This is a genomic window from Allorhizobium sp. GW101-3B10, from assembly GCF_059424725.1.
In genome coordinates this window covers 2848918-2906133 of the sequence record NZ_JBWKZR010000001.1, presented here as the reverse complement: position 1 = coordinate 2906133, position 57216 = coordinate 2848918, and the positions used below count along the sequence as shown (strand labels likewise).

Genomic DNA, 57216 nt, shown 5'->3' with positions numbered 1-57216 from the left:
ATGCAGGTCGCAAAGTGGGGCAATAGCCTCGCCATCCGCATACCGGCGGCAGTCGCCGAGGCACTCGACCTGAAAGTCGGCGATGAGGTCGCTGTTCGTGTGAGCGAACACCGCACCTTTGACATCGAACGCGATGACAGCCGTGAGCAGGCCTTGGCGCGCATCCGCGCTTCGAAGATCAAACTCCCTGCCGACTGGAAGTTCGATCGGGAGGCGGCCAACGAGAGGCGCGAATGAAGCCGCCGTTCCTCGACACGAACATCCTGATCTACGCCTTCACCAACGACCCGCGCGCGGCGAAGGCGCAGGAGTGCATGACGAAGCCGTTCATCCTGTCGACCCAGGCACTGAACGAGTTCAGCAATGTCGCGCTTGGCAAGCTGGGCATGACGGTTGCCGATGTACGCTGTGCACTGCCCGATATCTGTCTCTTGGGAGAGGATGTGTTGTCCCTGGATCGGAACTTGCAGAGCCTTGCCCTCGATATCGTCGAGCGGCACCGGCTGTCATTCTATGACGGGCTCATGCTGGCGGCGGCCTGTCAGGCCGGTTGCGACATTTTCCTCAGCGAAGACATGCAGCATGGCTTGGCCATCGGTCGTGGTCCGCAGGTCGTCAATCCGTTCGTCTGAGAAGCGCAAGCCAGAAGTGAGCGCGGCTCCTAATCCCGCTGACCTTGTGGCGCACAGCTAACCTTTGGCGCGAAAGGCGATCGTGGTCTTGATGGTCATGGGGGCTCTCGCAGTGGGAACACAAATTGCATTCGTCCCTGCTCCAAACTATGTCGCGGCATGAGCGCATCCGTCACGCATGACTTGACCGTCCGTCCCCGCCGTGGCACCAGACGGACCACCCTCGAAGACAAGTTCCGGACGACAGATCCCATGACCGAGACCAGCCTCGCCCCGCATATGGACCCCAAGCGCTCGTTCCAGGCCCTGATCCTGACGCTGCACAACTATTGGGCCGACAAGGGCTGCGCGGTTCTCCAGCCCTACGACATGGAAGTGGGCGCCGGCACCTTCCATCCGGCAACCACGTTGCGCGCGCTCGGCCCCAAACCGTGGAAGGCCGCCTATGTGCAGCCCTCCCGCCGTCCCTCCGACGGCCGCTATGGCGAAAACCCGAACCGTCTTCAGCACTATTACCAGTACCAGGTCATCCTGAAGCCCAACCCGTCCAACCTGCAGGAGCTCTATCTCGGTTCGCTGGCCGCCATCGGCCTCGATCCGCTGCTGCACGATATCCGCTTCGTCGAGGACGACTGGGAGAGCCCGACGCTCGGCGCCTGGGGTCTTGGCTGGGAATGCTGGTGCGACGGCATGGAAGTCTCGCAGTTCACCTACTTCCAGCAGGTCTGCGGCATCGAATGCGCGCCCGTCTCCGGCGAACTGACCTACGGCCTCGAGCGCTTGGCCATGTATGTCCAGGGCGTCGACAACGTCTACGACCTCAACTTCAACGGCCGCGAAGGCGACGAGAAGATCTCCTATGGCGAAGTCTTCCTGCAGGCCGAGCAGGAATATTCGCGGCACAATTTCGAGTTCGCCAATACCGAGATGCTGCACCGGCATTTCGTCGACGCCGAGAAGGAATGCCAGGCGCTGCTCGCGGCCGGCGCTCCCGGCGAGAACGACAATCAGCGCCTGCACAAATGCGTCTTCCCGGCCTATGACCAGTGCATCAAGGCGTCCCATGTCTTCAACCTCTTGGACGCCCGCGGTGTGATTTCGGTGACCGAGCGGCAGAGCTACATCCTGCGTGTGCGCACGCTCGCCAAGGCCTGTGGCGAAGCCTTCCTGCTGACTGATGCCGGCGGGGTCAATCTCGGCAAGGCTGCATGACGGAACGCCGGATCACTCCGGCAAAATCCCTGGCTGGCGGTCTCACCTGGGCCCGCCGCGCCTGGGTCCTGGCGGCCTGCGTCAGCGGGGCGATGCTCACCTTGTCCGTCGGCTTCTATCTCTACCTCGCCTTCGTCAGCTATGTCGTCGAGAAGACCGGTTCGGCCTTTCGCACCGGTGCGGAGAGCCCGCTCTTCCAGGCGATGCTTGAGGTCACGGGGCCGTTCGATCTGTCTTTGGCGGTCCTTCAGGCCCTTACCATCCTGTTTTTCCTGCGCTGGATCTGGCTCTCGGTGCGTCTGGCCAATGCGGTGCGCCGGGACAGCGTCCGATACACTCCATGGACGGCGATTGTCGGCTTTTTCATCCCGGTCGCCAATCTATGGATGCCGCTCTATACCTTGATCGATATCGAGGACTTCGCAGCGGAAAGCGAGAGCAGGGCGGTGTCCTCCATCCCATGGTATCCCGCCGGCATTGTCCTGACAGCCATCCTTGCATTTGGCTTGATGCGGATCGTTGGCGATGCGCCGGTCGACGGCTTCTCCGATCCCGCAGCGAGCCAGCGGCTGATGCAGGTCGCCGCCGTCGGTGCCATCGCCCATCTCGTCCTCCTGATGCTGACCTATGCCTACATGCATGCGGTATCGCCGGGGCTGGAACTGGCGCTGCGCGAGCTTGCCGAAGCCGAAGGGCTGGTATCCACGGCATCGCCTCCGGATGACTCGGCACCCTCGCGATCGGCTGATGACTTTTCCGGAGCGAACCCCTAAGGTCCGCCTATCCTTGCATAAGCCGGAGCATTGCCATGTTTATCACGCTTGCTGTTCTCGTTATCGTCGCCCTCTATGCCGTTATGATCTACAACGGCCTGGTCAAATCCCGGCAGATGACCGAGGAAGCCTGGTCCGGCATCGATGTCCAGCTGAAGCGCCGCGCCGACCTCATCCCCAACCTGATCGAGACCGTGAAGGGCTATGCCGCGCACGAAAAATCGACCTTCGAGGAAGTGGTCGAACTGCGCAACCGTGCCCAGGCCGTGCCGGCCGGAGACGTTGCCGGCCGTGCCGCGGCCGAAGGGCTTCTTGGCCAGGCGCTCGGCAGGATCGTCGCGCTCGCCGAAGCCTATCCGGAACTCCAGGCCAACGAGAACTTCATGGAACTGCATCGTTCGCTCGATACGATCGAAGGCGAGATCCAGATGTCGCGCCGATACTATAACGGTGCCGCGCGCGACCTGAACGTCAAGGTCGACAGCTTCCCGTCCAACCTCGTCGCCAGCCAGTTCGGATTTTCCAAGGCCGGCTATTTCGAGATCGCCAACGACGCCGATCGTGCGGTCCCCACGGTGAAATTCTAAGCGCGGTCGATTTCCGGCCGCTTCGAGACACAGCATGAAAACCGAAAAACTGACCATCATTCCGCCCGGCCGTCCGCTTTCCGGGCGCGTCAACCCGCCCGGCTCGAAATCGATCACCAATCGCGCGCTTCTGCTGGCCGGTCTGGCCAAGGGCACGAGCCGGCTGACGGGGGCGTTGAAGAGCGACGACACGCGCTACATGGCGGACGCCCTGCGTGCCATGGGCGTGACCGTCGAGGAGCCGGATGGCACCACCTTCGTCGTCACCGGAACGGGCGAGCTTAAGCCCGCCGCCGCGCCGCTCTTCCTTGGAAATGCCGGAACCGCCACGCGCTTCCTCACGGCAGCGCTGGCGCTCGGCAAGGGCCGCTATGTGGTCGACGGCGACGAGCATATGCGCAAGCGGCCGATCAAGCCGCTGGTCGAGGCCCTGCAGTCGCTCGGCGTGTCGATCGACGCGCCGACCGGATGCCCGCCGGTGACCATCGACGCGACCGGCGCCTTTGCGCGCAACAAGGTGGTGATCGATGCGGGGTTGTCCAGCCAGTATGTCTCGGCCCTGCTGATGGCCGCCGCCTGCGCCGCCGAACCCTTCGAGATCGAGCTGGCCGGCGCCGATATCGGCGCGCGCGGCTATATCGACCTGACGCTGTCTGCCATGCGGGCCTTCGGTGCTGCGGTCACCCAGCCGACCCCGGCCTCCTGGCGCATCGAGCCGACGGGCTACACGGCGACCGACTTCCACATCGAACCCGACGCCTCCGCCGCCACCTATCTCTGGGGCGCAGAGGTCGTGACCGGCGGTTCGATCGACATCGGCACGCCGTCGGGCGATTTCACTCAGCCGGATGCGAGAGCCCATGAGGTGATCGCTGCCTTCCCGCGCATGCCCGCCGTCATCGACGGCTCGCAGATGCAGGACGCGATCCCGACGATCGCGGTGCTCGCCGCCTTCAACGAGACGCCGGTGCGCTTTGTCGGCATCGCCAATCTGCGGGTCAAGGAATGCGACCGCATCCGCGCCCTGTCGATCGGCCTCAACAATATTCGCGAAGGTCTGGCGGAGGAGCAGGGCGACGACCTGATCGTTCATTCTGATCCGACGCTCGCCGGCCAGAGCCTGCCGGCCGACATCGACACCTTCGCCGATCATCGCATCGCCATGAGCTTTGCGCTCGCCGGCCTGAAGATCCGCGACATCACCATTCTCGATCCCGGCTGCGTCGCCAAGACCTATCCCGGCTACTGGGATGCGCTGGCCTCGCTCGGCGTTCAGTTCAGCCAAGGATAGCGTTTATGAACAAGGTGCTCGGCCTCCTGACAGCAGTCCTCGTCCTTCTTGCTGCGGCCGGGCAGACTTCCGCCGCCGAGGTCATCCGCGACTATCACGCGGACATCGCGGTGGCTCCCGATGCGACGCTCAGCGTGACCGAGACGATCACGGTCCGCGCCGAGGGCCAGGACGTCAAGCGCGGCATCTTCCGCGACTTTCCGCTCTATGCCGAGGATGCCGACGGCCGGCGCATCAAGGTCGATTTCGACCTCGTCTCGGTCGAGCGCGACGGCGAGCCGGAGGATTACCACACCGAGAGCATTTCCGGCGGCATCCGCATCTATGCCGGTTCCGCCGACGTCTTCCTCGATCCGGGCGACTATACCTACACCGTCACCTACACGACCGGCCGGCAGATCCGCTACTTCGAGGATCACGACGAGCTCTACTGGAACGTCACCGGCAATGGCTGGAAGTTCCCGATCCTTAAAGCGTCGGCCAACGTGATCCTGCCGGATGGCGTGACGGCCACGCAGACGGCCTATTCCACCGGCCCTCTCGGTTCCACCGAGACCAATGCCCGCTACCAGCGCGCCGATGACGGGGCGTATTTCGAAACGACGGCGCCGCTCGGTATCGGCGAAGGGCTGACGATCGTCGTCGGCCTGCCCAAGGGGGCCGTGCTTGCGCCGTCGAGCGAGAAGAGCACCTGGTGGTGGCTGCGCGACAACATCAATGCGATCATCGGCTATGGCGGCCTCGGCCTCGTCTTCTTCTACTATCTGCGCTTGTGGATCGCGGTCGGCCGCGATCCGGAAGAGGGCGTCATGGTGCCGCGCTGGGATCCGCCGGAGGGCCTATCCCCCGCTCTGGTCAACTACATCGACAACAAGGGATTTTCCGGCGAAGGCTGGACGGCGCTGTCCGCCTCGCTGCTCGATCTCGCGGTCAAGGGCTATGTGGTGCTCGACGATCTCGAGAATTCGATCGTCGTCAACCGCACCGACAAGCCGGTCAGGGGAAAACTGCCGGCCGGCCAGGCAAGCCTGATTGACGCGCTCGGCGGGCCGGGGGCCAGCCTCACCATCGACAAGGCGAACGGCAAGCGGGTTCAGAGCGTCGGCAAGAAGTTCCGTGACGCGATCGAGAAGGAGCATCGCGGCAAATATTACCGCGGCAATGGCGGCTATATCTTCGGCGGCGTGGCGCTGAGCATTGCCGCGCTCGCAGCACTGCTGATCTTCGGTTCGCTGACCGAGGACACGATAGGGCTCCTCTTTGCGCCGATCGTCATGTCGGCCTTTCTCGGCGGCTTCGCCGTGCGGCTCGGCCGTGGCGTGCGGCGGGGGGCGCCGCTTGTCGTCAGGATCATTTCCATCGTCGGGCTGGCGATCCTCGGCTTCGTTGCAGTCGCCATGTCTCTGGTGTCGGTTCTGGCGATCTTCATCGACCTTTCGGAGGTCCATCAGATCTCCGTGCTGGTCGCGGTGGGCGGCATCGTGTTGCTCAACGCGCTGTTCTTCTTCCTCATGGGCGCCCCCACGCCGGTCGGGCGCAAGCTGATGGACGGCATCGAGGGCCTGCGCACCTATCTGACGCTCGCCGAAAAGGACCGGCTCAACATGCAAGGGGCGCCGAAAATGTCGCCGCAGCATTTCGAGACGCTTCTTCCCTATGCCGTCGCGCTCGGCGTCGAAAAACCGTGGACCGAGACCTTCGAAACCTGGCTCGCCTCGGCCGCCGCCGGTGCGGCTGCCGCCAGCTATCAGCCGGCCTGGTATCACGGCGCCCATCCCGGCGATTTCGGCGGCCGGATCGGCGGCTTCTCGTCCGCCATGGCCTCGACCATCGCCTCCACCATCCCGGCCCCGCCCAAGAGCTCATCCTCCGGCTTCTCCTCCGGCGGCGGCTCCTCGGGCGGCGGCGGCGGCGGTGGCGGCGGGGGAGGCTGGTAGGAGCCACACCTCCCCCTTGAGGGGGGGAGGTCGCCGCGAAGCGGCGGGTGGGGGTGACCTTTGCAGCGGGCAGACTTGCCACCAAAAGATCTCGCTACGGTTGTGGCTTTGTATCGTTCGGTTTAGGTTTTAGCGTAGGCCCGTCGACTGCCCCATGGTGAGCTTCATGGCAAAGCCTCCGTCTCCACTTGATCGCTTCAAGCGCGTCAATGCGCGCCGCCTGCGGGCAACCATGACCGATGCCGAACGCAGGCTTTGGCGGCATTTGTGGCGCATCCCGATCGCGGGAACCCATTTTCGCCGGCAGGTGCCGATTGGCCGTTTCTTTGCCGATTTTGCCTGCCATCAGGTCGGCCTGGTCATCGAACTGGATGGTAGTTGACCTGAGACCCTGAACTTCCTCCAGAATTTGGTAGAGTCCGTCACATCAAGGAGACGGACGAATGAAGCGTTCACGGTTCACGGAAGAACAGATCATCGGAATATTGAAGGAGCAGGAGGCGGGCGCGAAGACAGTCGATGTCTGCCGCAGGCACGGCATCTCGGATGCAACCTTCTACAAATACAAGGCGAAGTACGGCGGCATGGACGTGTCCGATGCCCGCAAGCTGAAGGCGCTCGAGGACGAGAACGCCAAGCTGAAGAAGCTGCTCGCCGAGGCCATGCTGGACAATGCGATCCTGAAGGATGTCGCTGCAAAAAAATGGTGACGCCCGATGTGAAGCGGAATGCGGTGGCTCACGTCTGTGCGCAGCACGGGGTGAGCCAGCGTCGGGCGTGCGAGGTTCTATCGGTGGATCGTTCGAGCATGCGATATCGGAGCGTGCGGCCGGACGATGCGTCCATCCGCGAGGCGATGAAGAAGGTGGCGTCCGAGCGTCGTCGCTTCGGCTATCGCCGTATCCACGTGATGCTCGACCGGCAGGGGATGGTCATGAACCTGAAGAAGCTTCGACGTCTCTATCGCGAGGAGAAGCTGACGGTGCGCAAGCGCGGCGGCCGAAAGCGGGCCTTGGGGACGAGACGTCCTTTGGCTCTGCCGTCGCGTCCGGGCGAGCGCTGGAGCCTGGACTTCGTCAGCGATGCCTTCACCGACGGTCGTCGCTTTCGGGTGCTGGCGGTGGTCGACGACTTCACCCGTGAATGCCTGTGCCTGGTCGCCGACACATCCCTGTCGGGGGCACGGCTTGCCCGCGAACTGGATAGTCTCATCGCCAGACGGGGAAAGCCGAGGACGATTGTCTCGGACAACGGCACGGAGATGACCAGTATGGCCATCCTCAAATGGTGCCAGGAAGCAAAGGTCGAATGGCACTACATCGCCCCAGGCAAGCCGATGCAGAACGGCTTCGTCGAAAGCTTCAACGGCAGCTTCCGTGACGAGTGCCTCAACGAGACCCTGTTCTCGTCGCTCACTCAGGCCCGAGCCGCCATCAACGCATGGAAGGAGGATTACAACAGGAGCAGACCCCACTCGTCGCTGGGCAATATCACCCCCAGCGAGTTCGCAATGAAAATGGCTATGGAAAAACAGGCCGCATGAGGCCAGATTAAAAACCCAAGACTCTCCCGAAAACTGGAGGGAAAGTGGGTCTCAGGTCATAGTCAACACGCCGACGATGCCGCCCGGCGGTATGATCTAGCGAGGACCCGTGTGCTCGAGGCTGCAGGTTACAAGGTCATCCGTTTCTGGAATCATGAAGTACTGAGCGAACTCGACGCTGTGCTCGACACGATCTTCGCGGTGGTGGAGGAGCGGCAGGCCGCGCTGGCCGGTTCAGCCGTCGCTCACCCCACCCCGGACCTGCGGCCCGACCCTCCCCCTCAAGGGGAGGGTGGTTGAGGCTGCATCCGCGGCGGGACACCCACCTCCCCCTAGAGGGGGGAGGTCGCCGCGAAGCGGCGGGTGGGGGGATGCGGCACCTCGCTCCCCTGTTCTCTCCCTTGCCATGCCAAATTCACGATTGTACGGACCGGGCAAATTTTGCTAGCAGGGTCTAGCTTTTTGTCACCCCACCCCGGACCTGCGGTCCGACCCTCCCCCTTAAGGGGAGGGTGAGGAAAGAGAACATGCCCGATCTTCTGCTCGAACTCCGCTCCGAAGAGATTCCCGCCCGCATGCAGCGCAAGGCGGCCGGCGATCTGAAGAAGCTCGTCACCGACGCGCTGGTGGAGGCCGGCCTCAATTACGGGGGTGCGCGGGAATACTGGACGCCGCGGCGCCTGACGCTGGACATTCGCGGCCTCTCGGCCCGGTCGGCCGATATCCGCGAGGAGAAGAAGGGCCCGAGCGTCAGCGCGCCTCAGGCCGCGATCGACGGCTTCCTGCGCGGAGCGGGGCTTTCCGCGATCGACCAGGCGATCGTCAAGACCGATCCGAAGAAGGGCGACTTTTATGTTGCCTATCTCGACAAGCCGGGCCGCGCGGCCCAGGACATCGTCGCCGACGTGATGCCCGGCATCATCCGCACCTTCCCCTGGCCGAAGCCGATGCGCTCGGGCGCCGCTTCCATGCCGAAGGGCATGACCTATGCCGGCGTCGAGGGCAGGGGGCCGGAAGTGCTGCGCTGGGTCCGCCCGCTGCAGTCGATCGTCTGCACCTTCGGCACCGATCACGACGAGACCGTCGTGATCCCCTTCGAGATCGACGGCATCATCGCCGGCAACGTCACCTACGGCCATCGCTTCCACGCGCCGGATGCCATCACCGTGCGCCGCTTCGACGACTATGTCGCGAGCCTGGAAAAGGCCAAGGTCATTCTCGACGCCGAGCGCCGCAAGCAGATCATCGCCCAGGACGCCGCCAATCTCGCCTTCGCCAACGGGCTTGATCTGGTCGAGGACGAGGGTCTGCTGGAGGAAGTCTCCGGCCTCGTCGAATATCCGCACGTCCTGCTCGGCACCTTCGAACAGGACTACCTGGCGATCCCGGCCGAAATCATCCGGCTGACGATCAAGACCAACCAGAAGTGCTTCGTCACCCGCCCGCATGGCGCAACCGAAGGCCTGTCGAACCATTTCGTCCTCGTCTCCAACATCGAGGCGAAGGACGGAGGCAAGGAAATCATGCACGGCAACGGCAAAGTCGTGCGCGCCCGCCTGTCGGACGCCAAGCATTTCTGGACCCGCGACCAGGGCGACCTGCCGGATCTCGACACGCTCAAGGTCTCGGCCGAAAAATTCGGCCTGGATCTGAAAAAGCCGCTCGACCAGCGCATGGCCAAGCTCGACGCGCTGAACGTCACCTTCCACGCCAAGCTCGGAACGCAGGGCGAGCGTGTCGCCCGCATCCGCGCGCTGGCGAAGGAACTGGCGCTGATCGTCGGTGCCGACGCGGCGCTCGTCGACCGCGCTGTGGTGCTGGCCAAGGCGGATCTCCGCACCGAAGCCGTCGGCGAGTTCCCCGAACTGCAGGGGCTGATGGGCCGCCGCTATGCGCTCCTGCAGGGCGAGGACGCCGCCGTCGCCGCCGCCATCGAGGACCACTGGAAGCCGAACGGCCCCTCCGACCGCCTGCCGGAAGACAAGGTCGGCCTGGCGGTCGCGCTTGCCGACAAGCTCGATACGCTCACCGGCTTCTGGGCGATCGACGAGAAGCCGACCGGTTCGAAGGACCCCTATGCGTTGCGCCGTGCGGCACTGGGTGTGGTGCGGATGATCTTGGAACGGGGAATTAAGCTACGGCTACTGAGGGCGACCATGCTGCCCTTGGTGGAAATCTACATCAGCAAAAGAGAGCAAGGACTGGCAGGCGCATTGGTTGCGGCGAACCAGCTCATTGAAGAAAAGCTGATGCCAACTGAAGTAGTCTCTGAAATCGAAACCAAGTTTCATGGAAGAGAGGCTGTTGAAGGGTTTGCGGAGGACATTTCAATTGTTGCTTGGGGTGTTTCATCCGACCTCCTCTCCTTCTTCCACGACCGCTTGAAGGTCTACCTGCGCGACCAGGGCGCTCGCCACGACATCATCGATGCGGTGCTCACCCCCGAGGCCGACGACCTGCTGATGGTCGCCCGCCGGGCCGAGGCGCTGACCGCCTTCATCACATCGGAAGACGGTATCAACCTGCTCGCCGGCACCAAGCGCGCGACCCAGCTGCTCGCGGCCGAAGAGAAGAAGGGCACGGTCGTCGCCGACGGCGTGTCGGAAGCGCTGTTGACGCTCGATGCGGAAAAGGCGCTCTATGCCGCGATCAAAACCGCCAGCGCCGAAGCCGCCGATGCTGTGGCCAGGGAAGACTTCCGCTCGGCCATGCAGGCGCTGTCGAAGTTGCGCGCCCCGGTCGACACCTTCTTCGACGACGTGCTGGTCAACGACGACGACGCAGCCATCCGCGCCAACCGCCTCGCTTTGCTGAAGGCCATCCGCGAAGCCACCGGAACCGTCGCCGATTTCTCCAAGATCACGGGGTGAGGCGTGGTCCCGCGCAAGCGGGACCAATCGATCCAGTGAATCGATTGGAGCGCCGAACGCCCTGAGCCTGAAGCGAAGGGCCGGGCAGGGCGCGGTCCCGCGTTAGCGGGACCAATCGATCCAGCGAATCGATTGGAGTGCCGAACGCCCTGAGCCTCAAGCGAAGGGCAAGGTAGTGCGGTCCCGCGTCAGCGCCAATCCTCGCCCGTAGGCCGGTCATCCTCGGCCTTGAGCCGAGGATCCCAATCTCGATGCCAACACCCGTCCGGCCGAAGCATGGCTTTGGCGTGGATGGACGGTGACCTTTTGTCTCGTTCGAGTGGCTGTGATAATCTGCAGATCTCAGCTTCCCCGTCCCAGGAGCAGTCCATGAACAAGCCAGTTCACGTCACGATCGGCGAGCCGTTCGACAGCTTCATTGACAGCCAGGTGGAGAGCGGCCGTTTCAGTTCGGCCGAGGCCGTCGTCGAGGCCGGATTGCGGCTGCTCGAAGAGGAGCAGGCGAAGATCGACAGATTGCGCGAGGCATTGATCGAGAGCGAAAATTGCGGGCCGGCGCGCGACTTTGATCGAGACGCTTTCATGGAGTCGATGCGCGAAGCCTGGCGATCCCGTGGTTAAGGTCCGGTTTCGCCAGACCGCGGAACGGGATCTTCGCGACATCGGGTTGTATACCGCAGATCATTGGTCCCAGGCGCAGGCGGAAGTCTATCTCGGTCAGTTGCTGGACGTCATCGAGCAAATCTCCGTGCATCCGTCCTCCGGCCACGATGTCGGGTGGTTGCGTCCCGGTTATCGGCGCCGTCGGGCCGGGTCGCATCTGATCTTCTATGTCTTGACCACCGATGGCGACATCGAGATCGCACGCGTGCTTCACGCGAGGGCGGACGCCGCCCGACAGTTGGACGACTAGCATGCCGACAAAGATCTTCATCAGCGCCTGCCTGCTCGGCCGCCCGGTCCGTTACGACGGCAAGGGCAAGCCGCTGCATCATCCGGCCATCGCCCGCTGGCAGGCCGAAGGCCGGATCGTCGGCTATTGCCCCGAACAGGCCGGTGGCCTGCCCACGCCGCGTCCGCCGGCCGAGATCGAGGGCGGCATGGGCGGGGAGGATGTGATCGAGGGGCTGGCGCGGGTGGTGGAGAACACCGGGCGCGATGTGTCAGCCGCCTTCGTCGAGGGTGGCCACAAAGCGGTCGAATTCGCCCGGACCAATGGCTGCGCCTTTGCCCTGCTGATCGACGGCAGCCCGTCCTGCGGCTCCGGTTTCATCTATGACGGCAGCTTTTCCGGTGGCCGCCATCCCGGCCATGGCGTGACGGCGGCGCTGATGCGCCGGGCCGGCATTGCGGTCTATTCCGACCGCGAGATCGACGCGCTTGTGGCGCGCCTGGACGGCGAGCCCGAAGTCGCGTCCTGAACCCATTCCCGAAAATGACGAAAGCCGCCGGAGTGTCCCCCGGCGGCTCGTATTGAAGGGCAGGACCGTCCGGCTCAGCCGGCCATGCGCATCGGCTGGGCCATGCTGCCGGGCTGGCTCGAACGGGCGCCGTTGGAAACCTTGAAGCCCCGGATCAGTTCCAAGAGGTCGCCGGTGTCATTGGCCAGGACCTCGGCCGAGGCCGTCGTCTCTTCGGCCATGGCGGCATTCTGCTGGGTGGCGGTGTCAAGCAGGTTGACGGCGCTGGAGATGCTGCGGAGCGTGGTGTCCTGTTCCTGGGCGCTGTGGGCGATCTTCGAGACGACGTCATTGGCGCGCTCGATCTGTCCGGAAATCCGTTTCAGCGCCTCGCCGGTCTGGGCGACGAGCTGAACGCCCTGGCTGACCTGCTCGGAGGAGCGGGAAATCTGCGTCTTGATCTCCTTGGCGGCTGCCGCTGAGCGCTGGGCCAGTTCGCGCACTTCCTGAGCGACGACGGCAAAACCCTTGCCGCTTTCGCCGGCGCGTGCCGCCTCGACGCCGGCATTGAGCGCCAGCAGGTTCGTCTGGAACGCGATCTCGTCGATCACGCCGATGATCTTGGTGATTTCGGCCGACGAGTTCTCGATGCCGCTCATCGCGGCAATGGCGTGTCCGACGATCACATCGCTCTGGCGCGCTTCGTCGCTCACCGACTTGACCTGGCCGGCCGCCTCGCGCGCACCGTCCGCGGTCTGGCGAACGGCAACGGTCAGCTCGTCGAGCGCCGCCGAGGTTTCCTCGAGGTTCGCGGCCTGGCGTTCGGTGCGCTGGGCGAGTTCGCCGGACGCGCGACGGATTTCTTCCTTGCTCACCGCGATGTCGTTGCCCTTGAGATTGACCCGACCCATCGCTTCTTCCAGCCGGCCCAGCGCTTCGTTGAAGTTGTCGCGCAGTTCGGCATATTTCGGTCCGAGATCGGCGCAGCGGACCGTCAGGTCGCCCTGCGCCAGCTGTTCCAGCGAGGCGCCGATCGTGGCGACGACGCGGGCCTGCTGGGCCGCCTCGGCCTGCTGCATCTCGACATTCTGCTGGCGCTCGGCGCCGATGGCCGCTTCCTGCAGGGCCTGACGTTCGGCCATGGCATGGCGTTCGCGGATCTTCTCCTGCAGGGCCTTGGTGGCCGTCGCCATCATGCCGACTTCGTTGCGCATGTCGGTATGCGGAATGGTGATCGTCACGTCCTCGTCGGCAACGGCTTCGAGCGCCTTGTGGATCGCGTTGAGCGGGCGGGAAATGCCACGGATGACGAAGAAGGCGGCACCAAGACCGAGGAGAAAGACACCCACGCCGACCGAGATCGCCTTGAAGATCGACGCATTCACCTGCGCATCGAGGTCGTCGATATAGAGACCAGTGACGATCACCACTTTCCAGGGTTCGAAAGCCTTTGCATAGGCGCTCTTGCGGAAGAAGACGTCCTTGGGTTCGCCCGGCTTGCTGGCGTAGAAGTCGGTACGGCCACCGCCCTCGCGACCCAGTTTGACGAGCTCCTCGCGATAGAGCTTGCCCATGGGGTCCGGCGAATTCTTCAGGTTCTTGCCGACTTTGCTCTCGTCATAATGGAACATCATGTTGATGTCGTAGTCGTAGCCGAAGAAATATCCGTCGGGATTGTACTTCATGCCGTTGAGAACCGTGAAAGCCTGGAGCTTGGCCTGTTCCTCGGTAAACTCGCCTGCCTGCTGACGCTTGTGGAACTGTTCCAGCACGGACACGGCGGATTCGACCTCCGTGCGCAGCATCTCGTAGCGCTCGTTGTAGATCGCCGTCGAAGCCGAGCGGATCTGGAAGAAGGTGGCGAGCGCGAAGGCTGCCATCAGCGCACTGACGAGCAGGATGAGCTGCATCGATATTCGAAGGTTTTTCATTTCGCCTCTCAGACATAGGGCCTTGGCTGGCGGCGCTCGATGCATGGGCGTGAGTGCGGTTGCAGCCGATATTGGTTTCCGCGCTTCCTGCGCGTCGATCTGTGCTGCATCGCACTCAGGCGATAGAGTTGCAGATCATAATAAATAAAATTCTAAAGAGCCGGGGCTCCGGACCGTAATCGTCGAATAGAAGGAGAAGCCGCCGGAGTTTCCTCCGGCGGCTTGAATATGTGCAGCCTTATTGGCGTGTCGACATGGCGCCTCAGCTGGCGCGACGCATCTGCTGGGTCATTCCGCCGAGCGAGGAGACGGACTGCGATGCGCCGGAGACGCGGAAGCTGCGGATCAGGTTCAGCAGTTCTTCGGTGTCGCTGGCGAGCGCCTCGGCCGAAGCCGTTGTTTCTTCGGCCATGGCGGCATTGTGCTGGGTTGCGGCGTCAAGCTGGTTCATCGACGACGAGATCGAGCGCAGGGTGGTGTCCTGTTCGGACGCCGAGTGGGCGATCTTGGTGACGATGTCGCTCGCTGCCTTGATCTGGTCGGAGATGCGCTTCAGCGCCTCGCCGGCCTCGCCGACCAGCTGCACGCCGTTCTGCACCTGCGACGACGACTTGGAAATCTGTTCCTTGATCTCCTTGGCGGCTGCGGCCGAACGCTGGGCGAGTTCGCGGACTTCCTGGGCGACGACGGCAAAGCCCTTGCCGCTTTCGCCGGCACGTGCTGCCTCGACGCCGGCGTTCAGCGCCAAAAGGTTGGTCTGGAAGGCGATCTCGTCGATCACGCCGATGATCTTGGTGATCTCGGCCGAGGACTGCTCGATGCCGCTCATGGCGCCGATCGCCTGGGCGACGACGGCGTCGGAACGCGAGGCTTCGGTGCTGACCGAAGTCACGCGCTTGGCGGCTTCATGGGCGCCTTCCGCCGTCTGGCGGACTGCGACGGTCAGCTCGTCGAGAGCCGCCGAGGTTTCCTCCAGGTTGGCCGCCTGACGCTCGGTGCGCTGCGACAGTTCGTTGGAGGCGCGGCGGATCTCTTCCTTCGAGCCGGAGATGTCGACGCCCTTGGCATTGACCTTGGCCATGGCGGCCTCGAGATGGGAAAGCGCATCGTTGAAGTTGTCGCGAAGCGCCGCATATTTCGGCCCGAGTTCGCCGCAACGCACGGTCAGGTCGCCACGAGCCAGTTCTTCGAGGGCGGCACCGATGGTGGTGACGACGCGCGCCTGCTGGGCAGCTTCGGCCTGCTGCATCTCGGCGTTCTGGTTGCGCTCGGAATCCAGCTCGCGGGACTGTTCTTCCTGGCGGCGTGCCATGGCATGGCGTTCACGCACCTTCTCCTGCAGCGCCTGGGTGGCCTTGGCCATCATGCCGACTTCGTTGCCCATGTCGGTGTGCGGAATGGCGATCGACACGTTCTCTTCGGCGACGGCCTCGAGGGCATCATGGATGGCGGTGAGCGGCTTGGTGATGCCGTTGATGATGACGTAGGCGGCGATCAGGCCGAGCACGACGACGGCGCCGCCGATCATCACGGCCTTCCAGATCATTGCATTGATCTTCAGCTGCAGGTCGTCGATGTAGACGCCGGTGCCGACGACGATCTTCCAGGGTTCATAGGCCTGGCTGTAGGCTGCCTTGAGGAAGACGTCGCCGCCCGGGTTGGCCGGCTTTTCCCAGTAATATTCGGTAATGCCGCCGCCCTTTTGCGCCTTCTCGATCATCTCTTCGCGGAAGAGGTTGCCCATCTTGTCGGGCTGGCCCTTCTGCGCGAGGCCGACCTGTTTCTGCACGGGGTGAAAGATCATGGTCACGTCATAGTCGAGACCGAACAGATAGCCATTCGGTTCATACTTGATCGAGGTGAGCGTCTTGAAGGCCTGGGTCTTGGCCTCCTCCTGGCTCATCTCGCCCGCCTTCACTCGTTCATCATAGCCCTTGATGATGGCGATGCCGGATTCCACCTGCGACCGCAGCATGTCGTAGCGCTCGGCATAGATGGAATCGGATGCAGTCTTGATCTGGAAATATGTGGCTACGCCGAACGCGACCATCAGGGCGCCGATCAGCAGGAAGAGTTGGTGGGAGATACGCAGATTCTTCATAGGTCCTCGCTCAATCGAATGATCCGGTCGGTGTCCTACCGATCCTGCGAGGTTGGTTTGCGCTCGCGAGCGTATGCATCATGCTGCTACCGGGTTATATCGGCAAAATCCGATGAAACCTGTAAAATTTAAATGATTGACCGACGACTACAAATGAACCCCAAGAATTTACAGTAAAATAGTATCAACTGGTACGAAGCAGTTGCCTTGTAAGAATGTGCGCACATGTGGACAAATCGCAGGGTTGCGGCGAACCGCCAAAGCAATCGATTGGCTGCCGCGGATCAAGGCTCTTGTCGTCCCTTAGGCGCCCATCTCTTCCGAAACATTGCCCTTTTCAAGCCAAACGCCCCGGCATGGCCGAGGCGTCTGTCCCGCTTCGCAGCGGAAGGCCCCGCAGCCCGGATCGTATGGCTGGGTTGGGGCAGGGAAGTCGCACGCGTTTCTCAGTCCAGGCGCAATTCGTAGGTCGTGACGTCGAGGCGTCTGGTCGCAGCGGGGCCGGTCATCATTGCTTTGGACGGCACGGCAGCCGCGCCGCCCGGGACGGCGGCGGTGGTCGCGTTGACGTCGATGCCGTCGGCCGGGATACTGGCCGCTGCGGCGATCACGCTGCCGTCGGTGCTCCAGCCCTCGGCCTTGCTGATGAAGACGACCGGCGAGCCGCCGAGCCAGGATTCAGTACGCCGCAGCTTGTTCTCCCCGTCGATCTCGACGATCTCGGCGGCCTGGGTTCCCGGGGGGATCTGCGGCACCTTGTAGGCCTTCTTGTCCTCGACCACCTTGAGAGGGGGGCAGGTGGTGCAGTTCACGACGAGGATGCTGGTGCCCTTGGCCGACGCGGGACCGACGATCTCGATCGACGAGGCAAGGGCCGGACCGGTGACGGCGAGGAATGCTGCAGTGACAAGAAGGTGGCGCATCGCGAACTCTCCGAATTGCTTTCACGCAGAGTTTTACCTGCGGAGTCTTGCAATCCGGTCAGATCGATCGATCAAATTTTACCGACCTCGGCCTTTTTTGTCGGTTTTCGGGGCGTTTTGGCCGTCAATCGCGGCCGATGGCGCGCCAGCCGATGTCGCGGCGGCAGAAGCCGTTGTCCCACTCGACCCCGTCGACCAGCCGATAGGCGGCTGCCTGGGCTTCCGCAACGCTTGAACCGAGCGCAGTTGCGTTGAGCACGCGCCCGCCGGTCGCAACCAGCTGATGATCCTTCAGCGCCGTGCCGGCATGGAAGACCTTTGCCTTGTCCGTCGCGTCCGGCAGCGAGCGGATCGGCGTGTTCTTCTCGTAAGCGCCGGGATAGCCCTTGGAGGCCAGCACCACGGTCAGCGCCGTCTCGCCGCGCCATTCCGCCGAAACCCGGTCCAGCGTGCCGGTCGCGGTCGCATGCAGCAGCGCCAGCAGGTCGCTTTCCAGCCGCATCATCAGCACCTGGCATTCCGGATCGCCGAAGCGGACATTGTATTCGATCAGTTCCGGACCCTTCTGCGTGATCATCAGACCGGCGAAGAACACGCCGGAAAAGGGTGTGCCCATCTCCGCCATGCCGCGCATGGTCGGCTCGATGATCTCCTTCATCGTGCGCTCGACCAGTTCCGGGGTCATCACCGGGGCCGGCGAATAGGCGCCCATGCCGCCGGTGTTCGGGCCCGTGTCGCCGTCGCCGACGCGCTTGTGGTCCTGGGCGGTCGCAAGCGGCACAAGCGTCTTGCCGTCGCACAGGCAGAAGAAGCTTGCTTCCTCGCCGTCGAGAAAGGCCTCGACCACGACCTCCGCGCCGGCTTCGCCAAACGCGCCCTCGAAGCAGTCGTCGATGGCGGCAAAGGCTTCATCCAGCGTCATCGCCACGGTCACGCCCTTGCCGGCGGCAAGTCCGTCGGCCTTGATGACGATCGGCGCGCCCTGGGCGCGCACATAGGCCTTTGCCTTCGGCGCATTGTTGAAACGCTGATAGGCGCCGGTTGGGATGTCGTAGCGGGCGCAGAGGTCCTTGGTGAAGCCCTTGGAACCCTCGAGCTGGGCCGCCGCCGCCGACGGACCGAACACGGCAAAGCCCTCGGCGCGCAGCTGGTCGGCGAGGCCGGCGACAAGCGGCGCTTCCGGCCCGACGACGATGAATTCTATGTCGTGGCCGCGGCAGAAGGCGAGGATCGCCTCGTGATCGTCGCCGCTGATCGGAACGAGTTCGGCATGCTCGGCAATGCCGGGATTGCCCGGCGCTGCGTAGAGGGTCGTCAGCCAGGGCGATTGGGCGATTTTCCAGGCCAGTGCGTGCTCGCGTCCGCCCGAACCGATCAACAGAACCTTCATAGCCCGACCTCCGAATGCCTTGGGGTTAGCTGCGCGGTTAAGGGCAGGGGCCGGAAAGGTCAAGAAAAAACCCGGAACCTCTGCATTCCTGTGGAGCGGTGGCACGATTTCTTGCCTTCGGCGCAGCCGCAGCTATGGTCGCCGCTCGCAAATCTGGAGAATACCCATGGCCGACGACATCAAATCCATCGCCGCGATCATCGCCTCCGAGGTCAATGCCCGCCATGAGCAGGTGATCGCCGCCGTGGAACTGCTGGACGGCGGTGCGACCGTGCCCTTCATCGCCCGTTACCGCAAGGAAGTGACCGGCGGCCTCGACGACACCCAACTGCGCAATCTGGCCGAACGGCTGACCTATCTGCGCGAACTCGGCGCCCGCCGCAAGGCGATCGTGGAATCGATCACCTCGCAGGGCAAGATGACCGATGAACTGATGGGCAAGATCTTCAAGGTCGCCACCAAGGCCGAGCTCGAAGACATCTACCTGCCGTTCAAGCCGAAGCGCCGCACCCGCGCCGAGATCGCCCGCGAAAAGGGATTGCAGCCGCTGGCCGATGCGATCTGGGCCGATCGCGCCGCCGACCCGGCCAAGCTTGCCGAAGCCTATCTCACGGCCGAGGTGCCGGACGTGAAGGCAGCGCTCGAAGGCGCCCGCGACATCGTCGCCGAGGCCATCTCGGAAAACGCCGACCTGATCGGCCGTCTGCGCAACGACATGAAGGACCGCGCCATCCTCTATTCCAAGGTGGTCGAGGGCAAGGAGCAGGCCGGCGAGAAGTTCGCCGACTATTTCGCCCATTCCGAACGCTGGGCGACCGTTCCCGGCCACCGGGCGCTCGCCATGCTGCGTGGCTGGAACGAGGAGATGCTGACGCTGTCGATCGAGGTCGACAAGGACGACCCGTTGCCGATCAAGCCGGCCCAGCGTACCATCGCGCTCGCATACGACATCTCCGGCAAGGGACCGGCCGACCAGTGGCTGATGGACGTCGCCGGCTGGACCTGGCGCGTCAAGCTTTCCGTCTCGCTGTCACTCGACCTGATGCGCGACCTGCGCGAACGGGCGGAAGAAGAGGCGATCCATGTCTTTGCCCGCAATCTGAAGGACCTGCTGCTCGCCGCCCCCGCCGGCTCGCGCCCGACCATGGGCCTCGATCCGGGCATCCGCACGGGCGTCAAGGTCGCCGTCGTCGACGGCACCGGCAAGGTGCTGGAGACGACGACCGTCTATCCCTTCCCGCCGAAGAACGATATTCGCGGCACCCAGGCCGAGCTTGCCGCGCTGATCCGCAAGCACAACATCGAGCTGATCTCCATCGGCAACGGCACCGGCAGCCGCGAGACCGAACGGCTGGTCGCCGACATGCTGGCCCAGTTGCCGGCCACCGCGCCGAAGCCGACCAAGGTCATCGTCTCGGAAGCCGGCGCCTCGGTCTATTCGGCCTCCGAAACGGCTGCCAAGGAGTTCCCCGGCCTCGACGTGTCGCTGCGCGGCGCCGTCTCGATCGCCCGCCGCCTGCAGGACCCGCTCGCCGAACTCGTCAAGATCGAGCCGAAGTCGATCGGCGTCGGCCAGTACCAGCACGACGTCGACCAGGGCAGGCTCGGCCGCTCGCTCGATGCCGTGGTCGAAGACGCGGTGAACGCCGTCGGCGTCGATCTCAACACGGCTTCGGTCCCGCTTCTCGCCCGCGTCTCCGGCCTTGGCAGCTCGATCGCCGAAGCCATCGTCACCCACCGCGACGAGACCGGCCCCTTCCAGAGCCGCAAGGATCTCCTCAAGGTTCCGCGGCTTGGCGCCCGCACCTTCGAACAGTGCGCCGGCTTCCTGCGCATCCCGAACGGCAAGGAACCGCTCGACGCCTCTTCGGTTCACCCCGAAGCCTATGGCGTGGCCAAGAAGATCGTCGCCGCCTGCGGTCGCGACCTGCGCACGCTGATGGGCGACAGCGCCACGCTCAAGGGCCTCGATCCGAAGAAGTTCATCGACGAGCAGTTCGGCCTTCCGACCGTCAAGGACATCATCGCCGAGCTGGAAAAGCCCGGCCGCGACCCGCGCCCGAGCTTCAAGACCGCCACCTTCGCCGACGGCGTCGATGAAATCACCGACCTGAAGCCCGGCATGCTGCTCGAAGGCACGGTCACCAACGTCGCCGCCTTCGGCGCCTTCGTCGATATCGGCGTGCATCAGGACGGCCTCGTTCACGTCTCCCAACTCGCCGATCGCTTCGTCAAGGATCCGCATGAAGTGGTGAAGGCCGGCGATGTGGTGAAGGTCCGCGTGGTCGAAGTCGACGTCAAGCGTAAGCGCATCGCGCTCACCATGCGCAAGGACGGCGGCGAGGCGCCCCAGCCGTCGATGCGCGACGCGCGCGGCTCGACGGGTGCCATGCGTCACGCCAATGCCAAGCCCCCGGCCAAGCCGGAAACCCCGGCCATGGGCGGCCTCGGAGCCGCATTGGCCGAGGCGATGCGCAAAAAATAGGATCGCTGGCGAGGGGCGATCGGTCCCTCCCCAGGCCCATGCCTCAGCAAATATGAAGCTTGTATAACAAACTGGCGCTTGTCTCCCGTCGATAACGCGTTAGATTTCGCTGCATTCGTGTAAGCTAGTCGTATTTCGGGGGTATGCATGACCTCTTCACTACGCAGTCTGCTCAACAGGATAGTCCGCAAAGGCACGCTCCAGATCACCGACGCGGATGGTCGAAGCGAGGTTTTCGGCGATGGCAGCGGTGAGATGATCGCCCTGCGGTTTACCGATGCGGAAGCCGAGCAGCAGCTCTATGCCGACCCCCAGCTCAAGCTCGCCGAGCTCTATATGGACGGCCGCATGGTGGTCGAGGCCGGCGACATCTACCAGCTACTGGCGCTGATCAAGTCGAACACCCTGTCCGAGGACCTGACCTTCGGCATGATCTGGCGCGGGCTTGCCCGCTGTGCGGCGTCCAAGCTGCGCAAGCTTCTGCCGATCAACCGCAATCGCCAGAACGTCGCCCATCACTACGATCTGTCGGCCAAGCTCTTCGATCTCTTCCTCGATGCCGACTGGCAATATTCCTGCGCCTATTTCTGTCCCGAAGGTATCTCGCTCGATGAGGCGCAGGTCGCCAAGAAGCGCCACATCGCCGCCAAGCTGCTGCTCAACGAGGGCCAGCGCGTGCTCGAAGTCGGCTCCGGATGGGGCGGCATGGCGATGTATCTGGCGGAATCCTCCAAGGTTACGGTCGACGGCATCACGCTTTCGACCGAGCAGTTGCGGGTCTCGCGCGGACGCGTCGACAAGCGCGGGCTCAACGATCGCGTCCGCTTCGAACTGCAGGACTACCGCACCATGAAGGCGGCGCCCTACGACCGGATCGTCTCGGTCGGCATGTTCGAGCATGTCGGTCGCGGCAACTACGCCGCCTTCTTCCGCAAGGCCGCCGAACTGCTGAAGGACGACGGCGTGATGGTGCTGCATTCGATCGGCCAGCCCTATCCCTCGCGCTTCAACAATCCCTTCATCGAACGTTACATCTTCCCCGGCGGTTACATCCCCTCGCTCGCCGAAGTGCTGCCGTCGGTGGAAAAGGCCGGCCTCCTGGTGCGCGACATCGAGATCCTGCCGCACCACTACGCCCGGACGCTGCGTCTCTGGCGCGAACGCTTCCTCGCCCGGCGGGCGGAGGCGGCGGCGCTCTACGACGAGCGGTTCGTGCGCATGTGGGAGTTCTATCTCGCCGGCTCGGAAATGGCCTTCACCCACGAGAATTTCTTCATCTTCCAGATGCAACTGTCGAAGAGCAACATGGCCGTACCCGACAACCGCGACTACATCGCGGAGCGGGAGAGGGCGCTCGCCGCCTTCGACGCCAACCGGCCGCCGCTGGAAAAGGTGATCTTCTGAAGGCCGCCGGCCGGCCTTTGCAGGGTGCCGGGCCAATCCCCCGGTTCCCTTGGTCGCGACTTTGTTCTATCAATCCGCCCATGAACACCGCCGCCGATCAGAACGGGCGCGTTGCCGACGCGCCATCCGACAACTGGGTCTATCGGGTCCTGCCGCCCGTCGCCTGGCCCTATGCGCAACTGGCCCGCTGGGACCGGCCGATCGGCTGGCAATTGCTGATGTGGCCGTGCTTCTGGTCGTCGGCGCTGGCGGCCAATGTGCTGGCGGAGCGGGGACAGCTGAGCGTCCCGCTGTTCCTCTTCCATCTGTTCCTCTTCTTCGCCGGCTCGGTCGCCATGCGCGGCGCGGGCTGCACCTATAATGATCTCGTCGACGAGGAGATCGACATGGCGGTGGCGCGCACGCGCTCGCGCCCGCTGCCCTCCGGTCGCGTGACGCGGCGTGACGCCAAGCTTTTCCTCGTGGCGCAGGCGCTGGTCGGCCTGGTGGTCCTTCTCTGCCTCAACCGCTTTGCCGTGGTTCTCGGCATCACCTCGCTGCTGATCGTCGCCATCTACCCCTTCGCCAAGCGCTTCACCGACTGGCCGCAATTCTTCCTCGGCCTTGCCTTTTCCTGGGGTGCGTTGATGGGCTGGGCGGCGCTGGCCGGCTGGCTGTCGGTCGCCAGCCTGTTCCTTTATGGGGCGGCGGTCGCCTGGACGATCGGCTACGACACGATCTACGCCCATCAGGACAAGGAGGACGACGCGCTTGTCGGCGTGCGTTCCACCGCCCGCCTGTTCGGCGAGGATACGCGCCGCTGGCTGGTCGGCCTCTACGGCCTGACGCTCTTCCTGCTGTTCGTCGCCTTTGCCTTTGCCGGCGTCGGTTTCCTCGCCTATGTCGGCCTGGCGATCGCCGGCGGCATGTTCGCCTACCAGATCCGCGTGCTCGACATCGACGATCCGGCGCAGTGCCTGGCGCTGTTCAAGTTCAACAACAAGGTCGGCGCCATCCTTTTCCTCGGCCTGCTGGCGGCACTGCCCTTCGCCTGATCCCTCTGTCCCGATGTGGCACAGGCAAACGGCCCGGATTCGCATCCGGGCCGTTCGTGCATCAGCTGAGATTAATGGGTGAGGCCGGGCCGTAGCCGGGCTTTCTCAATTGCGGGCGATGATTTCCTTGCCGGAAATCTTCATCGTCACGCCGAGCTTGCCGGTCGTGCGGCGCACCAGGAAGCGCGGGCGGCGCTCGGCGAAATAGGAATGGCGGCGGCGCGGTTGCGTTTCGCGGGCCCGGACGTCGCCGAGATGTTCTTCGAGCGGGCGGGCGACGCCGTCGGCCTCGACCATCAGCATGGGAATGCGGAAGGCATCCGCCCAGCCGCGCCAGTCGGCGGCGATGTCGCAGAGGTCATGGGCGACAAGAAGCGGGATGCAGAGCTCCGGATCTTCGTGATGTAGTTCCAGCGTAACGGTCACTTCCCCGTCTCCATGATCGATCGCCCGTGCAGCTACGCCCTTGAAGGCGCGCGCCGGCAGGGCGAATGAAAGGGGCAGGCCGCTCGAGGCCAGGATCTTGCGTAGCACGGCACCACGTTCGTCGATGGTTATCGTCACATCGCCGGAAGTACCCCGCGCTGCGTAGGTGACCTGTTGCGGAAACCGAGTCGGATCCAGCCGCAACGTTGCGCCTGCCCATGCGGGCTTCATAACCGTGTTCGTCATCTTCATGCTACCCTTGTTTTACCCGAGAGCGCTTCATGCGTTCATCTGACTGGGACTTTTCGTCCTCTATGGCGTGAAGGTAGCGGCTCCCCCTGAGAGACAGCTTAAAAATCGCGGTTAAAAAAACTTTGCCGGCTCAAATGGTTAGCGTTTTCGAAGGCGGCACGGTTTCGAAAATGTGAACAGGCCGGGCCCGTGTCAGGCCGGGACAAGCCTCGTTCGCCAGTATCTGCGAAAATTGCAATGCTTCGTTCGCAAGAGAGCCGATTTCATGGTTTCGACCTATCTGAGCTACGACCTCGTCGTGCGCGATATCAAATCCAGCCTCAATCGCACGGCCAGCGACGCGCAGGTTGCGCGTGAGTCGGCCTATTACGAAGAGAACATCGGCAAGGTGACCTCGGTCGACGAGTTCCTCGACGACTACCGTCTCTACTCCTTCGCCATGAAGGCGCACGGTCTCGAGGATATGACCTACGCCAAGGCGTTCATGCGCAAGGTTCTGGAAAGCGACCTGACCGACGACAACAGCTATGCCAACAAGTTGACCGACGACCGTTACCGCAACTTCGCCGCCGCCTTTTCGTTCTCGTCGTCGACCAAGATCCCGCAGACCGAAGCGCAGACGGACGAGGTGATCGGGCTCTACAACGCCACCATCGTCAACAGGGACGAGCAACTGGCCGAGGATACCCGCTACTACGAGATCATGGTCGATCGCACGACCAATGTGGATGTCTTCCTGCACGACGAACGGCTGCGGGACTATGTGCTGACCGCCTACGGCATCGACCGGAATAACTACAATTACGACATGGTCCGCGGCGCGATGTCGAGCAATGTCAGCGATCCGGCCAGCTACTACAATACGGTCATTCTTCCCCAGGCGAACGCGGCCTCCACCCAGATCGCCAACAACAACACCATTCTGACCGCCGTCAACGGTCGGGTGACGGCCATGACGCTGGCCGCGACCATGCAGAGCGTGATTGACCAGCAGCCCGTGATCCAGGGGCAGATCGACAATCTCGAACTGCAGAAGCTCGAACCGGCCGCCGACATTCCGGCGCTCGATGCGCAGATCGCCACGCTGCAGGCGCAGCTCCAGGCGATGTACACCGCCGTCGGCGTCACGGACGTCAGCGAAGTGCCGCCGCTTCTCTCGGCGCAGCAGACCATCATCGACAACTACAACGCCATCCTGCCGCCGATCGGCACCGAGACGACGGCGCTGGTCAACAAGCTCAAGGCAGACAACAAGCGGCTGCAGAGCCTGGTCTCGGGCTTCTCCGCCTATGAACAGCTGGCCAATGCCTTCGGCTTTGCCAGCGACGGAACCGTGGCCGCTGGCTCGGCCCAGACCGCCGAAAACAAGAAGGCGACGACCGATCTCTATGTCTTCGGCCAGGACCGGCTCACCAGAACCGGCGCCATGCTGAACGACGAATACTACAAGTCGAAGATCGGCAGCATGGCGACGGTCGACGACCTTCTGGCCGACAGCCGGCTGGTGTCCTACCTCCGGACCGCCTTTGGGCTGACCAGCGCCGCCATCGTCTCCTCCACGCTGAAGTTCGTCATCACCAGCGATCCGGACGATCCGGCGAGCTATCTCAATCAGCAGTACAAGACGAACAAGAACTACGACAATTTCGTCGCGCTGGCCCGGGCGACCAACTACCAGGCGGACGGCACGCTTGCCGCCGGTGATGTGCCGCAGACGCCGCAGCAGTTGTTGCAGACTTCGAGCCGTTATTTCTCGGGCTATGACGATACCTTCGAGGAAGCCGACGACCGCGCGATCAAGGCCTACAAGAATGCGCTGGCTGCGTTCAACACCGACAGCGGCAGCATCCGCTCGGTCGACGAGCTGGTGAACACCAAGGCCGTCTATACCTTCGCCATGCAGGCGGTCGGTCTCGATCCGGACGAGATCTCCAAGCGGACGATGAAGAAGGTCCTGATGAGCGACCTCGACGATCCGAAGAGCTTTGCCAATTCGCTGAAGGACGACCGCTACGTCAAGTTCTCACGCCTGTTCAACTTCGACGAAAAGGGCGAGCTGAGCTGGCCTGCGATGGCCCAGGACGAAGGTACGATCAAGAAATATGCCAAGAACTACATCGTCCAGAAGACCCGTTTCGCCGACGAGGATCAGAAGGAAAAGCTCAAGAAGGATGCCGAGACCGAGGCCGAGTATTACCAGGACAAGATTTCCAGCCTGAAGACGCTCGACGAATTCCTCGGCGACCGGCGGCTTGTCGATGTGGCGCTTGTCGCCAAGGGGATCGCGCCCGAAAACGTCACCGCCGACTTCATGAAGAAGGTCTTCGCCTCCGATCTCGGCGATCCGAAGAGCTTCGTTCACCAGCAGCCGGACAGCCGTTTTGCCGAACTATTGGCCTCGTTCAATTTCAACGAGAACGGCAAGGTCGCCAGCACGCCCAATGACGGTATCCAGACACCGGGCGAAGTGCGCGAGGAGCTCAACCTGTTCCTGCGCCAGACCCTGGAGACGGAGGAAGGCAACAACAATGCCGGCGTCCGGCTTGCGCTCTATTTCGAGCGCATGGCCGGGTCGATCACCTCGGCCTACGACATTCTCGGCGACACGGCGCTGCTCGAATTCTTCCGCACCACCTACAGCCTGCCGGCCGAGCTCTCCAGCATGGACATCGACCAGCAGGCACGGATCGTCGAGAAGAACCTGAAACTTGCCGATCTGGCCGACACGGAGAAGCTCTCCAAGCTGGTCCGGCGCTTCACCATCATGTACGACCTGGAAAACGGCGGGGGCTCGTCTCCCTCCCTGTCGATCCTGATGGGTGGGGGGAATGTCGGCATCAATGCCGACCTGCTGATGTCGATTTCACAGCTGCGCGCAGGGTGATGGCTGCCATTGGGGCCTCCCTGACCTCTGCCGGATACTGATAAGCCCGAAGCAGGTTTCGGGTCGCATATTGATTGTCATATTTCATTTCATTTTTCGGAAGGACCCCGCATGGTCTCGACCTACCTCAGCTACGACCTCGTCGCCCGTGACATGAAGGCCAGCCTCGACCGCACGGCATCCGACGCGCAGGTGGCGCGGGAGGCGGCCTACTACGAAGAGAACATCGGCAAGGTGACCTCGGTCGAAGAGTTCCTCGACGACTACCGGCTCTATTCCTATGCGATGAAGGCCTACGGCCTGGAAGACATGACCTATGCCACCGCCTTCATGAAGAAGGTGCTGGAAAGCGACCTGACCGACGAGGACAGCTACGCCAACAAGCTGACCGACGACCGCTACCGCAACTTCGCCACCGCCTTCCAGTTCACCGCCGCCACCAAGGACGCCCAGTCGGACGCGCAGGAGACGGCGGTCTTCGATCTCTATGCGCTGGCCCAGCTGGAGGAGACAGCGGACATCGAGGAGGCGACCGATTATTACGAATCGGTGATCGACAACATCTCCTCGGCCGAGGAGCTGGTCGGCACCAACAAGCTGTTCGGCTACATCCTCGACGCCTACGGCATCGACCGCACCTATTATACCGACGAGCATTTCATCAAGGTGCTGACCAGCGATCTCGACGACGAGAACAGCTATGTCAACCAGCTGGTCGCCACCGACGAGGCGTCCGACAACGACTACAATTCGGCCGCCTTCCTGGCACTCGCCCAGGCCTTCAGCTTCAACACCGACGGCTCGCTGTCGGGCGACAGCGCCCAGACGGATGCGCAGAAGGAAGCGACCATCTCGGCCTACGTTGCGGCCAATTCTACCTATGCCTCGGAATACACGCTGGAACGCGAGCAGGCCTATTACGAATCGAAGATCGCGACGATCACGACGGTCGACGAAATCACCGACGACGAGCGTCTGTTCGAATATGTCAAGGCGGCCTTCCAGCTCGATTCCGACCTCCTGAAGTCGGAGTTCTACAACATCGTCACCAGCGATCTTGAAGACGAGAACAACTATGCCGCCGTCAATGGCGGTTCGGCCTGGACCAGCGTCGCCGCCATGTTCAATTTCGGCGAGGACGGCAACGTCAAGGACGGCATGTCGGCCCAGGACGAGGACCAGCTGGCAACCACGCAGTCGGCCTACGAGAACCACTACGACGATGCCGACACGGAGGACCTGCAGACGCTCCTCGACTACTATTCCGACGCCATGGCCGACATCACCTCGGTCGACGACCTGTTGGACGACAGCTCGATCCGCGCCATCCTGTTCAAGGCCTTCGGCATCGAGGAGGGCGAATATACCGATGCGCAGCTGAAAAAGGCGCTGACCAGCGATCTCACCGATCCGAAGAGCTATGCGAACAAGACGCGCGACGAGCGCCTGATCAATCTGGCCAGCGCCTTCAACTTCGATTCCGATGGCGAGTCGGAAGCGCCCTTGCTGGCACAGAACGAGATCACCATCACGACGATGGCCAAGGCCTATATCATCAACCAGGTGCGTTATCTGGAGGATACTGAGCTCGAAACGGCGCAGGCGGATGCCGAGGCGGAGGCCGAATACTACCAGGAGACGATCCTCGGCATTACCAGCGCGTCGGAACTCCTGGCGGATCGCCGCCTGGTCGACGTGGTGCTGATCGCCAAGGGGTTCGATCCGGAGGAGGTGACGGACGACTTCCTCAAGCAGATCTTCCAGTCCGACCTCTCGGACGAGAAGAGCTTCGTCAATCAGCAGGAGGACGAATCCTGGGCCGAACTGCTCTCATCCTTCAATTTCGACAGTGATGGTCTCCTGACGCGCGATGCGGTGGGCACGGTCCAGCAGCGTGGTGCTGTGCTCGAAACGCAGAATCTCTACCTTCATCAGGTCCTCGAGGAGGATCAGGGCAACAGCAATGCCGGCGTGCGTCTGGCGCTCTATTTCGAGCGGGTCGCCCCGACGCTGACCGACGCCTACGACCTGCTCGGCGACGATGCCCTTCTGGAGACCTTCCGTGTCGCCTTCGGCTTCACCGAGGATTTCTCCAATATGGACATCGACATGCAGGCAGCGCTGGTCGACAAGAACCTCAATCTCGCCGACATGCAGGATCCGGAAAAGGTCAAGAAATTCCTGCAGCGCTTCACTGCCATGTACGACACGGAAAATGCCGACTATTCCTCCTCCGCGCTTTCCATCCTGACGGGCAGCACCGGCGGCATCAGCGCCGATCTCCTCCTGTCGATCGCCACCCTCAAGAGCTGAAGCGGGGCGCAAGGAGCGTCCCTTGTCGGGGGCCTTCCTTTCGGCTATCGATATATCCATTGAGATATATCGATTCCCTGGGAGGTTTTCATGCTTGCTTCATTCCACTCGCTTCGGGGTCTGGCAAAGGTCGCCATCGTGGCCGCGGCCTTTCTCGCCCAGCCCGTAACATCTGTCTTCGCCGAAGACCGAGTAACAGTCTTTGCCGCCGCCAGCCTGAAGGACGTTCTCGGCGAGATCTCCACGGCCTGGAAGGCCGAAACGGGCAAGGAGACGACACTGTCGTTCGCCGGCAGCTCGGCGCTGGCCAAGCAAATCGAGGAGGGTGCCCCGGCCGACCTCTTCATCTCCGCCGACCTGAAATGGATGGACCACCTGGAAAAGGCCGAGCTGCTCCGCGCCGAGAGCCGCGTCAATCTGCTCGGCAACCGCATTGTGCTCGTCGCGCCGAAGGATGCGGCGACCACGGCGACGATCGCCGACGGTTTCCCGCTCGCGGATCTGCTCGCCGGCGGCCATCTCGCCATGGCCAACACCGATTCCGTGCCGGCCGGTACCTATGGCAAGGCGGCGCTGCAAAAGCTCGGCGTCTGGGACAGCGTCAAGGAACATGTGGCCCAGGCGGAGAACGTGCGCGCCGCGCTGCTGCTCGTCTCGCGGGGCGAGGCGCCGCTCGGCATCGTCTACGAGACCGACGCCAAGGCGGATGCCGGCGTCAAGGTCGTGGACCGCTTCCCCGAATCGAGCCATCCTGCCATCGTCTATCCTGCTGCCGTGCTGAAGGAGGCGAAGAATGCCGATGACGCTGCCGCCTTCCTCGCTTATCTGCAGGGAGCAAAGGCGCACGCCATCTTCACCGCCGCCGGCTTCACCGTGCTGGCCAAGACCAACTAGGATCGATCCGGCGTGGCGTTGACCGCGGAAGAACTGACGGCCATGCTGCTCAGCCTGAAGGTCGCGGCAACCGCCGTGGCCTTCTCGCTGCCTTTCGGCATTGCCGTCGCTTGGGCTTTGTCCCGGCGCGATTTCTGGGGCAAGACGCTTCTCAACGGCATCGTGCATCTGCCCCTGATCATGCCGCCGGTGGTGACCGGTTATCTCCTGCTGCTGACCTTCGGCCGCCGCGGCGCCGTCGGCGCCTTCCTCGATCAATGGTTCGGCCTGGTCTTTTCCTTCCGCTGGACCGGTGCTGCGCTCGCCGCCGCCGTCATGGGCTTTCCCCTGCTGGTGCGCTCGATCCGCCTGTCGCTCGATGCGGTCGATCGCCGGCTGGAGACGGCGGCCTCCACGCTCGGCGCCAATCCGCCCTGGGTCTTTGCCACCGTCACCCTGCCGCTCATCCTGCCGGGCATCGCCGCCGGTTCGGTTCTGGCCTTCGCCAAGGCCATGGGCGAGTTCGGCGCGACGATCACCTTCGTCTCCAATATTCCGGGCGAGACCCAGACGCTCGCTTCCGCCATCTATACCTACACCCAGGTGCCGGGCGGCGATCTCGCGGCCATGCGGCTGACGCTGATCTCGATCGTCATCTCGCTTGCCGCGGTTATCGCCTCGGAGGTGCTGTCGCGCCGCATGGCGGCAAGGATGGGTGCGGCATGACGCTGACGATCAATGTCGTGCACAGGCAGGGCGCCTTCGACTTGACGGTCGACCTCACCATCGGCGGCGGTCTCACCGCGCTGTTCGGTCCCTCCGGCTCGGGCAAGACCACGCTGGTCAATCTGGTGGCGGGGCTCGTTCGCCCCGACAGCGGCAGCATCGCCTTCGACGGCGAGACCTGGGTGGATGGCTCGAGCCGGCGTTTCGTGCCTCCGCACCGCCGCCGCATCGGCTACGTCTTCCAGGAGGCGCGGCTCTTCCCGCACATGACGGTACGCGGCAATCTGCGCTACGGCGCCCGCTTTGCCCCGCGCGGTGAGCCCGGTGAGACACTGGACAGGGTCGTCGAACTGCTGCGCATCGGCCCCTTGCTCGACCGCCGGCCGGCGCTTCTCTCCGGCGGCGAAAAGCAGCGCGTTGCTCTCGGCCGCGCCCTGATGGCCAAGCCGCGCCTGCTGCTCATGGACGAGCCGCTGTCCGCCCTCGACAACGACCTCAAGGCGGCGATCCTGCCGGATATCGAGCGCATGCGCGACGAGGCCGGCATCCCGATCCTCTATGTCAGCCATTCCATCGAGGAAGTGACGCGGCTGGCGACGCGCGTGGTGGTCATGGCCGCCGGCAGGACGGTCGCCATCGGCCGGCCCGACGAGGTGCTCAACGTGGTGCCGACTGCCGCAGGCGCCATGAAGACCGGCAGTTTCCTGCACGCCGTGGTGACCGGTCACAGCCCCGACGAAGGCCTGACCTTTGCCGAGTCCCGTGCCGGGCCGCTCTTCCTGCGCGCCACCGACATTCCGGTCGGCGCCCATATCCGGGCCTTCGTGCCGACCAGCGAAGTCGTTCTCGCGACGTCTCTGCCGGACGGCATTTCGACGCTCAACCGGCTGAAGGGCAGGGTGGAAGAGATCGGCGACGCAGGCAGCGTGATCATGGTCTCGATCGACTGCAACGGCGACCGCGTGCTCGCCGAGATCACCCGGCGCTCCGCCGCCAATCTCGGGCTGGTGCAGGGCATGCCGATCAACCTGCTGTTCAAGACGGTCTCGATCGCCGCCGAGGGCATCTACCGCACGGCCTGAGCGAGACGTTTCCGACGCCGCCAGGTTCAATCGTCGGCTGCGGCTTTGGTCGTTGCGCCCTGAGCGATGAAATCGGCATCGATCATCGATTCCAGCCAGTGAATGTCCTTGGAAAGCGCGCGCCGCGCCTCCGCCTCCATGCGTTGGCAGCAGGCAAGCAGGTTCTCGCCAAACGGGGTCAATCCGGCACCGCCGCCGCTCTTTCCGCCGTGCCGGGTGAAAATGGACGGTTCCTTGAACATCCGGTTGATCTCGTCGGCGAGCAGCCAGGCGCGGCGATAGGACATGCCCATGGCGGCGCCGGCGGCCCGGATCGAACCGTGTTCGGCAATGCCCGACAGAAGGCCGACCTTGCCAGGCCCCAGCCGCACGCCGTTGGCGAGGTCGATGCGCAGCGTCAGCCGTGTCGCCGTGTCGCTCATCGGGTACCGATCATCTTGCCGGGGTTCATGATGCCGGCCGGGTCGAAGGCCTGCTTGATGCGGTTCATCAGCTCGGTTTCGATCGCCGGGCGGCTTGCGATCAGCTCGTCGCGTTTCAGCTGGCCGACCCCGTGTTCGGCGGAAATCGAGCCGCCATGGGCGTGCACGACAGCATGCACCACGGCATTGACCTCGCGCCAGCGGCCGATGAACGCCGCCTTGTCGGCGCCCACCGGCTGGCTGATATTGTAGTGGATATTGCCGTCGCCGAGATGGCCGAAGGCGAAGACCCGTGCATCCGGGATGCGCGCCAGGACCGCCGCATCGGCCTCGGCGAGGAAGCGCGGCACGCGCGACACGGGTACCGACACGTCGTGCTTGATCGACCCGCCCTCGGGCTTCTGCGCCTCCGACATGCTTTCCCGCAAGTGCCAGAAGGCCTTCTGCTGGGCAAGGGATGAGGCGATCGCCGCATCCTTCACCATGCCCGCCTCGAAGGCCTCTTGCAGCAGCGCATCGATCATCCTTTCCGCAGTCTCGGCCGAATCCGAGGTCGAGATGTCGATCAGCGCATACCACGGATGGGGCGAGGAGAGCGGATCGCGCACGCCGGGAATGTGCCTGGTCGTGAAGTCGATGCCGATGCGCGGCATCAGCTCGAAGCCGGTGAGCGCCGTGCCGCACAGCAGCGAAGCCCGCTCGAAGAGCGCGAGCGCGTCCTGCGGCGAACCGATCGCGGCAAAGGCCACCTGCCGGCCACGCGGCTGGGGATGGAGCTTCAGCACTGCGCCGGTGATGATGCCGAGCGTGCCTTCCGCGCCGATGAACAGGTCGCGCAGGTCATAGCCCGAATTGTCCTTCTTCAGCCGCCGCAAACCGTCCCAGATCTCGCCGGTCGGCAGCACCACTTCGAGGCCGAGGCAGAGCTGGCGGGCATTGCCATAGGCGAGCACGGCGGTGCCGCCGGCATTGGTCGACAGATTGCCGCCGATGCGGCACGAACCCTCGGAACCGAGCGACAGCGGGAAGAGCCGGCCGTTCTCCTCTGCCGCCTTCTGGATGTCGGCGAGGATCGCGCCGCCATCGGCGACGATGACGTCTGCACCCGTGTCGATCTCGCGGATGCGGTTCATCCGTTCGAGCGAGAGGACGACGTCCGAGCCGCTCTCGCGCGGCACATGGCCCCCGACATGGCCGGTGCGGCCGCCGGCCGGCACGATCGGCGTGCCGGTTTTGCTGGCAAGCGTCAGGATCGCGGAAACCTCCAGTGTCGAACCGGGTTTCAGCACCAGCGGCGAGGTGCCGTGATAGAGCCCCCGGCTCTCGACCAGATAGGGCGCGATGTCGGCGGCGGCCGTCAGCGCATTCGCCTCGCCGACGATCGCAACGAAGGCTTTCAACGTCTCGGGCAGGTTGTCGGTCACGGTCACCATGAACCTCCTATGCGTTCCTTGGGGCGGCGGCGCGCTTCAGCCGGTCGTTGATCGCCTCGCCCAGCCCGTGGTCGGGGATCGGCGTGACCGCGATACCGGCCGCGCCCGTCTGGTCCGCCTCCTTGAGCAGACCGAAGAGGTTGGCCGCCGCTTCGGCGAGATTTTCCGAGGCGCTGAGGTCGAAGACTGCTGCAGCCTGCGCCATTCCGTCGACCGGCTGGCTGCCGAAACGGATCAGCGCCTCGCCCGGGATGACGCTCGTGGCGTCGAGCCTCACATGGGTATTCGGCGCGTAGTGCGAGGCGAGCATGCCCGGCGCTTCGATGGCTGCCGTGCCGGCCGCCTTGGGACGCTCGACGGGAAGTCCCGTGGCTCCCTCGATCGCCTCGGCCGGCACACCGCCGGGCCGCAACAGCCGGATGCGATCGTCCTCGACCTTGACGATGGTGGATTCGACGCCGACCGGGCAGGGGCCTCCATCGATGACGAGGTCGATGCGGGTGCCGAGATCGGCCTCGACGTGATGCGCCGTGGTCGGGCTGATCTTGCCGGAGGCATTGGCGCTTGGCGCCGCAAGCGGCCGCCCGAAGGCACGGATCAGCTCGCCGGCAAAGCCCTTCGGCACGCGGATGCCGACCGTGTCGAGGCCGGCGGTTGCGAGCGGATGGATGGCGCTGTCGGGTCTGAGCGGCAGGACCAGCGTCAACGGACCAGGCCAGAAGTGCTCAGCAAGTCGGCGCGAGATCGGGTCGAAGATCGCGTAGCGTTCGGCCATTTCAAGGTCGGCCATGTGGCAGATCAGCGGATTGAAACGCGGCCGGCCCTTGGTTTCGTAGATGCTGGCGATGGCGGCCGGGTCGGTCGCGTCGGCGGCGAGCCCGTAGACCGTTTCGGTCGGGATCGCCACCGGACGCGCCTTCGACAGAACGTTGATCGCGGCATTGACGGCCGCGCGTCTATCGCCTTCGATCGGGATGATCCGCGCCATGGGTGAAAGCCTTCCTGCTCTTCTTATTCCGTCCATAGCGCGACAGCAGGGGGTCGATCAAATCCTCATTTGGCGGCGGCTCTGGCGTTTTAGTCCGGCCTCAAAAAGCCCCCTTGAATCTACGGATGCGGGGATCTCTAAAACTTTATCCATCAGCGTAACCGAAAGAAAGAAATCTCGCGTCTATAGTCCCGCCACATCGAGCCATTCGCCTTCTCTCATCGGGAACCGGACCATGCAGCAAGTCAAGAATCCAGCCTCGAGCATCGCACTCCGTGTCGCCACCGCCATGCACCAGATGGGAATCGACGGACTGCCGCGAAACTACGAACTGGTCTACGAGGCCTATGCCGGCAGCAATCCGGAACTGGTCCGCGAATTCATCGCGCTCGGCAAGAACAAGACCCAGGAAGCGCTTGACGCGCTCGGCCGCAAATATCTTCCGCACCACCACGAGGACGGCCTGCTCGGTCGGCAGAACGGCCAGGTGCGGGCCGAGATGAGCAATTTCATCAGCCTGCTCAATCAGGAAAAGGTCTCGCTCACCGACTATGGCCGCCTCATCGGCCACGCCTCCAAGGCGATCATGACCGAGGACATCGACCACGTCGAACTCGGACATTCGATCAAGGCGCTGAAGGTCGCCACCGAGCAGCGCGCCAGCCAGAACAGCAGTGTGGTGCGCGCCGTGGTCGACAAGACCGCGGCCCTGGCCGACCTGCAGCGCGAGGCGGAAGACGCGGAAGCCACGAAGTTCGTCGACCCGCTGACCGGTCTGGCCAGCCGCCGCGCCTTCAACAAGGCCCTTGCCAAGGTTTATGCCAATCCGGAAATGCCGGTGCTGTGCAGCATGGTGATCGGCGAGATCGACGAATTCTCCAGGCTTTCCGAACTTATGGGGCCAGCCGTCGCCGAACGTTTCCTCAAGCAGGTCGCCAAGGTGGTGGAAGCGGTCGCCGGCACCGAGGATCTGGCCTGCCGCTTCGACGGCGGACGCTTCGGCATTCTGCTCTACACGTCCGAACAGGACGAGGTGAGCCGCATCGTCGACTTGGTCCGCTCCAAGCTCAGCACGACGGTGGTCAATTTCGGCAACGGCCGCGCGCTTGGCCAGGTGCCGATGTCCTTCGGCATCTGCTTCTCGGAACAGGCGCCCAACGCTTTCGACTTCACCAATTTCACCGAAAAGGCGCTCGCCGCCTCCAAGGCCGCCGGCGGCAACACGGTCACCATCTACGGCGCCAACGACTATGCGCCGAAGGATTGGCTGATTTACAAGAAGCAGCCGGTCGGCGGCTTCTGAGGTGGGACAGGGCGAATCCGGGCGCGCTTTGTAGAGCCGGGGCGAGATCAGTCAGAGCTTGGCGATGATCTTGCGCAGTTCCGCGTCGCGGGCGCCCAGCATCAGCACGTTCTTCAGCGCTTCCTTGGGGTCGTGGGTACGGAACAGAAGGCCGTTCTCGCGGATCGAGCGATCGATCGACATCGACCGCGTTTCCTTGTCGGGATGGATTGCAACGGCAAAATACATGCGCGAATAGTTCGGCCGGATGTGCTTGAAGAACTGATCCGCGCCGCCCACCTCGGCAAAGAAGTTAGCGATGTAGAACGCCCATTTGACGTCGGCATATTTGGCGAAATTGGTCTTCGCCGCGGTGACGTGGCAATAGCCCAGATGCGGGCTGTTCTCGAGCGTCTTGTGGAAGATCAGCTTTGGAAACTGGATCGAGCGGTGAAAGCCGTTGATATGCTTGTGGGTGGTCTCACCGGCTGCTTCCAGTTTGCGCCCGGTGCGGTCCGCCACTTCCTCATAGGTGAGGTAGCGCTTCTCTTCCTGCAGCCAGTCCTCGCGGTGGCGCGAAATGCGGCCGGTGCGCAGGAATTCGGTGTGCACGGCCCTGGCCGGCAGGCCGGGCTTGGCCCCGGATTTGGGGGCGGCGAAATATCTCAGCTTCTGCATATCGTGGCTCTGATCCTAAGGCCGATGCGCCGATGATACGGCACCGAGATTAATGACAATTTGCCGCATCCTGACGAGCTTCGGTTTCGCGAGGCTTGCGTGGGCGATGTCGCAATCGGCGCAGGGGTGCCTGCTTGTCTCTTTGCGCCACCGGGGCCGTGGAGTTGGTCGGAGGCGAATATTATACTATTGAAAGTGCTCGTTATTTCTCGCAGAACGATTGATTGGCGTCAATTTCGCCCATGTCGCAAATTTCTGGGGCTGTGTCGTTCCGCAGTGCATCAACAAATCTGCGACTGTGGTTAGATGGGTCCGAACTCGAGGTGCCGCCCGGCTAGGGAAGGGTGGGAAATCGGGAAGCCGGTCGAATTCCGGCGCTGCCCCCGCAACGGTAGTGGAGAATGCGTGACGGCCAAAGACCACTGGGGCATCTGCCCTGGGAAGGTGCCGAACGCGGTCCGAAAGGATCATCTCCAGAGCCCGGAAACCAGCCTTTGAGAAGGAAGTGGATTGACGGTCGCGGCAGGCGGCCCGAGACGGCTTTGTCCGGCGTCATGCGACGCCGTGGCCTTGCATGGTCTCGATCTCCGTCACGGCAGAACGGATACGAGGACGACAATGGACTTGCAGAGCACGGTATTGCGGCAGTTGAAGAACCGCCGGGAAGGCTTCAGCCTCGAGCAGCCCTTCTACATCGACCAGGACTATTTCAAGCTCGACATGGAGACGATCTGGTATCGCGACTGGCTGTTCGTCGGCCATGACTGCGAGATCCCGCGCGCCGGCAATTATTTCACCGCCCAGATCGGCGACTATCCGGTGGTGATCGTGCGTGGCAAGGATCAGGTGATCCGCGCCTTCCACAACACCTGCCGCCATCGCGGCCACCGCGTCTGCACCCAGGATCGCGGCGCCTCGGCCAAGCTGGTCTGCCCCTACCACCAGTGGACCTATGATCTCGACGGCTCGCTGGTCTTTGCCCGCCAGATGGGCGAGACCTTCGACAAGTCCGAATTCGGCCTGAAGCCCGTCCATTGCGAGAGCGTCGCCGGCTCTATTTTCATCTGTCTCGCCAACGAGGCCGCCGATTTCGCCCCGGTGCGCGCGACGATCGAGCCCTTCATGGCGCCGCATCGCCTGTCGGAAGCCAAGGTTGCCCACCGCAACACCATCATCGAGAAGGGCAACTGGAAGCTCGTCTGGGAAAACAACCGCGAGTGCTACCATTGCGCCGGCAACCATCCGGAACTCTGCCGCACCTATCCCGAAGCGCCGTCGGCGACCGGCGTGCAGGGCGCCAAGGACGATCCGGTGATCGCCGAGCACTGGGCACGCTGCGAGGCCGCCGGCCTGCCGTCGGAATTCACCATGGATCCGTCGGGCCAGTTCCGCGTCGCCCGCATGCCTTTGATCCAGGATGCCGAGAGCTACACCCTGTCCGGCAAGCGCGCCGTGCGCCGTCCGCTGTCCGACGACATCAACATTTCGCATATCGGCACCATGCTGCTGTTCCACTATCCGACCACCTGGAACCACATTCTGGTCGACCACGCGATCTCCTTCCGCGTGCTGCCCATCTCGGCCGAGGAAACCGCGGTCACCACCACCTGGCTGGTCCACAAGGATGCGGTCGAAGGCGTCGACTACAATCTCGATGAACTCACCCATGTGTGGAACATGACCAACGACCAGGACCGCTCGATCGTCGAGGAAAACGCCTTCGGCATCCGCTCGCCGGCCTATGAGCCCGGACCCTATTCCGTCGACCACGAGGGCGGCGTCATGCAGTTCGTCGAATGGTATTCGAATTTCATGCTGAGCCGTCTCCAGGGCGACAAGGCCCGTCTCTCGGCGGTGGCGTGAGATGAACATCGCTCTCCCCAGCTACCGCCATGTCGATGAGATGCGCCCCTGGTCCGACCGGGAGCACAGGCTCGAATGCGTCGCCGTCACGCCCGAGGCGCCGGACGTGATGACCTTCACCTTCCGCCCGGATCGTCCGGGCCATTGGTTCCGCTATCAGCCGGGCCAGTTCGTCACGTTGGAGATCCCGGTCGGCCCGGAGCCGGTGATGCGCACCTACACGCTCTCGTCCAGCCCCTCGCGGCCCTATACGGTGGCCGTCACCGTCAAGGCGCAGAAGGATTCGATCGGCACCCGCTGGATGTTCGATCACCTGAAGCCCGGCATGCAGTTGAAGGCCAATGGCCCGCTCGGCGACTTCTCCTATGCCCGCCATCCGGGAAGCAAATATCTGTTCGTCTCGGCCGGTTCGGGCATCACGCCGATGGTGTCGATGACGCGCGATCTCTCCGACCGCCAGCCGGATTCGGACATCGCCTTCCTCCATTGCGCCCGCTCGCCCGACGACATCATCTTCCGCTGGGAGCTTGAGGCCAAGGCACGGGAAATGCCGAAGTTCACGCTCGGCTTCATCATCGAACAACTGGCGCACGGCCAGCTGTGGTCCGGCCTCAAGGGCCGGATCGACAAGGCGAAGATCGCGCTGCTGGCGCCCGATTTCCTCGATCGCACGGTGTTCTGCTGCGGGCCCGAGCCGTTCATGGCGACGGTGCGGGAATCGCTCGCCAGCGCCGGGTTCGACATGGCGAACTACCACGAGGAAACCTTCCAGCCCGCCAAGCCGCAGCCGCCGGTGGTCGTCGCCGATCACGGCGGCGAGGCCAAGGCGACCAGGGTCGTCTTCACCATGTCCGGCAAGGATGGCCCGTGCGAACCTGGCCATACGATCCTGCAGGCGGCCCGTGCCTCCGGCGTGCGCATCGGGGCTGCCTGCGAATCCGGCCTGTGCGGCACCTGCAAGGTGATGAAACTCTCCGGCGAGGTCGAGATGGACCACAATGGCGGCATCCTCGACGACGAGATCGACGAGGGCTACATTCTCGCCTGCTGTTCGCGGCCGAAGGGTGACGTCGAGATCGAGGCCTGACGCAAGCAAAGGGCAGCGCGCGCGGTGTTGCCATCATGCTGACAAACCCACCGCCGATTGTAGTGGGACGGGTCGTGGACCGGTCGAGAATTGGCGGGAGCATGTCATGAATACCATGTGGGCGCTCACATCCCTTTTGGCGATGACGCTTCTGTCTGAGCACGCGCAGGCTGCCATGCCCGCCATGGTCTCCGATCAACCGGCGGCGGCCGTCCGACTGGTCAGCGAGACCACGATGCCCAAGCCCGTCTATCGCAAGTCGGCGCCGCGCGGCGCCACCTTCCAGGGCTATCCCTGTTCGCAGACGCGCAAGACCGGCTACGTCCTTCATAACGGCTGTTGGTACCCGCGCGAAGTCATTCGCAACGGCCGCCTTGTCGTGCCGCAAGGTAACTGACGGCGAACGTTTCTGCTGCTCGCCTGACAATCGTCAAACGGTGGAAAAATGGAACCTTACGCGCGCTGGCGCGTTGTTCGCCGTGAAGTCGGCTCGGCGATGAAGAATGCCTGCGCCGGATCGCAATTCGACATCGTCGATGGCCGGTTCAGGCAGATTTATCTACTGAAGGTTTGAGCTTTGGCGTATCATGCGACCACTCGGCCGGCGGTCGCGAGGATGATGCGAAGCGCATTTCGGCAGAAGACTTGCACAGAAACGCAGGGAATGGAGAACTGAAATGACAACCATGATGAAGCGCTGGGCCGCGCTTGCCCTGGCCTCCGCAGTCGTCCTGACGAGCTTCGTGCCGTCGCAGGCGATGCCGCTGCCGACCACGGTGATGACCGCGCCGTCCGACGTGACCAATGTCGATCACCGCCGTCATCCGCCCTATTACTACCGTGGCTACCGTGGCCACGACCACCGCCGTCCGGGCTACCGCTACCACAACGGCTACTGGTTCCCGCTGGCTGCCTTCGCGGCCGGTGCGATCATTGGTGGCGCGATCATCTCATCGCCCCCGCCGCGCGCAGGTGGCATCAATCCGAGGCACTACCGGTGGTGCGCAAACCGCTACCGGTCCTACGACGCCTACAGCAACACGTTCCAGCCGTATCACGGCCCGCGCCAGCGTTGCTACTCGCCGTACTATTGATCGGCTGAGACCACCGACAGCGAAAAATGCCCGGTCCTCGACCGGGCATTTCTTGTTCGGGAAAGGCACGGAAAGGACGTACCTCCAGGTCGACTGATCCTCAGCCGATCATGGCGTTGTCGTCGCGCTTGACGGCAACGACCGTCGAGCGCGGCAGCTTGCCTTCGCCGTCAGGGAACGGCGCGTCGGGGTGCTGGATGCCGACGAAATGCGTACGCTTGTCGGCCGACCAGGTCTGGCCGGTGACTTCCGCGCCCTTCGGGGCGGTGAGGAAGCGTTCGATGCGGCCGGTGACCGGATCGCCTGCGAGCATCTGGTTGTTGCCCTGGCCGAGGAACTCGCCCTCATTGCTGTCTTCGCCGTCCGTCTGGATCCACAGGAGGCCGGTCGAGTCGAACATCATGCCGTCCGGCGAGTTGAACATGTTGCCGGAGTTGATGTTGGACGAGCCGGCATAGGCGTCGCCCTTGTGCACGTCCGGATTGCCGGCCATGACGAACAGGTCCCACTTGAACTTGCCGTCGGCATGGTCGTCGTTTTCCGGATACCAGCGCACGATCTGGCCGTACTCGTTCTTTTCGCGCGGGTTGACGGCGCTCACTTCCATCACGTCGCCGCCGGCATTGGTGCGCATCTTGCCGTCCTTCAGAACGCCGCGATTGCTGTTGTTCGTCAGTGCGCAATAGGCTTCGATGGCGACCGGGTTGATGGCGACCCATTCCGGGCGGTCCATGGTCGTGGCGCCGACCTTGGAGGCGGCCTGGCGGGTGAAGACGCAGATCTCGTCCATCTTCATGCCGGTCGATTCCGGCGTCAGCGCGACCCATTCGCCGGTGCCGTCGTCGGAGAACTTGGCGACGAAGAGCGTGCCTTCGTCGAGCAGCTTCGAGGTGTCGCCGCCCGGCACGTAGATGCCGTTGGAGACGTACTTATAGAGGAATTCGCCACGCTCGTCGTCGCCCATATAGACGACCACGCGGCCGTCGCGTGCGATGACGACGGCGGCGTTTTCATGCTTGATACGGCCGAGAGCGGTGCGCTTGACCGGGGTCGAGGACGCATCCGACGGGTCGATCTCGACGATATAGCCGGCGCGGCGCGGTTCGTTCGGGTTCTTCGCCACGTCGAACCGTTCATCGAACTTCTCGTAGGCGTAGCGGGTCTCGGCGACGATGCCGTAGCGCTTGTAGTCGTCCGGCAGCTTAAAGGCGGCGTCGGTCGTGCCGAAATAGCCGTTGAAGTTTTCTTCGCAGGTCAGATAGGTGCCCCACGGCGTGCGGCCGGCGCCGCAATTGTTGAAGGTCCCGAGACAGTCGGTGCCGTTCGGATCGGCGGCAGTCTTGATGAGATCCGAGCCGGCGGCCGGGCCCGAGAGCTTCATCGGCGTGTTGTGATGGATGCGGCGGTTGAACGGGCTGTCGAGAACGATCTCCCAGCCATTCTCCCCTTCGGCCACTTCCATGACGGTGACGCCCTGCATGTTCTGCAGGATCTTCACGTCGTCGGCGCTGGCCGGCACGCCCTTTTCGGTGTGCGGCAGGTTGATTTCCGGATTTACGTATTCATGGTTGATGGCGATGATCTGGTGGTCGCCGGCCACGAACAGCTCCATGCCGTCGGTGTTTTCGCCGAAGACCTTGTCGGAATGCTCGACGGAAACGCCTTTGGCGGGATCGACGTCCGGAACGTTCGAGAACAGCGGCTGGCCCCATTTGGCAAGCGGCTTCCAGCTGTAGCCTTCCGGAACATGCACCGTGGCATCGGTCTGGATGGCGATCGGCTTGAAGGCGAAGCGCGAGGCGGCTTCCTGCGCCTGTGCGGAGGTCGAGGACATCAGGTTGGCGGCGGTGCCGAGCGTGCCCATGGCGGCTGCAGCCGAACCGAGCGCCAGCACGCCACCGAGAAAGCCGCGTCGCGAAAGGGCGGTCTCGACGATGCGGTCGAAATCGGTTTCCGCCGGCGGCGGGTTCTGCAGTTCGTCCCATTCGTCCCAGGACAGTTTGCTCTTGTTCAGATCGGTCATGGATGTGCTCCGCGGTTGGTCAGGGGTGGACTTTCCAACTTGCGGTTAGCGGGCCTGCGTTACAGTCCTATGACAGAGGGAACGTTTGCGCAGGGGCTAATCAAGGCTCCGCTCAAAGGAGCGAGCGGGCCACCGAGCAGATGCAGATCAGTACGAAGCTGGTCGGCACGCTGTAGCGGATATTGTCGCGGATGGCAGTTTCGAGATGCGGGTAGCGATGCTTTCCCGGGAAGTTCGAGTACACCAGGATGATGTTCAACAGCAGCACGAAGACGAGATAGAAATAGCCGAGGGAAACCATGAAGGCGACGGGCGAATTCATCGAGATCGAACCCGGAAAGCTCGATTCATAGGTGAAGCTCAGGGCGGCGAGCGCCAAGAGCGCCGAATAGGTCATCGGCGCCTTGTCGCCGAGAAGCTTTTCCGGCGCCCACAGGATGAACAGCGACACCGAGAGCACGGCGACGAACGGAATGAAGATCGGCAGCAGATAATAGGGCCATTGCCGTTCGATCACGGTTGCGGCCTTGATGCGCACGAAGGGCTTGGCGTTCCAGCCATGGAAGCGTTCCATGACGAACTGCAGCGACCGCGCCGTCCAGTTGGTGGCAGACAACTCCCTGGCGACCGACGACAGTTCCCGGTCGATGTCGTTCATCACGAAGATCACCTCGTCGGCAGAATGACGCGGCGTCACGAAGGACAGCGTCAGCTTCTGCCGGTCGAAGGGGAAGGTCGTCATGTCGACGTCGACGCGAAAATCGGCGTCGAGCCGGCGAATGCGCGTCACGGTGCCGTCGGCGCGCAGCGACAGCGACACCGAGCTTGAGCGCGGTTCGCTGATCTGGTTCTCGATCTCGGTACCCGGCGTCCACATCGCCGCGAGCTTGGCCTCGGCATCGGCTCCCACATGGTCGAAGCGGCCGAAGCCCGTCACCTTCGGGTCGAAGGCCTGGCCGGGATCCGTCCAGCGTTCGGTGATCTCCACCATCATCGAGGCTTCTCCCGCGGTCTCGCTGAGCCTCGAGAGGCTGAGCACCCGCATGGAGAAATGCACGGGCAGGGGAAGATGGATGCCGGACGGCAGCGGCCGCGCGGTCTCCTCGGCGCAAGCGGATCCCGCGATCGCCAGCCATCCGGACAGGAGAAGCAGGCCGAGCGCTCGGACGAACCGCGCCGTCACGCGGCACCTCCGTCGGGTGTTTCGGTGGATGCTCGATCCGACAGCGTGCCGATGGCGCGGCGCAGGCGCCTGTAGTCGGCCAGCCCGTCCTCTCCAGGAGACACATCGACGCTTGTGCCCGCAGCCTGGGCCTCGGCATAGCCCGCAAGATCGGCAAGCGGCCGGATGACCATGGCGCGAATGGCGATCGTCACGACGGAGAAGGCGGCGATCATGCCGACGATCGTGACGATGGCGGCGGTGGCGACGGCGCGCCGAAAGCCGCTGTCGAGGTCGGTGAAGTCGCGCGCGATCAGGATGGTGCCGATCATCCGGCCGGAATAGTCGAGCAGCGGCTGGGCAAACGTGCCGAAACGCTTGCCCTCGACCTCCGCCATGCCCTGCACCGGCTCTCGCGACAGGCCGATCTCGCGCCGGTCGTAGAGCGTCTGGAACAAGGCGGTGTCGGTCGCGGCCTCGATCGCAAGGCCGGCGAGGTCCTTCGGCGGGGTGGCACCCTGGGGCGAAAGCCCGGTCATCGCCGGGCTCAGAAACAGCGCGAAATCGGCGCCGGATGCTGATTTCGCCAGTTCGATCAGGGATTTCAGCTCGACCCCGACTTCCACCGTGCCGATCAGGGTGTCGCCCTCGACGATCGGCGCGACGGCGCGCAGGCTGAGGCCCGCCAGCCCCACTTCCAGGCCCTTCTGCAGCACGCGGCTGCGATTGGCGGCGAGGATCATCGGGCGGATCGAGGAGAGGTCCTGGCCGAAATTCTTCGGATCCTGGACGCGCAGGAAGCTCTTGATGTCGGCGGTATGGAAATGCAGCATATTGACGCCGGCTTCGCTGGCAAGCGCCGCGTAGGCTGGCTGCAGCAGTCGGGTCAGGCCCTCCCGGTCCCCGGCCTTCATCAGAGAAATCACCAGCGGGTCCTTGGCCATGCGGTCGGCATGGGTGGCCGACAGGCTGGCGGCCTGCGCCATGGACGAGGTGAGGAGCAGCGCGGTGGCCTGCATCTCGTTCATCTTGCTGGTGGACAATTGCCGGTTGCCGCCGCCGACCACCACCAGGGCGCCCGCAGACAGGATGAGACCGAACAGCACAGCAATGACAAGGGCGAGCGATCTGTCGAGTGTCATGGATTTCCGTTTTTTGCTTCAGCTTCGCTGACGCCGTTCGTAGGCCAGTTGCGACGGTCAGGTAACGTCCAACTTTGGGCGTATCCCGGTTCGCCGGCCCTGTTGCGAACCGACGCGATGCGATAGCCTTGCGCCAGCGGCCCGAACGCTTGGGGAGCGCAAAACGGTTTGACGTTTACGTAAAAATCAATTAGCCAAATCGACACGTTTCCGCCGCCGCCGCAAGGCCGGACGCGCGGTAACCGCCAGTCGCAAGCAGGAGGAGCATGCCCATGTACAAGGCGCCGGTAGACGAAATCGCGTTCACCCTCAAGCATGTCGCCGGAATGGCCGAAGCGCTCGAACAGGGCCGGCTTGGCGATCTGAGCGACGATCTCGTCGATGCCATCCTGGCGGAAGCCGGCCGTTTCGCCTCCGATGAAGTGGCACCGCTCGCCGAGATCGGCGACAAGCAGGGCGCCCGCATGGTCGACGGCAAGGTTCTCGTGCCTGACGGCTGGGCAGACCTCTATCGCCACTGGGCCGAAGGCGGCTGGAACGCGCTGGTCGCGCCGGAAGAATTCGGCGGGCAGGCCCTGCCGCACATGCTCAACGTCGCGGCGCTGGAAATGTGGAATTCCGGCTCCATGGCCTTCGCGCTCGGCCCGACGCTCACCATGGGCGCCTCGGAAGCCCTGGCCACGCACGGCAGCGCCGCGCTCAAGGAAAAATTCCTGCACAAGATGGTGTCCGGCGAGTGGACCGCCTCGATGAACCTGACCGAGCCGCATGCCGGCTCCGACCTCGGCGTGATGAAGTCGCGCGCCGAGCGCCGCGACGACGGCAGCTACCGCATTTTCGGCCAGAAGATCTTCATCACCTGGGGCGAGCACGAGATCACCGAGAACATCGTCCACCTGGTTCTCGCCCGTCTGCCCGACGCGCCGGCCGGCACGCGCGGCATCTCGCTCTTCCTCGTGCCCAAGTTCCTGGTGAACGACGACGGCTCGATCGGGGCCCGCAACGACCTGCATTGCCATTCGCTCGAGCACAAGCTCGGCATCCACGGCTCGCCGACCTGCACGATGATCTATGGCGACGGCAAGTTCGGCGGCGAGCCGGGCGCCATCGGCTACCTGATCGGCGAGGAGAACAAGGGCCTCGCCTGCATGTTCACGATGATGAACAATGCCCGGCTTGCGGTCGGCATGCAGGGCGTGGCGATCTGCGAAGCCGCCACCCAGAAGGCGGTCGAATATGCCAGGGAACGCACCCAGGGCAAGGCGCCCGGCTGGACCGGATCCGGCATGAGCCCGATCATCGAGCATCCGGACGTTGCCCGCACGCTGATCACCATGAAGGCGCTGACCCAAGGCTCGCGCGCCATCTGCTATTCCTGCGCCCATGCCATCGACATGTCGCACCACACGGACGGCGCGGACGCAAAGAACTGGGCCGAGCGCGGCGCGCTTCTGACCCCGATCGCCAAGTCCTTTGCCACCGATGCCGGCGTCGACGTCGCGTCGATGGGCATCCAGGTGCATGGCGGCATGGGCTTCATCGAGGAGACGGGTGCGGCCCGCTACCTGCGCGACGCCCGCATCGCCCCGATCTATGAAGGCACCAACGGCATCCAGGCCGCCGACCTCGTCACCCGCAAGCTTCCCCTGTCGGACGGCGCCCAGGTGCGCGGCTTCATCGCCGAGCTGAAGGAGATCGCCCAGGCCGTGCGCGCCTCCAACCTCGAAGGCTTCGGCACCACCGCCGACCGCCTCGATGCGAGCCTCGCCGATCTCGAGGACGCCACGGAATGGCTGCTCGCCCGCCTGGCTGAAGGCAATGTGGCCGCGGCCCTCGCCGGCGCCACCCCTTACCAGCGGCTGTTTGGCCTCGCGCTGACCGGAACCTATCTCGCCAAGGGCGCGCTCGCCGACGAGGACCACGGCCGCGACAACCGCATCGCTCTGTGCCGCTTCGCCGCCGAGAACCTGATCGCCGAGACCGCGGCCCTCAAGGACCGCGTCGTCAACGGCGAGGCGAGCCTGACGGCGGCGCGTGCGCTTTTTGCCTAAACACTCTGGCCACGCGTCCTCTTCTCCCCGTCGGGGAGAAGGTGGCCGAAGGCCGGATGAGGGGGAGGCGAAGCCTCGCAAGAGCCCCCCTCATCGCCTCGCATTCGCTCGGCACTTCTCCCCGCTGGGGAGAAGAGACAAGGAAAGACACCCATGACCGACCATATCCTGATCGAACGCCCCGAAGCCCATCCCGGCGTGATGGTGATCCGCTTCAACCGCCCGGAGAAGAAGAACGCCATCACGCAAGGCATGTATGGACGCATGACCGAGGGTCTGCTGGAGGCCAAGGATGATGCGGGTATCCGCGCCGTCGCTTTCCTCGGCAGCGAGGGCTGTTTCTCGGCCGGCAACGACATGGCCGACTTCCTCGCCTTCGCCATGGCCGGCGCCGTCGGTGAGCCCGCCGCCTTCGGTTTCCTGAAGGCGCTTTGGAGCGTGTCGAAGCCCATCGTCTCCGGTGTCGACGGCCTTGCCATCGGCATCGGCACGACGATCCAGATGCACTGCGATCTGACGATCGCCTCCGACCGCAGTCTGTTCAGGACGCCCTTCGTCGATCTGGCACTGGTTCCGGAAGCCGGCTCCAGCCTGCTGGCACCGAGGATGATGGGCCATCAGCGCGCCTTTGCCATGCTGGCCGCCAGCGAAGGCTTCTCCGCCGAGCAGGCGAGGGAAGCCGGCCTGATCTGGAAGGTCGTCGTCCCGGCCGACGTCGAGGCCGAGACGCTGAAGCTTGCCGCCTCGCTCGCCGCCAAGCCGCCGGAAGCCATGCGCATCGCCCGCGATCTGATCCGCGGCGATCGCGGTGAACTGGCCGCCCGCATGGACGAGGAGCTGAAATTCTTCGTCGAACGGCTGAAAAGCACCGAGGCCCGCACAGCCTTCGAGGCCTTCATGACGAAGGGGCGTGGTTGACCTTGCCGCCTTGCCGGTCCAGGTGACAGGATCCGGACATAATTAACAGGCTTTTAAGTCTGGCTGCATATAACGGGATTGCGGTCCGTGGACCGCTGTCGCGCCATGATGGCCCTTGTCGTCTTTCCCAACGTGGATTGGCAATGCCCGGATCGGCCGCGATGCAAACGTGCCAGCGCCTTGATCGGGATTGCCGCTTGAATGAGGTATCCCCCCCGTGAGCACACGCTCGAACCTGATGACCAAGATTCTCGTGGCTGCGTCCCTCGTGGTCGTGGCTGCCTTGTCCGGCTTCTCCATCTACATCGACAGCCTGCAGCGCGCCGCAACCACGCGCGCCGTGCAGGACGAGATCAAGTCGACCGGCCTGCAGGCATCGCAGAGCATCGCCAACTGGCTGAATGCCCGGGTCATGCTGACGGAACTTGCCGCCAATGCCGCCGCCAAGACCACCACTGCGGAAGAGATCGTCGCCGCCTTCGACAACCCTGTGCTGATCCGCGAATTCATGTCGACCTATGTGGGCGACGAGCAGGGCGTGTTCACCAGCGTTCCGAACCAGCCGCTGCCGGCGGACTACGACCCGCGCAAGCGCCCATGGTACCAGGATGCGGTCAAGGCCGACAAGATGGTGCTGACCGACCCTTACGCCGACGCCTCGACCGGCAATCTGATCATCAGCGCCGCCACGCCGGTGAAGCGCGCCGGCAAGCTGTTCGGGGTTACGGCCAGCGACTTCTCGCTGAACTCGCTGGTGGAGATGATTGCGACGGTCGACATGGGGGGCAAGGGATCCGCCTTCCTGGTCAACAAGTCCGGCGTCATTCTGGTTCATCCGGACAACGCACTTGTGAGCAAGACGTTGGCCGACGCCTTCCCCTCTGAAACACCCGCGATCGGGGCTGAACTCTCCGAGACGGTCTTTGCCGGCAAGCCCGTGCTTGTCAGCTTCCTGCCGGTCAAGGGGCTTCCGACCAGTGACTGGTATCTCGGTGTCACCGTCGATCGCGACATGGCCTATGCCGGCATCAGTGCGTTCCGCACCGCGGCCGCCGTCGCCACGCTGATCGGCGTCGTTGCCATGATCGGCGTTCTGGCCGCACTGCTCTCGCGTCTCGTCGTGCGCCCCGTGGTCGACATGACCGGCGTCATGGGCCGGCTGGCGAGCGGCGATATCTCGGCCGAAATCCCCGGCTCGGACCGCAAGGACGAAATTGGCGAGATGGCGGCAGCCGTTGCCGTGTTCCGCGACAATGCCATCGAACGTAGCCGTCTCTCCAGGGAGGCGGAGGAGAACCGCAGCCTGAGCGAGCAGGAACGGCGCGATCGCGAGGCGTTGAAGGCGCGTGAAGCCGAGCAGGTTTCGTTTGCGGTCCAGGCTCTCGCCGACGGCCTCGGCAGTCTCGCCAACGGCGATCTCGTTCATCGCATCGACACGCCGTTTGCCGGCGATCTCGATCGCCTGCGCGTCGACTTCAACGCGTCGGTCGCCAAGCTGCACGATGCGCTCGCCAATGTCGGCCTGAATGCACGGGCGATCGACAATGGTGCCAACGAGATCCGCATGGCCGCCGACAATCTGGCGCGGCGCACGGAGCAGCAGGCCGCTTCGGTCGAGGAGACCGCCGCGGCGCTCGAGGAGATCACCACGACCGTCAAGGATTCCGCCCATCGGGCCGAGGAGGTCGGCCAACTCGTCAGCCGTGCCCGCAACGGTGCGGAGAAGTCGGGCGAGATCGTTCAGCGGGCCGTCGAAGCCATGAACGGGATCGAGAAGTCCTCCGGCGAGATTTCCAACATCATCGGCGTGATCGACGAAATCGCCTTCCAGACCAATCTTCTGGCGCTCAATGCCGGCGTCGAGGCCGCCCGTGCCGGTGAAGCCGGCAAGGGTTTTGCGGTCGTCGCCCAGGAAGTGCGCGAACTCGCCCAGAGGTCGGCAAACGCCGCCAAGGAGATCAAGCAGCTGATCGGCGCTTCCGGCCAGCAGGTTCAGTCCGGCGTCCAACTGGTCAACCAGACCGGCCAGGCGTTGGAGGTGATCGTGCGCGAGGTCCAGGAAATCAATCACCATGTAAACGCGATCGTCACGGCGACGCGCGAACAGTCGACCGGCCTCCAGGAGATCAACACCGCCGTCAACACCATGGACCAGGGAACGCAGCAGAACGCGGCCATGGTCGAGGAGCAGACGGCGGCGAGCCATGGCCTCGCGTCGGAAGCGGCGGCGCTGACCGCGCTGCTGGCCCAGTTCAAGATCCAGCAGGCCGGCGCGCACGCGCGATCGGATGCCTCGCGCCGCGCCGCCTGAACGGCGGATAGCAGAGTCTCAGCAGAGTTGGACGGCACCGCGGGTCTCGACCGGTGCCGTTTTGCTTTGCGGAGGGCCAGCTACGGCCACATTTGCGCCCCTTCGCGCTTCTTTAATGCTTTCGCGGTTTCTTGTTGGAAATCGAACGAGGAGAAGGAGCGGATGATGCGGAAAAGGGTGAAGGGCCTAGCCCTGGTGCTGGTGGCAATTCTCGCCGGAGCGGCGGAGCCTGTCCTCTTCGGCGCGGCGGTTGCGCTGGCCGACAGCGACGACGTGATCGTCGAAAGCCATTCGAACCGCAATCCGCCGCCGCCCGGTGTCAGGCCGCAGCGCTTCTTCTGCGTCATCCAGCCGCCCGACAGCGCAGAGACTTCGATGATGTATTCCTGCCCGGCCAATCCGGGACGGGTCGGCGGCCGTTGCCGTTGTTCGGGCATGGTCGGCAGCGGCACGCTCTACGCGCGCTGATCTCTGGGATCGGCGATGGATCTATCTCGGTAACATCACGAACCGGGTCCGCTAGGATGCGGCGACCGGGTATGACCGGTCACTTCGCCGTCAAACGGACAAGACCTGGGAGACGCTCCGAACCGTCCGCTCAGCGCAGGACGAAGTCGCGCAGCCCTCGGCCTCCGGACGGGTCGGTCTGATACCGGCAGATAATGTGGAGATGGGCATGGAAAATGTGCTGGCCGGCGGCCGCGCCAACGTTCCATCCAACTGTGAAACCTTCCGGCTGGAATTCGGCCAGATATCGCTTGGCTTCATCGAGCATCTCTCCGAAGTCTGCCCACTCCTCAGCGCTGAAGTCGAAGGGCGCTTCAACGTGCCGGAAGGGAATGATCATCGCCGAGGGATTTGGCGGATTGGGCTTCGCCACCACAAAGTGGGAGCGGTTCTTCGCTATCGGTTCGTCACCTGATGTCCCATCCGGTTTACACCATCGACAGTCCGGTTTGCTGGTCACCATTGCCTTCTATCCATGCCGAAATATCTGTGCATACATATCGGTCATGCGTGACGCTGCCAACATATCGACTGTCAGAAGCCGTCCGGCCGCGTTCGGCGCGGGAGCCCTCATTGGTGCCCTCGGAGGCTTGATCGGCCTTGGAGGCGCGGAGTTTCGCCTGCCGCTGCTGATCGGTGTCTTCAACTTCGCGGCTCTGGAAGCGGTCATCCTGAACAAGGCGATGAGCCTCGTGGTGGTCGCGACCGCCCTGCCATTTCGCGCGGGAACCGTGTCCTTCGGCACGATTGCCGACAATTGGGCAATCGTCGTCAACCTGCTTGCCGGCAGCCTGCTCGGTGCGTGGTTCGGAGCCGGCTGGGCGATACGTCTCAAGTCCGAGACACTCTACAAGGTCATCGCGGCCATGCTCGTTGCGATCGCTGTCGTGCTGGTTCTCGGGCATGACGCAACGGCCGGACATGCCGTGTTGACGGGGTTGGCGCAACTCGTCGCGGGCGTGGCGGCGGGCTTCATCATCGGGATCGTCGCCGCGCTGCTCGGCGTGGCGGGCGGCGAATTGCTGATCCCGACCCTGGTCTTGTTGTTTGGTGCGGATATCAAGCTCGCGGGAAGCCTGTCCCTTACCGTCAGCCTGCCGACGATGCTCGTCGGCTTCATGCGTTACAGCCGCGATCAGAGCTTTTCGGTGCTGGGTCGCAACAAGGCTTTTCTTCTCGTCATGGCGGCAGGGTCGATCGTCGGAACCTTTGTCGGCGGCTTGCTGCTGGGGCTTGTTCCGAACGCCGTCCTTCTGCCGGCGCTCGCCATGATCCTGCTGATCTCGGCCGTGAAAGTCTGGCGGCATAGCTGAGAACGACGGTTGCAGAACAGGCCGCAATCACGGGGAATGTCGGCCCCCTCAGCCCTTGACGAGTGTTGCCACCACTTCAACATGCGACGTCCAGAGGAACTGGTCGATCGGCGTCACGGAGGTGACACGGTAGCCGGCGCCGGTCAGGATCGACAGGTCGCGGGCCAGCGTCAGCGGATTGCAGCTGACCGCGACGATCTTCTTCACCGCCGAGCGGGCCAGTTCCTTGCATTGATCTTCGGCGCCTGCCCGCGGCGGGTCGAAGACGACGGCATCGAAGGTCTTCAGTTCCGATACCATCAGCGGACGGCGGAAGAGGTCCCGCCGCTCGATGGAGACGGGCTTCAGCCCCTGCGCATTGCGTGCGGCGTGGTCGAGCGCCTTGATCGCCTTTTCGTCACTCTCGACCGCGTGCACCTGGGCGATGCGTGCGAGCCTGAGTGCAAACGTACCGACCCCGGCGAACAGGTCGGCGGCACGCTTGACCTTGCCGATATGTTCGAGCGTCAGGCGGACCATGGCCTCTTCCGCGGCAACCGTTGCCTGGGCGAACGCTCCGGGCGGCGGTGCGAGATTGACGCCGGACATGTCGATCAGCGGCCGGCGCTGTTCGATGACGATCTCGCCGTTGACCGAGACGCGGGCAATGCTGCGCATGGCCAGCACGGTTTCGGTGACCGCGCGGCGTTCCTTGTCGGCCAGCGTCTTGATGCCGTCGATCGCCACGTCGAGGCCGGACAGCGTCTCCATCACCGTCATGCGGAACGGTTCCGCCGTGGTGGCCGCCGCGCCGCCGATCTTCTTCAGGGCATCGAGACCGGCCAGAATGCCCGGCGCGGCGATCGGACATTCCTCGATGGCGACGATGTGGTGGCTTTCGGCCTGGTTGTAGCCGATCAGCAGTTCCTTTTCGGTGCGCCGTGCGGCAAACACCACGCGCCGGCGCTCGCCGGGATGAGCCTCGATCAGCGTGCCGACGGGCACATCGATGCCCTTCGATTTCAGCGCCGCGACGACCAGCGACCGCTTGAAGGCGTTGTAGGCGGGTTTCGCCATGTGCTGCAGCGAACAGCCGCCGCAGCTGCCGCCCTTGCCGTCCGGGCCGAAATGCCGGCAGGCGGGGGCAATGCGGTCCGGCGAGGTCTCGCCATAGGACATGATCGTGCCGTGGTTCTTTACCCGCGCGATGGCGAGCGTTTCGCCGGGCAGGGAGAAGGGCACGTAGACCGGGCCGTTCGAGGCGTGGAAGATGCCGTCGCCCTGGGCGCCGAGCATGTCGATGGTGACGGTTTCCGTGCTCATTCGCTGTCCTCGGACTTCTTGCCGGCCAACAGGAATTCCTCGTTTCCGTCGCCGCCGGCAATCGGCGAGGGGATGAGCCCGAGGCTTTCCCAGCCCATATCCTCGACCAGCCAGCGTTCCAGTTCGGCGGCGACGAGGGGTGCGGTTTCCGGCTCCTTCAGCAGCCCCGCCTTGCTGATCGCATCGCGTCCCGCCTCGAACTGCGGCTTGACCAGCAGCAGGCAGTGGCTGCCCGGTTCCGCCATGTCGAGGGCAGGGGCCAGCGCCAGTTTCAGGGAGATGAAGGACACGTCGGAGACGATGAAATCGATCGGCCGGTCGCCGATGTCTTCGGGTTCGAGGTAGCGGGCGTTCAGCCCCTCGATATTGGTGACGCGCGGATCGTCGGCAAGCCGCGGATGGAACTGGCCATGGCCGACATCGATCGAGGTGACGTGCGCAGCGCCGCGCTTCAACAGCACTTCGGTGAAGCCGCCGGTCGACGCGCCGACGTCGAGACAGTCGTGGCCTTCGGGGTTAAGCCCGAAATGGTCGAGCCCCGCCACGAGCTTCAAGGCCGCGCGCGAGACATAGTCCTGCGCCGGATCGTCGATGGTGAACTCGTGTTCGGCGGAAAAGACGAGGCTCGGCTTGGTGACGACCTTGCCGTCGACCTTGACGGTGCCGCGCTGGATCGCGTCGCGCGCGCGCGAGCGGCTGGCGAAAAGGTCGAGGGCGACCAGGAGCTGGTCGAGACGCTGGGGTTCGGGATGTGATGACATCGCTTGTCAATGGCCGTCCCGGCGTGCAAGTGCAAGCCTTTTGTTGGCGAATGGCCGGGAGAGCCTGGCTGGTCGCCATTTCGGCGATTCCAATGCCCGTTGCGACATGGCGCCGAACCGGTCGCCGCGACGCGGCCGACCCGCCCAGATCAGGTCGTTTCTGCCGATTGACTTGCCGTGGCTTTGCCGCCTAACTGCGGCAAAGGCCGCTTCGGCCGTTCGTTACATCGGGGAGAGCGCGATGAAGAAAACGATGCTGGGGGGGCTTGCCGCCCTGACGATGACGGCGTCGGCGATGGCCAATGACACCTCCGCCGTGCTCGAGGCCGGCGGACTGGTCTACACCCGGCAGGATTCGGTCGACATGCTGAGCGAGGACCTGTTCATCTCCCAGGAGGAGATCACGGTCGACTACGTCTTCAAGAACCAGGCCGAAACCGATCTCGAGACCGTCGTCGCCTTTCCGATGCCGGCGATCGGCGGTTTCCTGGAGTTCAATGCGGCCCTCGACGACTACGAGCACGACAACTTCATGGGTTTCACCGTCTCGCAGGATGGCAGGGAGATCGAGCCCCAATTGCAGCAGCGGGTCACCGTCAACGGCATCGACATGACCGACGAGGTGAAGAGCAGGGGCGTCTCGCTCCTTCCGCTCAGCGAAACGACCCGCGCGGCGATCGCCAAGCTGCCGGAAGACGTGCTGAAGGACTGGGAAACGCGCGGCCTCATCCTCAACACCGCCTATGATCCGGAAAAGCCGGTGGCGCCGGACTATTACCCGCTGTGGAAGCTGGAAACCGTCTACTGGTGGCGCACCACTTTCCCGGCAGGCAAGGAAGTCAAGGTTCACCACAGCTACAAGCCGAGCGTCGGCGGAACGGTGGCGATGACCTTCGTGCGCGACGGCGCACCGACCCCGGAACTGGAGGAATACCGCGAGCGCTATTGCGTCGACGATGCCTTGCTCAAGACGGCGATCAAGCTCGAGAAGCAGCAGAACTACGATGCCGGCATCTATTTCTACGAAAAGTGGATGTCCTACATCCTGACCACCGGCGCCAACTGGGCCGGTCCGATCGGCAAGTTCAAGCTGACCGTCGACAAGGGCGACACCAAGAACTACGTCAGTTTCTGCGGCCAGAACGTCCGCAAGGTCGGGCCGACGTCCTTCGAAATGACTGCCACCGACTTCTATCCGGAGAAGGACCTTCACATCCTCCTGGTGGTTCCGAGCCAGTAAACGCCGGAATGTAAGATTTCGCGCTGCGGTATAACGGATTTCTAATAGGATTTGTGCACGTTCGGTACGATTGTACGAACTCCGCGACCAAGGGTGCACCATGACGGCGGCGCTGCGGAAGGACGCAATCATGCGTCAGTCCCCGCGTGCCCGCATGCTCGACCACGAGTCCGTCTGGACGAGCGTCCGCGAGAGAGTAATCCCGCATGTCCCTCAAGAACATTTCCCTGAACAAGAAGCTGATCCTCACCTTCCTCGGCATCATGGCCAGCTGCTTTCTCGCGACGGCGATTGTTTTCGTCGAGGCCTATCGCGCCAAGCTTGCTTCGGTTGAGCAGCAGCGCTCCGAAGAGATCCTCTCCCTCTCCGATCGCGCGCTGGAATCGATGCTCGAACAGGCGGTGAACCAGCGTGGTTTCCTGCTGTTCCGCAGCGAAAGCACCTACAAGGACGTCTTTGCCCACCGCGAAAAGATGCTCGGTTATATCGAGGAGGCCAAGAAGGCCGCCGCGGGCGATGCCGCGATCGTCGCCTCGCTCGACGCGATGAAGGCCGCCGCCGACGTCTTCCACACCCAGTTGACAGAGCCGCAGCTTGCCGCCCGCAAGAACACCGAGGCTCCGATTGCCGAGATCATCGAGATCGGCCGCAACGCTTCCAAGGGGCAGCTCGACGCCTTCCGCGAGGAAGCGACCAAGATCAAGGACCAACTCGCCGCCATGTCGGCCAAGAACCAGGCAGCGCTGGCCAGTGCCCATCTCACGCTTGAACTCGCCCTCCTGATCGGCGGCTCGATCGCCGGGCTGGTCGCGGTCGCTTTGATCTGGGTCCTGTCGCGCTCCATCGTCACGCCGATCGTCGGCATGACGGGCGCCATGGCACGGCTGGCCAACGGGGATCATAACGTCGACGTGCCTGCCCTCGACCGTGAGGACGAAGTCGGCCAGATGGCCAAGGCCGTTGTCGTGTTCAAGAATGCCGCTATCGAAAAGCAGCGGCTTGCCGGCGAGACGGAAGCCATGCGCACCAGCGCCGAGCAGGAGCGCCGCCGCGCCGAGGCCGACAAGGCCCGCGAGGCCGAAGAGATCGCCTTTGCCGTCAACCAGCTGGCGACCGGTCTGTCGGCGCTCGCCGACGGCAATGTCGCTTACCGCATCGACACGACCTTTGCCGAGCGCCTCGACGCGCTCAGGCTGAACTTCAACGCCTCGCTGGAGAAACTCCAGGACGCGCTTCGTTCGGTCGGCGCCAATGCCGCGGCGATCAATGCCGGAGCCTCTGAAATCCGCGCCTCGGCCGACGATCTCGCCCGCCGCACCGAACAGCAGGCAGCCTCCGTCGAGGAAACGGCTGCCGCGCTCGAACAGGTGACGACGACGGTCAAGGACACCGCGCGCCGCGCCGAGGATGTCGGCCAACTGGTCGCCAGCACCCGCACCGGCGCCGAGCGCTCCGGCCAGGTGGTCCGCAATGCCGTCACCGCCATGACCCAGATCGAGAAGTCGTCCGGCGAGATCGGCAATATCATCGGCGTCATCGAGGACATCGCCTTCCAGACCAATCTTCTGGC

49 protein-coding genes and 1 riboswitch (1 of these 50 only partly in view) are annotated in these 57216 nt (G+C 63.8%); of the genes, 34 read left to right on the top strand and 15 right to left on the bottom strand.

Annotation, left to right across the window (positions count from 1 at the left end; genetic code table 11):
* From AC07Y0_RS14585 to AC07Y0_RS14520, 14 genes are all read left to right on the top strand, one after another.
* Positions 1-237 (top strand): AbrB/MazE/SpoVT family DNA-binding domain-containing protein, encoded by a 237-nt coding sequence (locus tag AC07Y0_RS14585; RefSeq protein WP_498678436.1) that lies wholly within the window; start codon positions 1-3, stop codon positions 235-237.
* Positions 234-632 carry a PIN domain-containing protein gene (locus AC07Y0_RS14580; protein ID WP_498678434.1) on the top strand — a complete coding sequence of 133 codons (399 nt, stop codon included), beginning with the start codon at positions 234-236 and terminating at the stop codon, positions 630-632. Before AC07Y0_RS14585 ends, AC07Y0_RS14580 begins: the two co-directional genes overlap by 4 nt.
* Positions 633-911: 279 nt before the next feature.
* Positions 912-1844, top strand: a complete 933-nt coding sequence (locus tag AC07Y0_RS14575) for a glycine--tRNA ligase subunit alpha (RefSeq protein ID WP_498680243.1) — start codon at positions 912-914, stop codon at positions 1842-1844.
* Positions 1841-2617, top strand: a complete 777-nt coding sequence (locus tag AC07Y0_RS14570; protein WP_498678432.1) for a DUF4328 domain-containing protein — start codon at positions 1841-1843, stop codon at positions 2615-2617. Before AC07Y0_RS14575 ends, AC07Y0_RS14570 begins: the two co-directional genes overlap by 4 nt.
* A gap of 35 nt (positions 2618-2652) precedes the next feature.
* The gene (locus AC07Y0_RS14565; protein WP_498678430.1) at positions 2653-3204 is read left to right on the top strand and encodes a LemA family protein; all 552 of its coding nucleotides are present in this window, start codon (positions 2653-2655) and stop codon (positions 3202-3204) included.
* Positions 3205-3238: 34 nt separating this feature from the next.
* Positions 3239-4495: a 3-phosphoshikimate 1-carboxyvinyltransferase gene (locus AC07Y0_RS14560; RefSeq protein ID WP_498678425.1), complete on the top strand. Its 1257-nt coding sequence runs from the start codon at positions 3239-3241 to the stop codon at positions 4493-4495.
* Between the two features lie 5 nt (positions 4496-4500).
* Positions 4501-6432: a DUF2207 domain-containing protein gene (locus AC07Y0_RS14555; RefSeq protein ID WP_498678423.1), complete on the top strand. Its 1932-nt coding sequence runs from the start codon at positions 4501-4503 to the stop codon at positions 6430-6432.
* Positions 6433-6586: 154 nt separating this feature from the next.
* Positions 6587-6814, top strand: coding sequence for an endonuclease domain-containing protein (locus AC07Y0_RS14550; RefSeq protein ID WP_498678421.1), 228 nt, complete (start codon positions 6587-6589; stop codon positions 6812-6814).
* A 61-nt stretch (positions 6815-6875) separates the two neighbouring features.
* A protein-coding gene (locus AC07Y0_RS14545; protein WP_498673386.1) for an IS3 family transposase occupies positions 6876-7975 on the top strand; the annotation gives its coding sequence in 2 pieces (ribosomal slippage) (positions 6876-7128 and positions 7128-7975; 1101 coding nt in all).
* A 6-nt stretch (positions 7976-7981) separates the two neighbouring features.
* Positions 7982-8275, top strand: a complete 294-nt coding sequence (locus AC07Y0_RS14540; RefSeq protein ID WP_498680242.1) for an endonuclease domain-containing protein — start codon at positions 7982-7984, stop codon at positions 8273-8275.
* Between the two features lie 227 nt (positions 8276-8502).
* The gene (glyS, locus tag AC07Y0_RS14535; protein WP_498678419.1) at positions 8503-10845 is read left to right on the top strand and encodes a glycine--tRNA ligase subunit beta; all 2343 of its coding nucleotides are present in this window, start codon (positions 8503-8505) and stop codon (positions 10843-10845) included.
* Positions 10846-11214: 369 nt separating this feature from the next.
* Positions 11215-11466: a type II toxin-antitoxin system ParD family antitoxin gene (locus AC07Y0_RS14530; protein WP_115672236.1), complete on the top strand. Its 252-nt coding sequence runs from the start codon at positions 11215-11217 to the stop codon at positions 11464-11466.
* Positions 11411-11758, top strand: a complete 348-nt coding sequence (locus AC07Y0_RS14525; RefSeq protein WP_498678416.1) for a type II toxin-antitoxin system RelE/ParE family toxin — start codon at positions 11411-11413, stop codon at positions 11756-11758. Before AC07Y0_RS14530 ends, AC07Y0_RS14525 begins: the two co-directional genes overlap by 56 nt.
* 1 nt (position 11759) lies before the next feature.
* Complete coding sequence (locus AC07Y0_RS14520) at positions 11760-12266, top strand: 2-thiouracil desulfurase family protein (protein WP_498678414.1); 507 nt, start codon at positions 11760-11762, stop codon at positions 12264-12266.
* Between the two features lie 74 nt (positions 12267-12340).
* Here the strand turns inward: AC07Y0_RS14520 and AC07Y0_RS14515 are convergent, their stop codons facing one another.
* The 4 genes from AC07Y0_RS14515 to purD form a co-directional block, all read right to left on the bottom strand.
* Positions 12341-14176, bottom strand: coding sequence for a methyl-accepting chemotaxis protein (locus AC07Y0_RS14515; RefSeq protein WP_498678413.1), 1836 nt, complete (start codon positions 14174-14176; stop codon positions 12341-12343).
* 262 nt (positions 14177-14438) lie between these two features.
* Positions 14439-16277 carry a methyl-accepting chemotaxis protein gene (locus AC07Y0_RS14510; RefSeq protein ID WP_498678411.1) on the bottom strand — a complete coding sequence of 613 codons (1839 nt, stop codon included), beginning with the start codon at positions 16275-16277 and terminating at the stop codon, positions 14439-14441.
* Positions 16278-16723: 446 nt separating this feature from the next.
* On the bottom strand, positions 16724-17200 hold the full coding sequence (locus AC07Y0_RS14505) for a plant virulence effector HPE1-like domain-containing protein (RefSeq protein WP_498678410.1): 477 nt from the start codon (positions 17198-17200) through the stop codon (positions 16724-16726).
* Between the two features lie 124 nt (positions 17201-17324).
* Positions 17325-18590 (bottom strand): phosphoribosylamine--glycine ligase, encoded by a 1266-nt coding sequence (purD, locus tag AC07Y0_RS14500; RefSeq protein WP_498678409.1) that lies wholly within the window; start codon positions 18588-18590, stop codon positions 17325-17327.
* Between the two features lie 166 nt (positions 18591-18756).
* Here purD and AC07Y0_RS14495 point away from each other — a divergent pair, with 166 nt between their 5' ends.
* From AC07Y0_RS14495 to ubiA, 3 genes are all read left to right on the top strand, one after another.
* Complete coding sequence (locus AC07Y0_RS14495) at positions 18757-21075, top strand: Tex family protein (RefSeq protein WP_498678406.1); 2319 nt, start codon at positions 18757-18759, stop codon at positions 21073-21075.
* A gap of 147 nt (positions 21076-21222) precedes the next feature.
* Positions 21223-22479 (top strand): cyclopropane fatty acid synthase, encoded by a 1257-nt coding sequence (locus AC07Y0_RS14490; RefSeq protein ID WP_498678405.1) that lies wholly within the window; start codon positions 21223-21225, stop codon positions 22477-22479.
* 80 nt (positions 22480-22559) lie between these two features.
* Positions 22560-23513 carry a 4-hydroxybenzoate octaprenyltransferase gene (gene ubiA / locus AC07Y0_RS14485; protein WP_498678403.1) on the top strand — a complete coding sequence of 318 codons (954 nt, stop codon included), beginning with the start codon at positions 22560-22562 and terminating at the stop codon, positions 23511-23513.
* Between the two features lie 105 nt (positions 23514-23618).
* On the opposite strand, the gene AC07Y0_RS14480 is transcribed toward ubiA, so the two are convergent.
* A complete protein-coding gene (locus AC07Y0_RS14480; RefSeq protein WP_498678401.1) occupies positions 23619-24185 on the bottom strand; it encodes a DUF6101 family protein in 567 nt (188 codons plus the stop codon).
* 271 nt (positions 24186-24456) lie between these two features.
* On the opposite strand from AC07Y0_RS14480, the gene AC07Y0_RS14475 reads away from it, so the two are divergent.
* The 5 genes from AC07Y0_RS14475 (at position 24457) to modC (ending at position 32069) form a co-directional block, all read left to right on the top strand.
* Complete coding sequence (locus AC07Y0_RS14475; RefSeq protein ID WP_498678399.1) at positions 24457-27075, top strand: DUF1217 domain-containing protein; 2619 nt, start codon at positions 24457-24459, stop codon at positions 27073-27075.
* A gap of 111 nt (positions 27076-27186) precedes the next feature.
* Entirely contained in the window at positions 27187-29388 is a 2202-nt protein-coding gene (locus AC07Y0_RS14470) for a DUF1217 domain-containing protein (protein WP_498678397.1), read from the top strand.
* 90 nt (positions 29389-29478) lie between these two features.
* Positions 29479-30282 carry a molybdate ABC transporter substrate-binding protein gene (gene modA / locus AC07Y0_RS14465; protein WP_498678394.1) on the top strand — a complete coding sequence of 268 codons (804 nt, stop codon included), beginning with the start codon at positions 29479-29481 and terminating at the stop codon, positions 30280-30282.
* 12 nt (positions 30283-30294) lie between these two features.
* On the top strand, positions 30295-30987 hold the full coding sequence (modB, locus tag AC07Y0_RS14460) for a molybdate ABC transporter permease subunit (RefSeq protein ID WP_498678392.1): 693 nt from the start codon (positions 30295-30297) through the stop codon (positions 30985-30987).
* On the top strand, positions 30984-32069 hold the full coding sequence (gene modC, locus AC07Y0_RS14455; protein ID WP_498678390.1) for a molybdenum ABC transporter ATP-binding protein: 1086 nt from the start codon (positions 30984-30986) through the stop codon (positions 32067-32069). Before modB ends, modC begins: the two co-directional genes overlap by 4 nt.
* Before the next feature lie 26 nt (positions 32070-32095).
* Here the strand turns inward: modC and AC07Y0_RS14450 are convergent, their stop codons facing one another.
* Genes AC07Y0_RS14450 through AC07Y0_RS14440 form a run of 3 tightly spaced genes read right to left on the bottom strand, consistent with a single transcriptional unit; the run spans position 32096 to position 34912 of the window.
* Positions 32096-32491, bottom strand: coding sequence for a winged helix-turn-helix domain-containing protein (locus AC07Y0_RS14450; protein WP_498678388.1), 396 nt, complete (start codon positions 32489-32491; stop codon positions 32096-32098).
* A complete protein-coding gene (locus tag AC07Y0_RS14445; protein ID WP_498678386.1) occupies positions 32488-33924 on the bottom strand; it encodes an FAD-binding oxidoreductase in 1437 nt (478 codons plus the stop codon). The genes AC07Y0_RS14450 and AC07Y0_RS14445 overlap by 4 nt, the downstream gene beginning before the upstream one ends.
* A gap of 7 nt (positions 33925-33931) precedes the next feature.
* Entirely contained in the window at positions 33932-34912 is a 981-nt protein-coding gene (locus AC07Y0_RS14440) for an L-threonylcarbamoyladenylate synthase (protein WP_498678384.1), read from the bottom strand.
* 235 nt (positions 34913-35147) lie between these two features.
* On the opposite strand from AC07Y0_RS14440, the gene AC07Y0_RS14435 reads away from it, so the two are divergent.
* Positions 35148-36215 (top strand): GGDEF domain-containing protein, encoded by a 1068-nt coding sequence (locus AC07Y0_RS14435; RefSeq protein WP_498678381.1) that lies wholly within the window; start codon positions 35148-35150, stop codon positions 36213-36215.
* A 51-nt stretch (positions 36216-36266) separates the two neighbouring features.
* Here AC07Y0_RS14435 and AC07Y0_RS14430 read toward each other — a convergent pair whose 3' ends face one another.
* Positions 36267-36872 (bottom strand): DUF6656 family protein, encoded by a 606-nt coding sequence (locus AC07Y0_RS14430; RefSeq protein WP_498678379.1) that lies wholly within the window; start codon positions 36870-36872, stop codon positions 36267-36269.
* A gap of 304 nt (positions 36873-37176) precedes the next feature.
* Positions 37177-37382: riboswitch (cobalamin riboswitch) on the top strand.
* Between the two features lie 108 nt (positions 37383-37490).
* On the opposite strand from AC07Y0_RS14430, the gene AC07Y0_RS14425 reads away from it, so the two are divergent.
* The 4 genes from AC07Y0_RS14425 to AC07Y0_RS14410 all read left to right on the top strand — a co-directional run bounded on the left by AC07Y0_RS14425 (position 37491) and on the right by AC07Y0_RS14410 (position 40916).
* A complete protein-coding gene (locus AC07Y0_RS14425; RefSeq protein WP_498678377.1) occupies positions 37491-38735 on the top strand; it encodes an aromatic ring-hydroxylating oxygenase subunit alpha in 1245 nt (414 codons plus the stop codon).
* Position 38736: 1 nt separating this feature from the next.
* Positions 38737-39822 carry an FAD-binding oxidoreductase gene (locus tag AC07Y0_RS14420; RefSeq protein ID WP_498678375.1) on the top strand — a complete coding sequence of 362 codons (1086 nt, stop codon included), beginning with the start codon at positions 38737-38739 and terminating at the stop codon, positions 39820-39822.
* A gap of 106 nt (positions 39823-39928) precedes the next feature.
* Positions 39929-40219, top strand: a complete 291-nt coding sequence (locus AC07Y0_RS14415; protein ID WP_498678373.1) for a hypothetical protein — start codon at positions 39929-39931, stop codon at positions 40217-40219.
* A 280-nt stretch (positions 40220-40499) separates the two neighbouring features.
* Complete coding sequence (locus AC07Y0_RS14410; RefSeq protein WP_498678371.1) at positions 40500-40916, top strand: BA14K family protein; 417 nt, start codon at positions 40500-40502, stop codon at positions 40914-40916.
* Between the two features lie 100 nt (positions 40917-41016).
* On the opposite strand, the gene AC07Y0_RS14405 is transcribed toward AC07Y0_RS14410, so the two are convergent.
* From AC07Y0_RS14405 to AC07Y0_RS14395, 3 genes are all read right to left on the bottom strand, one after another.
* A complete protein-coding gene (locus tag AC07Y0_RS14405) occupies positions 41017-42939 on the bottom strand; it encodes a PhoX family protein (protein WP_498678369.1) in 1923 nt (640 codons plus the stop codon).
* 112 nt (positions 42940-43051) lie between these two features.
* Positions 43052-44122: a ligand-gated ion channel gene (locus AC07Y0_RS14400; protein WP_498678367.1), complete on the bottom strand. Its 1071-nt coding sequence runs from the start codon at positions 44120-44122 to the stop codon at positions 43052-43054.
* Entirely contained in the window at positions 44119-45243 is a 1125-nt protein-coding gene (locus tag AC07Y0_RS14395) for a cache domain-containing protein (RefSeq protein WP_498678365.1), read from the bottom strand. Before AC07Y0_RS14395 ends, AC07Y0_RS14400 begins: the two co-directional genes overlap by 4 nt.
* A 272-nt stretch (positions 45244-45515) precedes the next feature.
* Between AC07Y0_RS14395 and AC07Y0_RS14390 the strand changes: the two genes are divergently transcribed.
* The 4 genes from AC07Y0_RS14390 to AC07Y0_RS14375 all read left to right on the top strand — a co-directional run bounded on the left by AC07Y0_RS14390 (position 45516) and on the right by AC07Y0_RS14375 (position 50991).
* Complete coding sequence (locus AC07Y0_RS14390) at positions 45516-47294, top strand: acyl-CoA dehydrogenase family protein (RefSeq protein WP_498678363.1); 1779 nt, start codon at positions 45516-45518, stop codon at positions 47292-47294.
* Between the two features lie 153 nt (positions 47295-47447).
* A complete protein-coding gene (locus AC07Y0_RS14385; protein ID WP_498678362.1) occupies positions 47448-48212 on the top strand; it encodes a crotonase/enoyl-CoA hydratase family protein in 765 nt (254 codons plus the stop codon).
* A 217-nt stretch (positions 48213-48429) separates the two neighbouring features.
* Positions 48430-50523 carry a methyl-accepting chemotaxis protein McpU gene (gene mcpU / locus AC07Y0_RS14380; RefSeq protein ID WP_498678361.1) on the top strand — a complete coding sequence of 698 codons (2094 nt, stop codon included), beginning with the start codon at positions 48430-48432 and terminating at the stop codon, positions 50521-50523.
* Positions 50524-50685: 162 nt separating this feature from the next.
* A complete protein-coding gene (locus tag AC07Y0_RS14375; protein ID WP_498678359.1) occupies positions 50686-50991 on the top strand; it encodes a hypothetical protein in 306 nt (101 codons plus the stop codon).
* A 130-nt stretch (positions 50992-51121) separates the two neighbouring features.
* On the opposite strand, the gene AC07Y0_RS14370 is transcribed toward AC07Y0_RS14375, so the two are convergent.
* Positions 51122-51370 carry an HIT family protein gene (locus tag AC07Y0_RS14370; protein ID WP_498678357.1) on the bottom strand — a complete coding sequence of 83 codons (249 nt, stop codon included), beginning with the start codon at positions 51368-51370 and terminating at the stop codon, positions 51122-51124.
* Positions 51371-51536: 166 nt separating this feature from the next.
* Here AC07Y0_RS14370 and AC07Y0_RS14365 point away from each other — a divergent pair, with 166 nt between their 5' ends.
* Positions 51537-52343, top strand: coding sequence for a sulfite exporter TauE/SafE family protein (locus AC07Y0_RS14365; RefSeq protein WP_498680241.1), 807 nt, complete (start codon positions 51537-51539; stop codon positions 52341-52343).
* Between the two features lie 48 nt (positions 52344-52391).
* Here AC07Y0_RS14365 and AC07Y0_RS14360 read toward each other — a convergent pair whose 3' ends face one another.
* Positions 52392-53645 (bottom strand): class I SAM-dependent RNA methyltransferase, encoded by a 1254-nt coding sequence (locus AC07Y0_RS14360; RefSeq protein WP_498678356.1) that lies wholly within the window; start codon positions 53643-53645, stop codon positions 52392-52394.
* Positions 53642-54406 (bottom strand): TlyA family RNA methyltransferase, encoded by a 765-nt coding sequence (locus tag AC07Y0_RS14355; protein ID WP_498678355.1) that lies wholly within the window; start codon positions 54404-54406, stop codon positions 53642-53644. The genes AC07Y0_RS14360 and AC07Y0_RS14355 overlap by 4 nt, the downstream gene beginning before the upstream one ends.
* A 241-nt stretch (positions 54407-54647) precedes the next feature.
* Between AC07Y0_RS14355 and AC07Y0_RS14350 the strand changes: the two genes are divergently transcribed.
* Entirely contained in the window at positions 54648-55646 is a 999-nt protein-coding gene (locus AC07Y0_RS14350; RefSeq protein WP_498678353.1) for a DUF4424 domain-containing protein, read from the top strand.
* Positions 55647-55852: 206 nt separating this feature from the next.
* A protein-coding gene (locus tag AC07Y0_RS14345) for a methyl-accepting chemotaxis protein (RefSeq protein WP_498678348.1) crosses the window boundary here: on the top strand, positions 55853-57216 show its 5' portion. The gene runs 589 nt beyond the window's last position; 1364 of the gene's 1953 nt are visible here — the first part of the coding sequence; it begins with the start codon at positions 55853-55855; its stop codon lies off the right edge, out of view.

Bases quoted from the DNA above. Each gene is read 5' to 3' on its own strand.
- AC07Y0_RS14585 (WP_498678436.1), top strand. From the start codon at position 1: ATGCAGGTCGCAAAGTGGGGCAATAGCCTCGCCATCCGCATACCGGCG.
- AC07Y0_RS14580 (WP_498678434.1), top strand. From the start codon at position 234: ATGAAGCCGCCGTTCCTCGACACGAACATCCTGATCTACGCCTTCACC.
- AC07Y0_RS14575 (WP_498680243.1), top strand. From the start codon at position 912: ATGGACCCCAAGCGCTCGTTCCAGGCCCTGATCCTGACGCTGCACAAC.
- AC07Y0_RS14570 (WP_498678432.1), top strand. From the start codon at position 1,841: ATGACGGAACGCCGGATCACTCCGGCAAAATCCCTGGCTGGCGGTCTC.
- AC07Y0_RS14565 (WP_498678430.1), top strand. From the start codon at position 2,653: ATGTTTATCACGCTTGCTGTTCTCGTTATCGTCGCCCTCTATGCCGTT.
- AC07Y0_RS14560 (WP_498678425.1), top strand. From the start codon at position 3,239: ATGAAAACCGAAAAACTGACCATCATTCCGCCCGGCCGTCCGCTTTCC.
- AC07Y0_RS14555 (WP_498678423.1), top strand. From the start codon at position 4,501: ATGAACAAGGTGCTCGGCCTCCTGACAGCAGTCCTCGTCCTTCTTGCT.
- AC07Y0_RS14550 (WP_498678421.1), top strand. From the start codon at position 6,587: ATGGTGAGCTTCATGGCAAAGCCTCCGTCTCCACTTGATCGCTTCAAG.
- glyS (WP_498678419.1), top strand. From the start codon at position 8,503: ATGCCCGATCTTCTGCTCGAACTCCGCTCCGAAGAGATTCCCGCCCGC.
- AC07Y0_RS14530 (WP_115672236.1), top strand. From the start codon at position 11,215: ATGAACAAGCCAGTTCACGTCACGATCGGCGAGCCGTTCGACAGCTTC.
- AC07Y0_RS14520 (WP_498678414.1), top strand. From the start codon at position 11,760: ATGCCGACAAAGATCTTCATCAGCGCCTGCCTGCTCGGCCGCCCGGTC.
- AC07Y0_RS14515 (WP_498678413.1), bottom strand. From the start codon at position 14,176: ATGAAAAACCTTCGAATATCGATGCAGCTCATCCTGCTCGTCAGTGCG.
- AC07Y0_RS14510 (WP_498678411.1), bottom strand. From the start codon at position 16,277: ATGAAGAATCTGCGTATCTCCCACCAACTCTTCCTGCTGATCGGCGCC.
- AC07Y0_RS14505 (WP_498678410.1), bottom strand. From the start codon at position 17,200: ATGCGCCACCTTCTTGTCACTGCAGCATTCCTCGCCGTCACCGGTCCG.
- purD (WP_498678409.1), bottom strand. From the start codon at position 18,590: ATGAAGGTTCTGTTGATCGGTTCGGGCGGACGCGAGCACGCACTGGCC.
- AC07Y0_RS14495 (WP_498678406.1), top strand. From the start codon at position 18,757: ATGGCCGACGACATCAAATCCATCGCCGCGATCATCGCCTCCGAGGTC.
- AC07Y0_RS14490 (WP_498678405.1), top strand. From the start codon at position 21,223: ATGACCTCTTCACTACGCAGTCTGCTCAACAGGATAGTCCGCAAAGGC.
- ubiA (WP_498678403.1), top strand. From the start codon at position 22,560: ATGAACACCGCCGCCGATCAGAACGGGCGCGTTGCCGACGCGCCATCC.
- AC07Y0_RS14480 (WP_498678401.1), bottom strand. From the start codon at position 24,185: ATGACGAACACGGTTATGAAGCCCGCATGGGCAGGCGCAACGTTGCGG.
- AC07Y0_RS14475 (WP_498678399.1), top strand. From the start codon at position 24,457: ATGGTTTCGACCTATCTGAGCTACGACCTCGTCGTGCGCGATATCAAA.
- AC07Y0_RS14470 (WP_498678397.1), top strand. From the start codon at position 27,187: ATGGTCTCGACCTACCTCAGCTACGACCTCGTCGCCCGTGACATGAAG.
- modA (WP_498678394.1), top strand. From the start codon at position 29,479: ATGCTTGCTTCATTCCACTCGCTTCGGGGTCTGGCAAAGGTCGCCATC.
- modC (WP_498678390.1), top strand. From the start codon at position 30,984: ATGACGCTGACGATCAATGTCGTGCACAGGCAGGGCGCCTTCGACTTG.
- AC07Y0_RS14450 (WP_498678388.1), bottom strand. From the start codon at position 32,491: ATGAGCGACACGGCGACACGGCTGACGCTGCGCATCGACCTCGCCAAC.
- AC07Y0_RS14445 (WP_498678386.1), bottom strand. From the start codon at position 33,924: ATGGTGACCGTGACCGACAACCTGCCCGAGACGTTGAAAGCCTTCGTT.
- AC07Y0_RS14440 (WP_498678384.1), bottom strand. From the start codon at position 34,912: ATGGCGCGGATCATCCCGATCGAAGGCGATAGACGCGCGGCCGTCAAT.
- AC07Y0_RS14435 (WP_498678381.1), top strand. From the start codon at position 35,148: ATGCAGCAAGTCAAGAATCCAGCCTCGAGCATCGCACTCCGTGTCGCC.
- AC07Y0_RS14430 (WP_498678379.1), bottom strand. From the start codon at position 36,872: ATGCAGAAGCTGAGATATTTCGCCGCCCCCAAATCCGGGGCCAAGCCC.
- AC07Y0_RS14425 (WP_498678377.1), top strand. From the start codon at position 37,491: ATGGACTTGCAGAGCACGGTATTGCGGCAGTTGAAGAACCGCCGGGAA.
- AC07Y0_RS14420 (WP_498678375.1), top strand. From the start codon at position 38,737: ATGAACATCGCTCTCCCCAGCTACCGCCATGTCGATGAGATGCGCCCC.
- AC07Y0_RS14415 (WP_498678373.1), top strand. From the start codon at position 39,929: ATGAATACCATGTGGGCGCTCACATCCCTTTTGGCGATGACGCTTCTG.
- AC07Y0_RS14410 (WP_498678371.1), top strand. From the start codon at position 40,500: ATGACAACCATGATGAAGCGCTGGGCCGCGCTTGCCCTGGCCTCCGCA.
- AC07Y0_RS14405 (WP_498678369.1), bottom strand. From the start codon at position 42,939: ATGACCGATCTGAACAAGAGCAAACTGTCCTGGGACGAATGGGACGAA.
- AC07Y0_RS14395 (WP_498678365.1), bottom strand. From the start codon at position 45,243: ATGACACTCGACAGATCGCTCGCCCTTGTCATTGCTGTGCTGTTCGGT.
- AC07Y0_RS14390 (WP_498678363.1), top strand. From the start codon at position 45,516: ATGTACAAGGCGCCGGTAGACGAAATCGCGTTCACCCTCAAGCATGTC.
- AC07Y0_RS14385 (WP_498678362.1), top strand. From the start codon at position 47,448: ATGACCGACCATATCCTGATCGAACGCCCCGAAGCCCATCCCGGCGTG.
- AC07Y0_RS14375 (WP_498678359.1), top strand. From the start codon at position 50,686: ATGATGCGGAAAAGGGTGAAGGGCCTAGCCCTGGTGCTGGTGGCAATT.
- AC07Y0_RS14370 (WP_498678357.1), bottom strand. From the start codon at position 51,370: ATGATCATTCCCTTCCGGCACGTTGAAGCGCCCTTCGACTTCAGCGCT.
- AC07Y0_RS14365 (WP_498680241.1), top strand. From the start codon at position 51,537: ATGCGTGACGCTGCCAACATATCGACTGTCAGAAGCCGTCCGGCCGCG.
- AC07Y0_RS14360 (WP_498678356.1), bottom strand. From the start codon at position 53,645: ATGAGCACGGAAACCGTCACCATCGACATGCTCGGCGCCCAGGGCGAC.
- AC07Y0_RS14355 (WP_498678355.1), bottom strand. From the start codon at position 54,406: ATGTCATCACATCCCGAACCCCAGCGTCTCGACCAGCTCCTGGTCGCC.
- AC07Y0_RS14350 (WP_498678353.1), top strand. From the start codon at position 54,648: ATGAAGAAAACGATGCTGGGGGGGCTTGCCGCCCTGACGATGACGGCG.